Origin of the sequence: Acinetobacter sp. AOR34_HL, assembly GCF_027854795.1 — a bacterium.
In the GTDB taxonomy this organism is placed as follows: domain Bacteria; phylum Pseudomonadota; class Gammaproteobacteria; order Pseudomonadales; family Moraxellaceae; genus Acinetobacter; species Acinetobacter junii.
Genome location: NZ_JAKTID010000066.1, coordinates 1 through 57,671 on the forward strand (window position 1 = coordinate 1; position 57,671 = coordinate 57,671).

General features: G+C 39.3%; 53 protein-coding genes and 3 pseudogenes (1 of these 56 running past the window's edge). 22 read left to right on the forward strand and 34 right to left on the reverse strand.

The genetic code is table 11. The features are described from left to right. Nucleotides 1-364 precede the first annotated feature (364 nt). The 6 genes from MKL32_RS11020 to MKL32_RS11045 all read left to right on the forward strand — a co-directional run bounded on the left by MKL32_RS11020 (nucleotide 365) and on the right by MKL32_RS11045 (nucleotide 4,950). Nucleotides 365-1,249 (forward strand): MlaA family lipoprotein, encoded by an 885-nt coding sequence (locus tag MKL32_RS11020; protein ID WP_126131855.1) that lies wholly within the window; start codon nucleotides 365-367, stop codon nucleotides 1,247-1,249. A 129-nt stretch (nucleotides 1,250-1,378) separates the two neighbouring features. Further along, entirely contained in the window at nucleotides 1,379-2,347 is a 969-nt protein-coding gene (gigA, locus tag MKL32_RS11025) for an RsbU family protein phosphatase GigA (RefSeq protein WP_004960633.1), read from the forward strand. Nucleotides 2,348-2,449: 102 nt separating this feature from the next. After that, a complete protein-coding gene (gene gigB / locus MKL32_RS11030) occupies nucleotides 2,450-2,971 on the forward strand; it encodes an anti-anti-sigma factor GigB (RefSeq protein WP_004906790.1) in 522 nt (173 codons plus the stop codon). A 23-nt stretch (nucleotides 2,972-2,994) separates the two neighbouring features. Beyond that, nucleotides 2,995-3,819 carry a carbon-nitrogen hydrolase family protein gene (locus tag MKL32_RS11035; RefSeq protein ID WP_126131856.1) on the forward strand — a complete coding sequence of 275 codons (825 nt, stop codon included), beginning with the start codon at nucleotides 2,995-2,997 and terminating at the stop codon, nucleotides 3,817-3,819. 175 nt (nucleotides 3,820-3,994) lie between these two features. Continuing rightward, a complete protein-coding gene (locus MKL32_RS11040; RefSeq protein ID WP_005403750.1) occupies nucleotides 3,995-4,357 on the forward strand; it encodes a DUF4951 domain-containing protein in 363 nt (120 codons plus the stop codon). Nucleotides 4,358-4,518: 161 nt separating this feature from the next. Beyond that, nucleotides 4,519-4,950, forward strand: coding sequence for an organic hydroperoxide resistance protein (locus tag MKL32_RS11045; RefSeq protein WP_126131857.1), 432 nt, complete (start codon nucleotides 4,519-4,521; stop codon nucleotides 4,948-4,950). 58 nt (nucleotides 4,951-5,008) lie between these two features. Here the strand turns inward: MKL32_RS11045 and gspE are convergent, their stop codons facing one another. Continuing rightward, nucleotides 5,009-6,499 (reverse strand): type II secretion system ATPase GspE, encoded by a 1,491-nt coding sequence (gene gspE, locus MKL32_RS11050; protein WP_004955732.1) that lies wholly within the window; start codon nucleotides 6,497-6,499, stop codon nucleotides 5,009-5,011. A 94-nt stretch (nucleotides 6,500-6,593) separates the two neighbouring features. Here gspE and MKL32_RS11055 point away from each other — a divergent pair, with 94 nt between their 5' ends. Further along, nucleotides 6,594-7,415 (forward strand): hypothetical protein, encoded by an 822-nt coding sequence (locus tag MKL32_RS11055; RefSeq protein ID WP_004906776.1) that lies wholly within the window; start codon nucleotides 6,594-6,596, stop codon nucleotides 7,413-7,415. Nucleotides 7,416-7,424: 9 nt separating this feature from the next. Then, nucleotides 7,425-8,342 (forward strand): mechanosensitive ion channel family protein, encoded by a 918-nt coding sequence (locus MKL32_RS11060; RefSeq protein ID WP_004906771.1) that lies wholly within the window; start codon nucleotides 7,425-7,427, stop codon nucleotides 8,340-8,342. A gap of 20 nt (nucleotides 8,343-8,362) precedes the next feature. Here the strand turns inward: MKL32_RS11060 and MKL32_RS11065 are convergent. Next, a pseudogene (locus tag MKL32_RS11065) lies at nucleotides 8,363-10,663 on the reverse strand (DUF2339 domain-containing protein); the annotation flags it as partial. 198 nt (nucleotides 10,664-10,861) lie between these two features. Beyond that, a pseudogene (locus MKL32_RS16230) lies at nucleotides 10,862-11,236 on the reverse strand (DUF2339 domain-containing protein); the annotation flags it as partial. A gap of 187 nt (nucleotides 11,237-11,423) precedes the next feature. Between MKL32_RS16230 and polA the strand changes: the two are divergent. After that, entirely contained in the window at nucleotides 11,424-14,189 is a 2,766-nt protein-coding gene (gene polA / locus MKL32_RS11070) for a DNA polymerase I (protein ID WP_126131859.1), read from the forward strand. A 58-nt stretch (nucleotides 14,190-14,247) separates the two neighbouring features. On the opposite strand, the gene MKL32_RS11075 is transcribed toward polA, so the two are convergent. From MKL32_RS11075 to ppx, 5 genes are read right to left on the reverse strand one after another with little or no spacing between them, the layout of a single operon-like run. Further along, entirely contained in the window at nucleotides 14,248-14,817 is a 570-nt protein-coding gene (locus tag MKL32_RS11075) for a YggT family protein (protein WP_004906765.1), read from the reverse strand. 16 nt (nucleotides 14,818-14,833) lie between these two features. Next, nucleotides 14,834-15,673, reverse strand: a complete 840-nt coding sequence (proC, locus tag MKL32_RS11080) for a pyrroline-5-carboxylate reductase (protein ID WP_270900542.1) — start codon at nucleotides 15,671-15,673, stop codon at nucleotides 14,834-14,836. A gap of 3 nt (nucleotides 15,674-15,676) precedes the next feature. Continuing rightward, nucleotides 15,677-17,068: a tRNA lysidine(34) synthetase TilS gene (gene tilS, locus MKL32_RS11085; protein ID WP_125272162.1), complete on the reverse strand. Its 1,392-nt coding sequence runs from the start codon at nucleotides 17,066-17,068 to the stop codon at nucleotides 15,677-15,679. Then, nucleotides 17,005-17,829, reverse strand: a complete 825-nt coding sequence (locus tag MKL32_RS11090) for an acetyl-CoA carboxylase carboxyltransferase subunit alpha (protein WP_004960656.1) — start codon at nucleotides 17,827-17,829, stop codon at nucleotides 17,005-17,007. Before MKL32_RS11090 ends, tilS begins: the two co-directional genes overlap by 64 nt. A 33-nt stretch (nucleotides 17,830-17,862) precedes the next feature. Beyond that, a complete protein-coding gene (ppx, locus tag MKL32_RS11095; protein WP_004906756.1) occupies nucleotides 17,863-19,383 on the reverse strand; it encodes an exopolyphosphatase in 1,521 nt (506 codons plus the stop codon). A gap of 274 nt (nucleotides 19,384-19,657) precedes the next feature. Between ppx and trxA the strand changes: the two genes are divergently transcribed. The 3 genes from trxA to MKL32_RS11110 all read left to right on the forward strand — a co-directional run bounded on the left by trxA (nucleotide 19,658) and on the right by MKL32_RS11110 (nucleotide 22,218). Further along, entirely contained in the window at nucleotides 19,658-19,984 is a 327-nt protein-coding gene (gene trxA, locus MKL32_RS11100) for a thioredoxin (RefSeq protein WP_004906753.1), read from the forward strand. 327 nt (nucleotides 19,985-20,311) lie between these two features. Then, on the forward strand, nucleotides 20,312-21,580 hold the full coding sequence (gene rho / locus MKL32_RS11105) for a transcription termination factor Rho (RefSeq protein ID WP_004955720.1): 1,269 nt from the start codon (nucleotides 20,312-20,314) through the stop codon (nucleotides 21,578-21,580). 389 nt (nucleotides 21,581-21,969) lie between these two features. Further along, nucleotides 21,970-22,218 (forward strand): hypothetical protein, encoded by a 249-nt coding sequence (locus MKL32_RS11110; protein ID WP_005403740.1) that lies wholly within the window; start codon nucleotides 21,970-21,972, stop codon nucleotides 22,216-22,218. A gap of 104 nt (nucleotides 22,219-22,322) precedes the next feature. On the opposite strand, the gene MKL32_RS11115 is transcribed toward MKL32_RS11110, so the two are convergent. From MKL32_RS11115 to pheS, 3 genes are read right to left on the reverse strand one after another with little or no spacing between them, the layout of a single operon-like run. Next, entirely contained in the window at nucleotides 22,323-22,619 is a 297-nt protein-coding gene (locus tag MKL32_RS11115) for an integration host factor subunit alpha (RefSeq protein ID WP_004664224.1), read from the reverse strand. Continuing rightward, entirely contained in the window at nucleotides 22,616-24,997 is a 2,382-nt protein-coding gene (gene pheT, locus MKL32_RS11120; RefSeq protein WP_204378884.1) for a phenylalanine--tRNA ligase subunit beta, read from the reverse strand. The genes MKL32_RS11115 and pheT overlap by 4 nt, the downstream gene beginning before the upstream one ends. A 32-nt stretch (nucleotides 24,998-25,029) precedes the next feature. After that, a complete protein-coding gene (gene pheS / locus MKL32_RS11125) occupies nucleotides 25,030-26,010 on the reverse strand; it encodes a phenylalanine--tRNA ligase subunit alpha (RefSeq protein ID WP_125272164.1) in 981 nt (326 codons plus the stop codon). Between the two features lie 231 nt (nucleotides 26,011-26,241). Here pheS and MKL32_RS11130 point away from each other — a divergent pair, with 231 nt between their 5' ends. Next, the gene (locus MKL32_RS11130) at nucleotides 26,242-27,243 is read left to right on the forward strand and encodes a hypothetical protein (protein WP_125272165.1); all 1,002 of its coding nucleotides are present in this window, start codon (nucleotides 26,242-26,244) and stop codon (nucleotides 27,241-27,243) included. 25 nt (nucleotides 27,244-27,268) lie between these two features. On the opposite strand, the gene MKL32_RS11135 is transcribed toward MKL32_RS11130, so the two are convergent. The 3 genes from MKL32_RS11135 to rpmI all read right to left on the reverse strand — a co-directional run bounded on the left by MKL32_RS11135 (nucleotide 27,269) and on the right by rpmI (nucleotide 28,681). Then, nucleotides 27,269-27,772 (reverse strand): GNAT family N-acetyltransferase, encoded by a 504-nt coding sequence (locus MKL32_RS11135; protein WP_171455453.1) that lies wholly within the window; start codon nucleotides 27,770-27,772, stop codon nucleotides 27,269-27,271. A gap of 343 nt (nucleotides 27,773-28,115) precedes the next feature. Further along, nucleotides 28,116-28,475 carry a 50S ribosomal protein L20 gene (rplT, locus tag MKL32_RS11140; RefSeq protein ID WP_000124858.1) on the reverse strand — a complete coding sequence of 120 codons (360 nt, stop codon included), beginning with the start codon at nucleotides 28,473-28,475 and terminating at the stop codon, nucleotides 28,116-28,118. Nucleotides 28,476-28,486: 11 nt separating this feature from the next. Beyond that, on the reverse strand, nucleotides 28,487-28,681 hold the full coding sequence (gene rpmI / locus MKL32_RS11145) for a 50S ribosomal protein L35 (RefSeq protein ID WP_004637967.1): 195 nt from the start codon (nucleotides 28,679-28,681) through the stop codon (nucleotides 28,487-28,489). A gap of 235 nt (nucleotides 28,682-28,916) precedes the next feature. Between rpmI and MKL32_RS11150 the strand changes: the two are divergent. Next, a pseudogene (locus MKL32_RS11150) lies at nucleotides 28,917-30,169 on the forward strand (MFS transporter). A gap of 35 nt (nucleotides 30,170-30,204) precedes the next feature. Here MKL32_RS11150 and MKL32_RS11155 read toward each other — a convergent pair. The 3 genes from MKL32_RS11155 to MKL32_RS11165 all read right to left on the reverse strand — a co-directional run bounded on the left by MKL32_RS11155 (nucleotide 30,205) and on the right by MKL32_RS11165 (nucleotide 31,692). After that, nucleotides 30,205-30,630 (reverse strand): YqaA family protein, encoded by a 426-nt coding sequence (locus MKL32_RS11155; RefSeq protein ID WP_042891713.1) that lies wholly within the window; start codon nucleotides 30,628-30,630, stop codon nucleotides 30,205-30,207. Beyond that, on the reverse strand, nucleotides 30,630-30,983 hold the full coding sequence (locus MKL32_RS11160; RefSeq protein ID WP_204378885.1) for a hypothetical protein: 354 nt from the start codon (nucleotides 30,981-30,983) through the stop codon (nucleotides 30,630-30,632). The genes MKL32_RS11155 and MKL32_RS11160 overlap by 1 nt, the downstream gene beginning before the upstream one ends. A 91-nt stretch (nucleotides 30,984-31,074) precedes the next feature. Beyond that, entirely contained in the window at nucleotides 31,075-31,692 is a 618-nt protein-coding gene (locus tag MKL32_RS11165) for a glutathione S-transferase N-terminal domain-containing protein (protein WP_004960689.1), read from the reverse strand. 288 nt (nucleotides 31,693-31,980) lie between these two features. Between MKL32_RS11165 and MKL32_RS11170 the strand changes: the two genes are divergently transcribed. Next, entirely contained in the window at nucleotides 31,981-32,454 is a 474-nt protein-coding gene (locus tag MKL32_RS11170; RefSeq protein WP_125272167.1) for an Hsp20 family protein, read from the forward strand. 60 nt (nucleotides 32,455-32,514) lie between these two features. Here the strand turns inward: MKL32_RS11170 and infC are convergent, their stop codons facing one another. Together infC and thrS are read right to left on the reverse strand one after the other, a co-directional pair. Beyond that, nucleotides 32,515-33,066, reverse strand: coding sequence for a translation initiation factor IF-3 (gene infC, locus MKL32_RS11175; protein ID WP_075696111.1), 552 nt, complete (start codon nucleotides 33,064-33,066; stop codon nucleotides 32,515-32,517). 5 nt (nucleotides 33,067-33,071) lie between these two features. Next, on the reverse strand, nucleotides 33,072-34,994 hold the full coding sequence (thrS, locus tag MKL32_RS11180; protein WP_004906717.1) for a threonine--tRNA ligase: 1,923 nt from the start codon (nucleotides 34,992-34,994) through the stop codon (nucleotides 33,072-33,074). A 266-nt stretch (nucleotides 34,995-35,260) separates the two neighbouring features. On the opposite strand from thrS, the gene MKL32_RS11185 reads away from it, so the two are divergent. Continuing rightward, the gene (locus tag MKL32_RS11185) at nucleotides 35,261-36,904 is read left to right on the forward strand and encodes an acyl-CoA synthetase (RefSeq protein ID WP_125272168.1); all 1,644 of its coding nucleotides are present in this window, start codon (nucleotides 35,261-35,263) and stop codon (nucleotides 36,902-36,904) included. A gap of 45 nt (nucleotides 36,905-36,949) precedes the next feature. Here MKL32_RS11185 and yjgA read toward each other — a convergent pair whose 3' ends face one another. The 9 genes from yjgA to mazG all read right to left on the reverse strand — a co-directional run bounded on the left by yjgA (nucleotide 36,950) and on the right by mazG (nucleotide 43,605). Beyond that, nucleotides 36,950-37,486 carry a ribosome biogenesis factor YjgA gene (gene yjgA, locus MKL32_RS11190; protein ID WP_005403728.1) on the reverse strand — a complete coding sequence of 179 codons (537 nt, stop codon included), beginning with the start codon at nucleotides 37,484-37,486 and terminating at the stop codon, nucleotides 36,950-36,952. A gap of 2 nt (nucleotides 37,487-37,488) precedes the next feature. After that, nucleotides 37,489-37,758, reverse strand: coding sequence for an HPr family phosphocarrier protein (locus MKL32_RS11195; protein WP_004637957.1), 270 nt, complete (start codon nucleotides 37,756-37,758; stop codon nucleotides 37,489-37,491). After that, the gene (gene rapZ / locus MKL32_RS11200) at nucleotides 37,755-38,606 is read right to left on the reverse strand and encodes an RNase adapter RapZ (protein ID WP_004906708.1); all 852 of its coding nucleotides are present in this window, start codon (nucleotides 38,604-38,606) and stop codon (nucleotides 37,755-37,757) included. Before rapZ ends, MKL32_RS11195 begins: the two co-directional genes overlap by 4 nt. 22 nt (nucleotides 38,607-38,628) lie before the next feature. Next, complete coding sequence (panC, locus tag MKL32_RS11205) at nucleotides 38,629-39,474, reverse strand: pantoate--beta-alanine ligase (protein WP_005403727.1); 846 nt, start codon at nucleotides 39,472-39,474, stop codon at nucleotides 38,629-38,631. A gap of 3 nt (nucleotides 39,475-39,477) precedes the next feature. Continuing rightward, nucleotides 39,478-40,287 (reverse strand): 3-methyl-2-oxobutanoate hydroxymethyltransferase, encoded by an 810-nt coding sequence (gene panB / locus MKL32_RS11210; RefSeq protein ID WP_004906704.1) that lies wholly within the window; start codon nucleotides 40,285-40,287, stop codon nucleotides 39,478-39,480. Nucleotides 40,288-40,326: 39 nt separating this feature from the next. Further along, nucleotides 40,327-40,815 carry a 2-amino-4-hydroxy-6-hydroxymethyldihydropteridine diphosphokinase gene (folK, locus tag MKL32_RS11215; RefSeq protein WP_004960709.1) on the reverse strand — a complete coding sequence of 163 codons (489 nt, stop codon included), beginning with the start codon at nucleotides 40,813-40,815 and terminating at the stop codon, nucleotides 40,327-40,329. After that, the gene (gene pcnB, locus MKL32_RS11220; RefSeq protein WP_005403725.1) at nucleotides 40,812-42,266 is read right to left on the reverse strand and encodes a polynucleotide adenylyltransferase PcnB; all 1,455 of its coding nucleotides are present in this window, start codon (nucleotides 42,264-42,266) and stop codon (nucleotides 40,812-40,814) included. Before pcnB ends, folK begins: the two co-directional genes overlap by 4 nt. Before the next feature lie 138 nt (nucleotides 42,267-42,404). Continuing rightward, nucleotides 42,405-42,830 carry a ComEA family DNA-binding protein gene (locus MKL32_RS11225; RefSeq protein WP_039908929.1) on the reverse strand — a complete coding sequence of 142 codons (426 nt, stop codon included), beginning with the start codon at nucleotides 42,828-42,830 and terminating at the stop codon, nucleotides 42,405-42,407. Continuing rightward, a complete protein-coding gene (gene mazG / locus MKL32_RS11230; protein WP_270900543.1) occupies nucleotides 42,799-43,605 on the reverse strand; it encodes a nucleoside triphosphate pyrophosphohydrolase in 807 nt (268 codons plus the stop codon). Before mazG ends, MKL32_RS11225 begins: the two co-directional genes overlap by 32 nt. 98 nt (nucleotides 43,606-43,703) lie before the next feature. On the opposite strand from mazG, the gene MKL32_RS11235 reads away from it, so the two are divergent. Then, a complete protein-coding gene (locus tag MKL32_RS11235) occupies nucleotides 43,704-44,477 on the forward strand; it encodes an SDR family oxidoreductase (RefSeq protein ID WP_125272170.1) in 774 nt (257 codons plus the stop codon). Between the two features lie 39 nt (nucleotides 44,478-44,516). Here MKL32_RS11235 and MKL32_RS11240 read toward each other — a convergent pair whose 3' ends face one another. The 4 genes from MKL32_RS11240 to cysM all read right to left on the reverse strand — a co-directional run bounded on the left by MKL32_RS11240 (nucleotide 44,517) and on the right by cysM (nucleotide 50,080). Continuing rightward, entirely contained in the window at nucleotides 44,517-46,823 is a 2,307-nt protein-coding gene (locus tag MKL32_RS11240) for a RelA/SpoT family protein (protein ID WP_270900544.1), read from the reverse strand. Nucleotides 46,824-46,854: 31 nt separating this feature from the next. Further along, nucleotides 46,855-48,264, reverse strand: a complete 1,410-nt coding sequence (gene rlmD / locus MKL32_RS11245; protein WP_204378891.1) for a 23S rRNA (uracil(1939)-C(5))-methyltransferase RlmD — start codon at nucleotides 48,262-48,264, stop codon at nucleotides 46,855-46,857. Nucleotides 48,265-48,273: 9 nt separating this feature from the next. Beyond that, nucleotides 48,274-49,095: a 3'-5' exonuclease gene (locus MKL32_RS11250; RefSeq protein WP_004906686.1), complete on the reverse strand. Its 822-nt coding sequence runs from the start codon at nucleotides 49,093-49,095 to the stop codon at nucleotides 48,274-48,276. Between the two features lie 61 nt (nucleotides 49,096-49,156). Next, nucleotides 49,157-50,080, reverse strand: coding sequence for a cysteine synthase CysM (gene cysM, locus MKL32_RS11255; RefSeq protein ID WP_204378892.1), 924 nt, complete (start codon nucleotides 50,078-50,080; stop codon nucleotides 49,157-49,159). A gap of 148 nt (nucleotides 50,081-50,228) precedes the next feature. Here cysM and MKL32_RS11260 point away from each other — a divergent pair, with 148 nt between their 5' ends. The 5 genes from MKL32_RS11260 to rsfS all read left to right on the forward strand — a co-directional run bounded on the left by MKL32_RS11260 (nucleotide 50,229) and on the right by rsfS (nucleotide 56,090). Further along, nucleotides 50,229-53,039, forward strand: a complete 2,811-nt coding sequence (locus MKL32_RS11260) for a GacS-like sensor histidine kinase (RefSeq protein ID WP_005403719.1) — start codon at nucleotides 50,229-50,231, stop codon at nucleotides 53,037-53,039. Between the two features lie 75 nt (nucleotides 53,040-53,114). Beyond that, complete coding sequence (locus MKL32_RS11265; protein ID WP_004906675.1) at nucleotides 53,115-53,903, forward strand: crotonase/enoyl-CoA hydratase family protein; 789 nt, start codon at nucleotides 53,115-53,117, stop codon at nucleotides 53,901-53,903. 21 nt (nucleotides 53,904-53,924) lie between these two features. Then, the gene (locus MKL32_RS11270; RefSeq protein ID WP_204378893.1) at nucleotides 53,925-54,791 is read left to right on the forward strand and encodes an NAD(P)-dependent oxidoreductase; all 867 of its coding nucleotides are present in this window, start codon (nucleotides 53,925-53,927) and stop codon (nucleotides 54,789-54,791) included. Nucleotides 54,792-54,815: 24 nt separating this feature from the next. Continuing rightward, nucleotides 54,816-55,610: a hydroxypyruvate isomerase family protein gene (locus tag MKL32_RS11275; RefSeq protein ID WP_042891691.1), complete on the forward strand. Its 795-nt coding sequence runs from the start codon at nucleotides 54,816-54,818 to the stop codon at nucleotides 55,608-55,610. An 81-nt stretch (nucleotides 55,611-55,691) separates the two neighbouring features. Next, entirely contained in the window at nucleotides 55,692-56,090 is a 399-nt protein-coding gene (gene rsfS, locus MKL32_RS11280) for a ribosome silencing factor (RefSeq protein ID WP_004906669.1), read from the forward strand. A gap of 40 nt (nucleotides 56,091-56,130) precedes the next feature. Here rsfS and MKL32_RS11285 read toward each other — a convergent pair whose 3' ends face one another. Then, nucleotides 56,131-56,757 carry a hypothetical protein gene (locus MKL32_RS11285; protein WP_125272174.1) on the reverse strand — a complete coding sequence of 209 codons (627 nt, stop codon included), beginning with the start codon at nucleotides 56,755-56,757 and terminating at the stop codon, nucleotides 56,131-56,133. A gap of 14 nt (nucleotides 56,758-56,771) precedes the next feature. Beyond that, nucleotides 56,772-57,671, reverse strand: partial view of an ammonium transporter gene (locus tag MKL32_RS11290; protein WP_125272175.1) — the 3' portion only. Its footprint extends 423 nt past the window's final position; only the last 900 of its 1,323 coding nucleotides appear in the window; its start codon lies beyond the right edge, outside the window; it ends in the stop codon at nucleotides 56,772-56,774.

A 57,671-nucleotide genomic window follows, 5' to 3' on the forward strand; every position in this document is an offset into this window, starting at 1 on the left:
CTATATTACTCTAATCTAAATTAAAGTCAACAGGTAATTTAGATATTTTTAAAACTTATCAACCAACTCAAGAATCTAACTACTTTAGCCAAATCTTTGTTTCTCAACAAGTTTTTATCCGCATCACCGCCGATGGATGTGCATTCTACAGTATTCTCACACCAATGCAACACCCTTCAATAGGATTTTATTTCGAGTGAACATTTTTAAACCAAATTCACAATATTTCTTATATTTTTCGATCGAATTTGCTTTAATAATAGTAGAACAAATAAATTGTACTTACTTTATCTATGTTTTGCGTTTAATTAGCGCATTCATTTTAATGACTGTAATTTCGCTCTAACTGCGATTAAGGACTTATATGCATTACTCAAATTTTTTCTTGCTTGGGTTGTTAACTGCTGGAGCATTTAATACAGCAATAGCTCAAGATGTATCTGAGCAATCCCCAGTCGTAACTGAATCAATTGAAAACCAATTAAATACACAACAAAAAACATCAACTCTGCAAGCAATTAAAGATTTAAAAAAAATAACCAAGGATGATTTGAAGGTAAATGCAAATGCAGCGCAACCTGATGCGGTTAAAGATCCTCTACAACCATTAAATCGCCAAATCTTTGCCTTCAACGATACATTAGACCGATATGTACTTAAGCCAGTAGCTATCCAATACGTTGAAAAAGTACCAGAACCTGTACGAAGTCCTTATCGTCAATTTCGCAAAAACCTCGGTGAGCCGTGGAATGCCGTCAACCAACTTATACAAGGGCGTCCATCTCGCGCAGCAAAAACATTAGGACGCTTTACTTTAAATACTTTAACAACCTTAGGTTTTTCTGACCCAGCACGTCGTTTAGGATTACCAACCGAAGAGGAAAGCTTTGGTGTGACTTTAGGCTATTACGGCGTCCCGTCTGGTCCTTATGTAATGCTTCCTTTTTTCGGACCTAGTACTTTTCGTGATGGGTTTGGCTTAGCTATCGATCGTTATGGTCGCCCACAAAAATATATGCTCGACGACCAACAAGGAATTTATTGGTCTACAAATGTGTTACAAGCTATAGATGCTCGTGCTCAAGTTTTGGATATTGAAGAAAGCTTAAAAGGCGATAAATATGCAATGATTCGAGATTTCTATCTGCAAAGAAAGGCTTTCCAAATTGCTGAAAAACATAGCAACTCTGCAGATGTATCATTTGTAGATGATACTGAAGATAGTGAAGAATCTTCGGATAATCAGTAAATTCGTATTTCTATATTTATAGACATAAGTATTACTCTCTATTTTAAATGTGAGTAATACTATGTTTTCCATCATATTTCATCTATGATGAATTAAAAAATGATCATACAAAGGATCGGCTATTCATCTATGTATTTCATTCAACCATCGCGCTCAATACCTTGTTTAGATCAAGCTCTGAATGAGCTACCCAGTCTACAGATCATTCAAGTTGATGATTTAGACTTATATGATCAAACAATAATTGCAATTGCCGATGTGCAGGACTTTTTGAAATATCAATGGAAGCTCCCAACGATCGTATTAGCATTTGAAGATGAAGGTGCTGCATTAGCCCAAGCTTGGGAAATGGGTGCTTTAGCTGGTTGGATTTGGAACAATTTACCCAAAAATCCAATACATGCTTTATTCAAAATTGATGCGCAATACAAACGAAATCAAGATAGTCGTGATCTTCCTTCAGCAGCAGCATTACAGAAACGTTTACTACCGAACCCAATAAGTCTACCCAATTATGAGGTTGAGTCTTTTTTTCAACCTTCGGCTTATTTATCAGGAGATTGGTATGATTATTGGAAACTCAATGAATATGAAGTGCTGTTTTATTTAGCTGATGTTTCAGGTCATGGTGTCACAAGTAGTTTACTAACCTCATGGATGGCAGCTTTTCATGGTCGTTCCAAGACACCTCGCCAGCTCATTCAAAAACTGAATGCAATGTTAGTTCAAGAGAATATTGAAAAACATATCACAATGGTGGCAGGTATTCTAAATCTACAAACTCATGAAATTACATGGTCTAGTGCAGGGCACTATCCACCTCCAATTATCTTTGAACCTAATCAAGCACCTCAAATTCTTACAACCAGTAGTTTCCCTTTGGGACTCACTGAGGATTTAGATGTTGAAGAACACATTTGTAAATTAAATCCTGATGCACGTTTTATTTTATGTTCAGATGGTGCTCTTGAACCCTTTGATGGTGGTTTGAATGATCAGTTCAACCAATTGGTTGATCATCTTCAGAATAATTCATTCCAAGCTCCTGAACACGTTGCAGATGACATCGCTATACTCAGTATATGCCGAATGAATTAATTTAATTATCAATAACTTAAAAACAAAGAACTATACAACCACTTGTGTCTACCATATCACTATGGGATAATTTTATATCCTTTCTCTGAAAATGGCATTTATATGTCAACAGGTCATGTTGAATATGCAAGTTTGAACGGAACGCATATTTTCAAGCTTATTGGCGAAGTGCGTGCACATTCTTGTATAAGTCTAGACAAATTACTCAACAAAATTGAACAGCAGCAAAATGTTGTTGGTGCAATCGTTGATTTAACTGAAACAACGTTCATTGATAGTACTGTATTAGGTGTACTTGCAAAGTTGGGCTTAAAACTCAAACAAGTGCATCATATACAAGCAGTGATGCTGTCAACCAATCCAGATATTACCACCCTAGCCAATAGCATGGGCTTAGGTCAGGTCTTTGTGATTTTAAATTACTGTGGTGATCCTAATGTTTGCACGCTTGAGCTAACTGAAGAACATGTTACTCACAGCGCCATGCTCAACACAGTATTAGAAGCACACAAAACATTAATGCGTTTGAATGAAAACAATCAAAATATGTTTGAACCATTGGTGAAGCAATTGCAAAAAGAGCAAGACTGTCTAAATCTTGATACACACCAACAAAATGCTTAACTCATAACTAAGTCTGCACACTTATGACCTTACTTTCTGTTGCTCAAATGAATTCACAAGATGACATTGAATCTAATTTCCTTGTCATCGAGTCATTAATTCAACAAAGTAAGGCTCAAGGTGGCGAATTAATCGTTTTTCCTGAAAACTTTGTTTGTTTTGCTGCAGGAAAACAACGTGAGACTGCAAATCAATTTGAAACCATTCAGCAACGTTTAGAACAATTATCACACCGATATCAAATATGGATTATCGCTGGCACTTTACCGTGCCCTTTTCGCCCAGATGGATCAGTCATTACTGATGGACGCGTCAGAACCGTAAGCTTATGTATTAGTCCTGAAGGTACTGAGGCTCGTTATGACAAAATCCATTTGTTTGATGTTCAAGTGAGTGATGCTGTTGGTGGCTATCAAGAATCAAAATTCTTTGAACCAGGTGATCAAGTCGTTGTTGCAAAAACTCCATTTGGTCATATTGGATTAATGGTTTGTTATGATCTTCGCTTTCCAGAACTCGCACTAACCTTACGCCAACAAGGTGCAAACATTTTATCTGCTCCTGCTGCTTTTACTTACACAACAGGTCAAATGCACTGGCAATTGTTACTACAAGCACGAGCTATGGACAGTCAATGTTTTGTATTAGGTGCTGCACAACAGGGTTGGCATGGTGAAAAACGTCAAACATGGGGTCATTCGGGTATAACCAATAGTCGTGGACAACTTTTACAAATAATCGACTACGAAGGGCATGGTTTAATTAGCGCTGATTTCGATCAAGCTGAACAAGAAAATATTCGCTTATCTATGCCACTTATGCAACATCGAAAAATAATTGCCTACTAAGTCTCACTTTAATTATTGAAATTTTAGTTTTTGAATTTTTTAGTCACGCTTTATCTCCCCTCTACACCTAGGTTCATGATTTAATAAACATAATTTAGGATAGTCAAACAAACCATAATATTTATGTAGTTTGATTATTGTAAAATTCTTTCTTAACACCAATTAAGCTGTATCCATGTTTAGACTTTTTTCTATTTTGTTGATTATAGGGGCAACCACATTCATTAATGTGGTACCAAGTTATGCTAATGCTGTTGAAGTAACAAATGACATGCAGCACTTACCTACACCATCAAATTTATCATTTAATAGTTTTGGTCTTTGGATTATTGGTTGGGGGACTGGTGCTGAAGGTGCTCGACAAAGACTAGATAACATCCAGCGTGAAGATGTGGTGATCATCAAACAGAAAGGTGTTACTCAAGATATGATTAAAGCTTGGCATAGTTTTTATGAACAACAATCTCAAAATGATATAAATAATCCAACCGCACGTTTTAGAGCAAAATTGATGAAAAAAATCATCGAGCTTTGGTAGATTTGCTGCATCTATTAGATAGATACTCTTTTCAATTTTATATTTTGTCTTTTACTTCTTTACCAAAGCCGTCATTAAATTTACCATTTTCTCCTTTGCTTTCATCATCCATTTATGCAGGATTGAATAATACCAAACTGTGTCAGCTAGGATTATTCAGTATGTCATTAGAAAAAGTAGTTTATCGAGCAAAAGCTAAAGCAACAGGTGGTCGTGATGGTCGTGCGACATCTTCTGATGGTGTTTTAGATGTTAAATTAGGCGTACCTAAAGAAATGGGCGGTGCTGGTGGTGAAGTGACCAATCCAGAACAACTTTTTGCTGCAGGCTATTCTGCATGTTTTTTAGGTGCCATGAAGTTTGTAGCAAACCGAGATAAATTAAAGATTACTCCAGATGCTTATATTGAGGGTGAAGTTGGTATTGGCCCGATTCCAAATGGCTTCGGTATTGAAGTGACTTTGAATATTTATTTAATCGGTATCGATCAAACTGAGGCTGAGGAACTTGTAGCAGCAGCACACATCGTATGTCCGTATTCAAATGCAACACGCAACAATATTGATGTGAATTTCAATATCGTAACAAATTGATATATAAAATAAAAAAACAGCATGATTGATCATGCTGTTTTTCATTAAGAGTAGAAAATTATTCTTCAGCTGCTTCATTTGTAACACGTAGCACTTCTTCTAAAGTGGTTTTACCAGCCAAGACTTTTAATAAGCCATCATCACGAATCGATGCGGCATGACGGCGAGCATGATTTTCCAACTCATATTCGGCTGCATTACCATGAATTAATCGACGCATCGACTCATCGACTGGCACAATTTCATAAATCGCTGTTCGCCCACTAAAACCAACATGTGAACATTTCTCGCAACCATGTGGTTCTGGTAATTCCATGTGTTCATCTACCTTGAGATGCTGAAATACCTGTCGTTCAAAATCATCTGCTTTTCGCCAAGTTACGCAATGTGGACATAATGTTCGAACTAAACGCTGTGCAATTACACCAATCAATGAACTTGAAAGCAAGAATGGTTCAATCCCCATATCTTTTAAACGAGTTACCGCACCAATTGCAGTATTGGTATGTAACGTGGATAAAACGAGGTGACCTGTCAGTGAGGCTTGTACCGCAATTTCTGCCGTTTCAAGATCGCGAATCTCACCCACCATAACAACATCAGGATCTTGACGCAGCATAGCTTTAAGCGCACGAGCAAATGTCATATCAACTTTCGTATTGACCTGTGTCTGCCCAATCCCTTCTAGTTGGTATTCAATTGGATCTTCGGCCGTCAAAATATTGCGCGTATTATCATTCAAATCAGATAAGGCTGCATATAAGGTTGTCGTTTTACCTGAACCCGTTGGACCAGTGACCAAAATGATGCCATGTGGACGATGAACCAGTTGAGTTAAACGTTCATAATCATTTTGCATCAAGCCAAGATGTGTCATATTTAAACGACCCGCCTGCTTATCAAGTAAACGCATCACCACACGCTCGCCATGAGATGATGGCAAAGTAGAAACACGAACATCGACCTCACGTCCTGCTAAACGCAAAGAAATACGACCATCTTGTGGAATACGTTTTTCAGCAATATCCAACTTTGCCATAACTTTAATACGTGAGACCAGCAAAGGAGCTAATTCACGGCGTGGTTGAACAATTTCTCGTAATTGACCATCTACACGTAAACGAACAGACAACTTTTTTTCAAATGCTTCAATATGAATATCAGATGCACCGACACGAATCGCTTCGGATAACAACGCATTAATCAGACGAACAATAGGTGCATCATCTTCTTGATCCATCAAGTCCTCAGCTTCAGGCACCTGATCAGCCAAACTCAATAAATCAGGATGATCCTCTAAACCAGCGGCAACTTGCTGAGATTCGCCTGTATCACCTGCATAACTGGAACTGAGTAGTGCATGGAACTCTTGATCTGTACACAATTGATCATGCGCAGCTTTCCCCAAAATTCGACGTGCTTCTTGTAATGCAATTCGCGCTGTATCCTTGCGTCGTACAATAAAAACTTGATCGCCTTCATAGCGCAATAAAACGCCATGCCTTTTGGCGAAACTATATGGAATTTGTATTTGTTTAAGTATTTGCATCACAATTTATAATGATGAAAGGGAGAGTTGAGTGTACTCTAAGGAGATTACAGCGTGAAGTCTGTTTAGCATACTCACAAAGGAATTTTGCACCTTGTCTCAAAATAATCCATATAAAGCACCTCACTCTGACACATTGAGATGGTGGGGTGAACAACAATTTGAAATTCAACAAGCCAAAGCTTGGCAATTTGGTTCACTGCTCTTTCGCCTAACGAGAGGCATTAAAGAATGGCGTTTAGAATATCATCGACCACAATGTCAGCATGATTACGAGCAACAATGGCATGTTTTGTCTGATACAGAATTTGCAATGCCTCAACCTGCAAAAATTGAACGCTATATGTTTCATAAAACCAATAGCTCATTTCATTTAATGCCACGTTTGGCAGATCGCTCTGTTGTTATTAAACCTGTTGATCCGATTTATATTCCTGCTGGTCAACGCGGAACGCTGTATATCAGTACTCCGTTATGGATTGCAGGCTTAGTAGATGGTTTAAGTGAACCTTTGTTTGATATTCCTGTGATTCAGCCGAAAGACACATGGTTTGGTAAAGATCCTCAGCATGGTGAAATTTGTTATGCAACATCTGTAGATGGACGAACTGATCTAAATCTATTAAAGCCACGTGCCTTTAGAGCTGTTACACCTATCGAGTTTCATAACACAAGTCAGCATCAACTGCGATTTGATCGTATGAATGTTCCTGTTCCTGCCCTACCTTTATTCTATAGTGAAGGCACAGGTCGTCTCTGGACGTCTCAAATCAAAGTGTATTATGAGGGTTCAGAACACCCTGCACGTATTCGTATTGAAAACAAAACCCCAACTCAGGCAGGTGAAGTCATTTACGTACATCCTCCACGTGCGCCTGGAAGCAACTTATTTAATATGTTTGATTCATTCTTTTAAGGAGTTGCTATGGCAGATACCAATATTCCAAAAGATGTCGCATCTAGCTTCACCAGCATATTTACCAATATTAATTTTGAAAGACTAAGTGAAATTGCTGTAGCCCTAATTTTATGTTTAATCGGCTTTGTCATTGCACGTCTAGTTTCTAATACCTTTATTCGCACTATTGGTAGTCGGTTTAATGCACATCAACGACTGTTATGGCGAAGAGGTATTTTTTACTTTATTTTCCTACTCTTCATCATGACCAGTTTAAGAGAAGCTGGATTTAAACTCAGTGTCTTCTTGGGTGCAGCAGGGATACTAACTGTTGCTCTAGGTTTCGCCTCTCAAACCTCAGCGACAAACTTAATCAGCGGTCTCTTCTTAATCGGTGAAGGTTCTTTTGAAGTCGGCGATACAATACAGATTACGTTGATTCGAGGACAAACCATTGAAGGTGAAGTGATCTCTATCGATCTTTTATCGGTCAAACTTCTGACGCTCGACAATGTCTACATTCGGCTTCCAAATGAGCAGCTCATTCGCACCCCTGTCATGAATTTATCCAAATACCCGATACGGCGTATTCCGATTACCTTAGCGATTAATTTTCACGAAGACATTATTAAAGTAAGACAGGTACTATTGGATGTTGCATCTAAATATCCACTGGTTATGGATGATCCTAAACCAACCGTAACAGTAACTGCATTTCGTGAATCCTCAATTGAGCTGTTGTTTGCAGTATGGTGTCGTCAGGAAAATGCATTAAAAGTCCGAGATGAAATGCAAGAAAGGGTTCGTAATGGTTTTCTTGAAAATGAAATTGAAATCCCTGTACCTAAAATGGGTTTAATTGATCGCCCCATTCCTTTAGAAGATGATGAGGTCGATCAATATGCCCATCAAAAAGAGCTCAAAAAAGAAGATAAAGTTAGATAGATGAAGTTAGATAGATGAAGTTAAATAGATGAAGATTCTTTAGACAGTTCTTGGGCAGGTGGTAAAGGTGCAAGATATGCAATTACAAGCATGACTGCACCTGAACCAATAAACGAAATAACACGTGTCAAAGTACCACTTTGCGATAAATCTAATAACAATAACTTAAACACAACGATCCCCAACAACGCAGCCCCAACAAACCAAATTTGTCGAATATGACGACGGCTTGAAAAGGTCATAAGGATAAAAGCTAAAATCACCCATAATAAGGTCAGACTTAGTTGTACATTGCCATTCCGCCAGATTTCTATACCCCATAACGGTGTTCCAACATAATGATGCATAGCGCGTACAACGATGCTACTTAATACAAGTAAACCGACTAAAATCGTTGAGACTTTGAATCCCCATTCTACTGAATGCTCATCGGCAAAATGATGATGATAAATCACCCAGATCAAACCAATAAACATCAGTAAAGAGAGAAAATCAGTTAAGTTAAATAAAGGAAGCACATAAAACTGAGTTGCAGAATATGGATCTAAACAAATTAAAAGTAACCAAAATAAGGTTAGCCCCCACACTGGTTGTTGATCCAATAAAAGCATGTTTTTTGATAAAAATAACCAGCCAGCGTATATTGCAGGAAAAACAGCCAATGCAATAACAGCAATATTTGGGAAAAGTGTAATACCAATACCCGCTAAACTTAACCAAAGTAAAGCAGACCAGATCAAAGAATATAGCGATGAAGAGAAAGATTTCATCTTGATGAGCAAAATAGTCAGCACAAATGTAGTCGTCAGGGCGCTAAATTGGCTTAGAGGTGTAAACCAATCACCTGTGGAGTAAACATTCTCCGCAAAACTTACGCCATAAATTAAGAAAAGTAATCCACTGATCAAGATAAGTTGTACATTAACCCATTCGATTTTGGACTTAAGCTGAACCATAAAACTAAATAACAACAACAAAACGGCTGCGATTGCCAAATAAGGATTCATGCCTTGATTTTGCCAATGCATAAACTCTATCGCCGCAACTGCTCCTGCATACATGCCAAGTGCTAAAAAAATGCCGCTTAGCATCCGCGCACTAAAATATTTTTCGACTTCTTGATAGTGCAATAAATAGAAAGCTGATATGAATTGCGCAAGTGCAAAAATCACGGTGCTTAAAATTGGAAAGTAATCATTTGACCAAACTTGGAAAATAAGTGCCACAGAACTCAATAACACTAAAGCAACCCCGATATATCGACTAAGACGATAACGCTCGGTCACCCCCCAAACGATCAATGCTGTTCCTTGAATGACCCAGCCTGTTGATGTCCAATGTGCCCCTTTTGCCAATGGAAATATCAAAGCCGTAAATACCACTGCAAGAATAAAGAAGCTTTTAGCCAAAATAGAAAGCTGCGGATGCCTTTGTTTAATCCAAATATTTAAAGTACCATAAATAATCGCAAGTGCAACTGCACCCCAAGTCAGTGCTTGAGTAGAGTTGTGCATCAGATAAGCATGTAGAGAGAAACCCAATACAGGAACACTAAAAATCAAACCTACATCTAAAATTGGTTGTAATCGCTGTTCCTTTTGATTCGCTTTATTCTCTATTGATAAATCCTCATCACGTACCCGCAGCATCAATTGGCTATAACGAATACTTAGCCAAATAAACAAACAGATATGCAACCATAAAATTATATCTAAGGTGTCGAACTGTTGAGTCTCTCCATAAAGCCCAATCATAGCCCCGCCAATAAAGAGCGTGGCAAAAAAGGCAATCTGATGCAGAATTTTCCAAGGTTGAATAAAGTTAACGGCTGCGACAGCAAGGTTAATCACGAAATAGTAGCCAAATAAGAAAATCACGTCAGGATGTGATTGAGGTATGACAAGTGGTGCAATATAAGCCATCGTCAGCGCTAGCATGGCCAAATATAATGCTTGTTGTTTTAAACTTAGATAAACAGTAACTGATAATAAAATTACAAAGAATAAACTGGCTGTTTTTAAACTCGCAATCACTGCAAAGTGATGTGAGAAAATTAATGTGAGGAACACAATAGCAAGACCGACGCCCTGCAAAGCAACAGCAAAAAGCTGATTTTTTCGTTGCAACCAGTATCCTGCGATTGTGATCAAAGTACCTGTAAGGGCAATAAAACTAAGCTTTACACCTAAACTTAACTGCCAATGCTCACTTGCGAAACGTAATAATAATACGACGCCAACCATCAATACAGCGACAGCAATTCGTAAAATCGGATTGCCATGAATCATCCATTGCAAGATAGGTTGCCACCATGCAGTTTGAGATGATGTCGATAATTGCTTCTGAGATGGCTCTGGAGTTAATGAGTATTCTTTTGATGATGAAGATTCTGCTTGCATCCATGTAGCTGGATGTTGCACCTGACTTTCAGAGACAGAATGATTAGGTGTTGATAATTGATTAGCTTGGTTGATATGAGCAGAAACACTATTTAAATCATTTTGGACGACTGTTTTTCCATATTGTTCTAAATGCAATAACCGCGTTTGAAAGCTACTGATCGTCTGAATAAGACAAAGTAACAACACTAACAATGCACCGCCTGCCAACCACATCCATGTATTTGCATAGGCAAAAAGTGCGACTAATGCAGCACTATAAATCACGATCTTTTGAGCACCAATTGTAGCTGATTGAGCAAAATAACTTGGAGCATCATATTCAAGTTGACGTAATCGAGTGTGAATTTCTGAAAGAATGTGCACAATAGCAACAGTTAAACCAATCGCAGAAGCAACAATAGTGCCTTGCCATTTAAATGCAATCGCTGATGCTAGTAATACTGTCAGCACAACTAAAACAATCACGATTCCCTGTTTATCTTTTTTATACATAGACTTATATCAATGATTACAGCTTTATTAATCGTATCTTACTTGATCAGTCTATAAACCGTCCTTTTTACATACAAATAACTGCAATTTTTAAACGACATAGATCGTCATCATCGTTCTGCTTAACAAGGACATGGACTGCTTTTTCACGTAAAATAGCTCGCAGTTCATAATAAGGATTTGCGCAATGCCACCTTTTGTCTTGGTTGACGGGTCTTATTTTCTATTTCGTGCTTTTCACGCTTTACCGCCATTAACGACGTCTACTGGCCTACATACTAATGCAATTCGTGGTGCTATTTCAGCGATTCAGAAATTAATGCGTCGCACCCAGCCAACACATATGGCTGTTATTTTTGATACTCCAGAACCAACTTTCCGCCATAAATTATCACCCATATATAAGGGTGATCGTCCAAGCATGCCGGTGGAGTTATCTGAACAAATTCCTTATTTACATGCCTTAATCAAAGCTCTCGGCATCCCGTTATATAGCCTTCCTGGCGCAGAGGCGGATGATATTATTGGGACATTAACAAAACGAGCATTATCAGAAGGTCACCATGTCTTAATCTCAACTGGTGATAAAGATATGGCTCAACTTGTTAATCCACATGTCAAACTTGAAGATAGTTTTAAAGAACGTGTGCTTGATGAGGCTGGTGTATTAGAGAAATTTGGCGTACACCCTCATCAAATTATTGATTATCTTACGCTTATGGGTGATGCATCCGATGGCATCATGGGTGTTCCAGGAGTAGGCGCAAAGACTGCGGCAAAACTATTAACAGAATATGGTTCACTTAATAATATTATTGCGAACGTGGATCAACTCAAAGGTAAACTCAGTCAGAATATCAAAGATAATTTAGACAATATTAAAATTGACCACCAGTTGGCAAGTATCGTCTGTGACCTCGATCTCGCTTTAGATTGGCATGATTTAAAATTGAGTCAACCGAACACCGAACAACTTCGGCACTTATACACAGAACTTGAGTTCCGTAACCAATTACAATCTTTGGATCATCCCAATAATCCAAATACGCCTGTTTATCAACAGACCTCTCAAAGTATTGTCAAAGCTGAACAAAAAACTGAATCTATAGCGATAGAAGATCATGCAAATCTTACAAGCCAAGATGATCAATTAGGTGAGGCGACTTATCATACTGTACTAGAACAAGCTGACTGGGAGCAATTGTTGCAACGTATGCAACAAGCGGATCACTTTGCAATTGATACAGAGACCACCAACTTAGACTATCGAGTGGCTGAACTGGTTGGATTCTCAATCGCATTTGATGCCAATGAAGCCTACTATGTTCCTCTAGCTCATGATTATGAAGGTGCTCCTGAACAACTCAGTCGGGAACAAGTTTTAGCACAAATCAAGCCAATTTTAGAAAATGAGCAAGTCAAGAAAATTGGTCATCATTTAAAATATGATGCTCATATCTTTGCCAATCATGGTATCACAATCCAAGGCTGGTACTTCGATACTATGCTAGCTTCATATGTTTTGAATGCTGCTGCAACTCGTCATAGCATGGATGATGTAGCACGTGTTTATCTCAGCCACCTGACAACTACTTTCGAACAAATTGCAGGTAAAGGCGCTAAGCAAAAAACCTTTAATCAGATCGAACTCGAAGTTGCAGCACATTATGCAGCAGAGGATGCACACGTCACTTATCGTTTGTATGAAGTACTTTCTTCAAAACTAAAAAGCCATCCTGAACTTGTTCATATTCTCCACAATATTGAGATGCCTGTTGCACGAGTACTAACAGGCATGGAAGAAGATGGAATCAAGCTTGATCATAAATTCTTAGATCAGCTCAGTGTAGAATTCTCCGACACCATGCAAACATTAGAGAATCAAGCAACTGAGCTTGCAGGTGAAACGTTTAATATTGCCTCGCCGAAACAGGTCGGAGAGGTTCTATTCGATAAGTTGGGAATTAAAGGCGGTAAGAAAACTGCCACAGGACAATACAGCACCAGTGAAAGTATTCTTGAAAAAATCGAACATCCTTTAGCGGAAGTGATTTTAGAACATCGCGGCTTAGCAAAACTCAAAAATACATATACTGATCGATTAGTTGAGCAATCACATGATGCAACCCATCGTGTACATACTAGCTATCATCAAGCTTTAACTGCAACAGGGCGTTTATCTTCTACTGATCCTAATCTGCAAAACATTCCGATTCGTACACCGATTGGTCGTCAAATTCGTAAAGCATTTATCGCTCCCGAAGGTCGTGTCTTACTTGCAGCCGACTATTCACAAATTGAACTGCGCTTAATGGCTCACTTTTCACAAGATGATGCTTTAGTACACGCTTTTCAACAAGGTCAGGATGTCCATCGTCGTACTGCCGCTGAAGTTTTGGGAATCGCTATTGAAGACGTAACCAATGATCAACGTCGCCAAGCTAAAGCGGTTAACTTCGGGCTACTTTACGGTATGTCTGAGTTTGGCTTAACCCGCCAACTTGGTTTCACTCGTGAAGAATCACGTAGCTACATCGCACGTTATTTCCAACGTTATCCTGGTGTATTGGATTATATGGAACGTACACGTCAGATTGCTCGTGAGCAAGGTTTTGTAGAAACCATTTTAGGTCGTCGTCTATACACACCAGATATTTTGGCAACAAATAAAATGATCAAGCAAGCAGCTGAACGAGCGGCGATTAATGCCCCCTTACAAGGAAGTGCAGCAGATATCATCAAACTTGCAATGATTGCCGTTGATAAAATTTTGCCTAAAGATCAAGCTAAACTTTTACTGCAAGTGCACGATGAATTGGTTTTTGAAGCTGATGTGGCAATTGCAGATGAACTTTCAAAACAAATTGCTGATGTGATGCAGTCTGTATTAGAAATTTCCGTACCTTTTGTGGTGGAAGTTGGACAAGGTCTAAACTGGGATGCCGCACACTAATTTGTAGGCATAAAAAAAGGATTGTTTTGACACAATCCTTTTTTTATTTTCAAACCGATCAAAGACCCGTCAACAGAACTTTTGCAGCTTCATTCATCAAAATCTCAGCAATATACAACGCCAAGAAAGCCAAAATTGGTGACAAATCAATCATCCCCATATTTGGTAGTAAACGACGGAAAGGCGCAAGTAAAGGTTCTGCGAGTTCCTGAATGACTTCAATATATGGTGAGCGTGACTGTGTAAACATCACCACCCAACTCAAAATAATCGTTGCAAAAATCAAGTAGCGACAGAAACGAATCAAATCCTGAATCATCGTCACGAATGTCGTAATTACAAGATAGACAGCACTATGGGGCATCTGCCCTGATAGATACATCAACCCGAAAATTTTCAACAAATAAAGCACAATCAATAAAGCAATTGCCGCTAAATTGACGCGCCCTTTGCCTACGGTTGGCAAACTACGGCTTAGGATATCTACAATTTTGGTCGCTTTAACAGTTGAAAGTACAACTGGGTTATAAGGGCTAACCGCTGCCAATTGCATTAAAAAACGGAAAAAGACCAATAAAATTGCGACATTGATCAAAACACCAAAAATTAGCGCAGAACTTGCACCCATACTTGTCTTATCCTACTTAAACTGATTTAGTCTTTTCACTTAACTCTTGTGCAAGCTCTTGACTACGTTTCTGAGCTGCCGCAAGCGCTGCTTGAATATTTTGTGAAATCTGCGCACGATCAAATACCTCTAATGCAGCTTGAGTCGTACCATTTAGAGATGTCACATTTTTACGCAATTCTGATGGTGAGTTAGAGCTGGTAATTGCCATTTGGGCTGCACCCAATGCTGTTTGCAACGTTAGTGCTGTTGCAACTTTCTCATCTAAGCCCAAATTCTTTCCTGCTCGAATCATACTTTCCATTAGATAGAAAAAATATGCAGGTCCCGAACCTGATACCGCTGTTACCGCATCAATTTGAGCTTCGCTATCGACCCAAATCGTCAAACCTGTTGCAGCTAAAATTTGACTCGTTAACTCACGATCTTGAGCATTAACAGCCTCTGAAGCATAAATACCGTGCGCACCGGTTTGTACTAAAGCAGGTGTATTTGGCATTACACGCACAATACGCTGGCTTCCACCAATCAGCTCTGAAATTGTTTGAATTTCTGCGCCTGCAATAATGGAAATAACCAGTTTATCGGATAGCAAACCTTTTAAAGGTTGTAAAACCGTAGCTAACACTTGAGGCTTAACCGCCAGTACGACCACATCTGCATTTTGAATTGCTTCAACATTGTCTGTGGTTGTTTGAATTCCTTTTTCTTCTAATATTTGACGAATTTGTTCTACTGGATCTGAAACTGTAATTCGTGTTGTTGGCAGCCCGCGAGAAAGTAATCCTCCGATCAAGGCCTGAGCCATGTTACCGCCGCCAATAAAACAGATGTTTTGATTCAATGCTGTCGCCATTTCCTACTCGTCATTTGAAAAAGATTGAGGAGAATTTTCTCGACAATCTGAAACTAAACTTGGTTGCCACCCTCCCTGCTCGATATAGTCAGATTGAGCCAACCAAAACCCTTTAGGGCTAAAAACCCCAAGCATAACATTTTCCACGACTAATATTTGAATTGTATGACGGAACCAAGGCAAAATCTGTGCTTCTTGAATCGCTTTTTTCAGTGGCCAATGCCCGATTCGCCCGTAAAGATGAATTTTTTCACCACCTTGACGTTTAATCAATTTTAAATCTTTATTTAATAATTGTTTGGAAAGACCTATATCTTGCGTCAATATTTTGAACTTACCTGAAGCAGTTTGAATCATTTGTTCCAAGTTGTAAGATTGATTCATAATAGGTTGAATAGGAAAAAGCTTTTCTGCGTACAGCTCTGCATGAGTTAGACGATACAATTTTTTCTGGTAGCGGAGATAATAATAAGAATTAATATGTAAAGTTGCTTGTGCATCAGGCTTAGCAAAAATCACTTCATCTTGAAGGCGTTTGACCATGTCATAACTTGGGCGGTATTGATCTTTGCCTTTCATCCAAGCGGACAACAATTGACGTTTGCGTGCATCCGATAATTCCAACAGGCGAGTTAAATCCAGCTCATTCTCAGTTGCACATAATTTCCAATCACTTTGCAGCACATCATCTAAAATTTCTGTGGCATCTTGCATCAGATAACTCGTTCGTGACACAGCTGATTGCATTTTTGGGAAGCGCTTTTCTAATACAGGCCATAACTCTTCACGACACCATGCCCGATCATAATGAGTATCATGATTTGTTGGATCGACAACATAGTCAAAACCAATTTGTTTAGCCCACTCCTCAATTTGCTGTCGGCTGAGCTCTAAAAAAGGTCGCCATATCGTCAAATCTTTTCGCACATCATATGCTTGCATGGCGGATAAACCATTAACACCTGCACCTGAAAATAAACGCAATAGTAGAGTTTCAGCTTGGTCTTGTTGATGATGAGCTAACACCAAGATTTCATGACTTTTTAAATGCTGTATATAGGCTTGATAGCGTGCATGACGTGCTTGCTGCTCAAGATTTCCTGCATCGACATGTACTTTTTGGATCACACAAGGAATGTTTAATTGTTCAGATTGTTTCTGAACTAAATATCCCCACTCCGTACTGCTCGATTGCAACTGATGATCAACATAAATTGAACGGGTTTGACTTGGGAAAATTTCGGACATTAGATACAACAACAGCATGGAATCCATGCCGCCGCTGCACCCAATTAAGAATTGAGTATCTTTAGAAAAATGCTGTGTTTGTGCTAAGACGCGATGCCTAAATTGCTGCTGCCAAACTTCATTAAACGTTGATAACGTGCTTCGCATCGTGCTTGAGCATCCATCGGTTGCAATTCTTCTAAGGCTTGTTTGAGTACATCTTTCAAATCATGCATGACTTTCTCAGGTTGCAAATGTGCCCCCTCACCTTCATCCACAACATACTCCACAATTCCAAGCGCTTTCAATTTGTCAGCAGTCAGAGCTAAGGCTTCACTCGCTTGCGCTGCTTTATCAGCAGTTTTCCATAAAATAGAAGCACAACCTTCTGGTGAAATCACAGAATAAATACTGTGTGAAAGCATAATTACTCGATCTGCCACACCTATACCTAGCGCACCACCAGAACCACCTTCACCAAGTACAGTTGCAATCACTGGCACTTTCAAACTAGAAAGCTGAGCCAAACTGGTTGCAATCGCTTCTGCTTGTCCACGCTCTTCTGCACCAACACCTGGATAAGCACCCATGGTATCGACAAAAGTAAATACAGGTAAATTAAAACGCTCAGCCATATCTAGCAAACGTTGTGATTTACGATAGCCTTCTGGGTTACACATACCAAAGTTATGTTGTAACTTTTCACGCGTACTACGTCCACGATGTTGACCAACTACCATTACGGGTTGTCCGTCAAAACGAGCAAGACCACCGATCATGGCACCATCATCACCATATAAACGGTCACCGTGAAGTGCATCAAATTCAGTAAAGATTTCACTAACATAATCTAGAAATTGCGGGCGTTCAGGATGTCGCGCAATTTGAACCGTAGCCCAAGCCTTGGACTGAGTCGCTTTATTTTTCATAAGTCGTAGATAATCCCTAACAAGGATGTATTGTTAATCAACAAAATTGTCTGACTGAATATTTAACTCAATGTCCCAATTCTTAAACTGCACTTGCTCATCATGCAAATCAGCAACCAATAAAGGCCATTGTTTAGCATCGCCAGAAACGCTGAGTTGCCATTGTTGACCATTTACAACACTCAGTTCAATGGCAGGAAGCATCTGATCACTACGACTATGGTTCAGCAAAACAGCGAGGCGTAATAGCAAACACAAATAAAGTAAATGGCTACCACCCACCTTCATTACATCATTTTTTGCATCTGCACGTAATTTACGACGATGGTGAGATACAAGATGAGAAAGATGATTTTGATCGATTTGAGAGAAACCAGGGATATCAGAATGCTGCAATAAATATGCACCATGACGATGATAACCACCATGACTAATCGCTAATCCAATTTCATGTAAATAAGCTGCACGACGTAGTAAGTCACTGTCTTCAGTCGTTAAATTTAAAGCACCTGCAACGCCATCAAACAATTGTTGCGCGGTATTCACTACACGTTCGGCTTGTTTAGGATCAGCGTTGTAACGTCCCATTAATGCTTGCACACTACGGTCACGAATATCTTCATGTTTAAATCGACCTAACAGGTCATACATCACACCTTCACGTAATGCACCGTCAGAATATGCCAATTTATCAATATTCATCACTTCAAAAATAGCGTACAAAATTGCTAAACCAGCTGGCAAAACTGCTCGACGATCTTCGCGTAGTCCCTCAAAATCAATTTCAGAGACATGTTTGAATTTTAACAAACGATCTTTTAACTTATATAAGCCTTCACGGGTCAGATTTTCTTGCTCATCACTTAAACCTAGATTCACAGAAATCTGGCGACAAGCTTTAATCGTCCCGCTAGAACCGACTACTGTATCCCAGCCTTCTGATTTATAAGTATTTGCGATTGCAGAGAGCTCTTTACGCGCAGCAACTACCGCTTTATCAAAGGCTTTTGTTGAAATCTCACCATCTGCAAAATATGCCTTACTAAAGGCAACGCAACCCATTTGCAACGATTCAGTATGCAAAGGCTCAAACTCTTCACCAATAATAAATTCTGTTGAACCACCACCGATGTCAACGACTAAACGTCTGCCACCATTTGCCATGGTATGAGAAACACCTAAATAAATTAGACGAGCCTCTTCACGACCAGCAATAATCTCAATTGGCTTTGGTAAAATTTCAGCAGCTTTTTGAATAAACTCGTGACCATTTTTAGCTTGTCGTAACGCATTGGTTGCCACAATCCTTAAACGATTAGGTTGAACAGAACTTAAACGCCCAACGAATCGAGCTAGACAAGCCAAACCACGTTGTTGCGCAGCTTCAGTTAAATTTTTATTTTCATCGAGTCCAGCGGCCAACTGAACCTTTTCTGACATTGAAGCAACTTTCTTAACCTCTCCGTGATCTACACGAGCAATTGCCAAATGGAAACTATTCGATCCCATATCAATCGCAGCAAGTAATTCTTCATCAATCAGAAAATCAGACATTCTTCATATAAACCCATGCTCAATTCACGCATTAGAGTAATTCACATGCTTAGAATTTTAAAGTCATTTTAAGCAATAAAAGCAGCAGATTTTCTCTTTTTAACACATAAATGATTGTATAAGTCGATAGTGAACATCGTGAGCATCCATTGGACTTTTCATTTTGATACTTGAATAATGGCAACAAACCCTTACATTGAATAAAGTAGCAATGTAATATTCATCGTGAAGATGATTGAATTCGCACTTTATTTCTAAATTTTGGAGCAACCTTATGTCTGCGACTATTGTTAATACAACTGATGAAAACTTCCAAGCAGATGTTTTAGATGCTGAAACTCCTGTACTTGTAGACTTTTGGGCTGGTTGGTGTGCACCTTGTAAAGCAATTGCACCTGTCCTAGAAGACCTTTCTAACGAATATGCAGGTAAAGTAAAAATCGTTAAAGTCGACGTAACTGCATGTGAAGAAACAGCTGTGAAATACAATATCCGTAATATTCCAGCTCTATTAATGTTCAAAAATGGTGAAGTTGTTGCTCAACAAGTTGGCGCAGCTCCTCGCTCAAAACTTGCTGCATTTATCGATCAAAACGTCTAACTTTATTTAGATTGAACCCGACTTGAAATACGTTATTAGTCTAATAGCGTATTTCCTCGTATAAATTGACATTTTCCTTGATTTAACCTATATTACTGGATCAAGAAGCTTTGAATGGAATCTACTTCATCGCGCTTCTTACAAGACACAAACATAAGATCGCCGCTCGGCAATAACAATTGTTTTCACATTTCTCTCTGAAACAATGAACCAGACTACTGAATTGTGGTTGTGTAAATACAATTACATCAGCACGTATGTATGCGGTCGATTTTTTATTCTTTCCCTAACATTATCCTCCACTTATTCCATTCTGTCTGACCACTTATGAACTTAACTGAACTCAAGAAAAAACCCATTGGCGAACTCATTAAAATTGCGGAGTTTATGGGCCTTGAAGGCATGGCACGTAACCGTAAACAAGATATTATTTTTGCCATTTTAAAGCGCCATGCCATGAATGGCGAAGAAATCTTTGGTGATGGTGTTCTTGAAATCCTTTCTGATGGCTTTGGTTTCCTTCGCTCAGCCGCTGGTTCATATTTAGCTGGACCAGATGATATTTATGTGAGCCCATCACAAATCCGTCGTTTCAACCTTCGCACTGGTGATACCATTACAGGTACAATTCGCCCACCTAAAGAAGGTGAACGTTATTTTGCTTTATTAAAAGTAAATCAAATTAACTACGACACACCAGAAAACTCACGTAATAAGATTTTATTCGAAAACCTCACCCCATTGTTCCCAACTGAACAACTCGTTATGGAACTAGGCAATGGTACAACTGAAGATCTCACTGCACGTGTAGTAGATTTAGTGGCACCAATTGGTAAAGGTCAACGTTCAATCATTGTTGCACCGCCTAAAGCGGGTAAAACAATGTTATTACAAAACATTGCTCAATCAATCGTCCGTAATAATCCAGAAGTATTTCTGATTGTTCTTCTTATTGACGAACGTCCCGAAGAAGTAACGGAAATGGAACGTACAGTACGTGGTGAAGTGGTTGCCTCGACCTTCGATGAAGCACCAGCTCGTCACGTACAAGTTGCGGAAATGGTGATTGAGAAAGCAAAACGTCTAGTTGAGCATAAAAAGGATGTTGTGATTCTGCTTGACTCAATTACTCGTCTTGCACGTGCTTATAATACTGTCATTCCTTCATCTGGCAAGGTACTTACAGGTGGTGTAGATGCTCATGCATTAGAACGCCCAAAACGCTTCTTTGGTGCTGCACGTAATATTGAAGAAGGTGGCTCACTTACAATCATTTCGACCGCATTAATCGAAACAGGTAGTAAGATGGATGATGTCATTTACGAAGAATTCAAAGGTACGGGTAACCAAGAGATTACGCTTGATCGCCGTATCGCAGAGAAACGTGTATTCCCTGCAATGAACATCAAGAAATCAGGTACTCGTCGCGAAGAGCGCTTAATGGGTGAAGAAAACTTACGTAAAGTCTGGATTCTACGCAAATTATTACATCCAATGGATGAGCTTGCCGCAATGGAATTTTTATTAGATCGAATGAAAGAAACCAAGACGAATGATGATTTCTTTGATCAAATGAAACGCAAAGCATCAACATAACGGCAACATAAAAAAGCCACCTCAATGGTGGCTTTTTTTAATTGGTTGACAAGATTACATATTTTTTACATTTAAATTACGTTCCTCAATAAAAATACAAGCAATTGATTTTACTAAAAATAAATAAATACAACATCAGAAAACAAACAACAAACCAATTAAAAAACAATTATCAATAGTTATTTTCTATCAAAAATTAGCCAATTTTAGTCAAATTTTGTCGTTTTGTTGGACAGAACAGTAGTAATTCGTGATTTGCTTTGATAGGATAGCCACAGACCAGTTAGGCTGCTCCCTGCATTGTTACCTAAAAGCGTTTAGGAATATTAAAAGCACAAACAGACTAGCTAAGGTTTTTTTTAATCTCACAATTTTATGAGAGTGATGCCATGTTATTCAAAAAATTTGCTGTTGTTGCTGCTATCGCTACTACTTTAGCTTTCGTTGGTTGCTCTAAGAAAGAAGAAGCTGCTACTGATGCAAACGCTGCTGCTTCTGAAGCTGTAGCTGCTGCTTCTGAAGCTACTGAAGCTGCATCTGAAGCTACTGTTGCTGCTTCTGACGCTGTTGTTGCTGCTTCTGACGTTGCTGCTTCTGACGTTGCTGCTTCTGACGTTGCTGCTTCTGCTGCTCAATAATCTAATTTTAGATTATAAAAAAGAGAACCTTACGGTTCTCTTTTTTTATGCCTGATACTTTTATGTTTAATTTTAAATAAAAAAGTAGATATAAAAAAAGCAGATCAATCGATCTGCTCATTTCCAACACGTTGTCTAAATTTCTGCCCCGCTCTAAACGTCACTACACGACGAGCAGAAATTGGAATTTCTTCGCCAGTCTTAGGATTTCGCCCTGGGCGTTCACGTTTATCACGCAATTCGAAATTACCGAATCCAGAAAGTTTGACTTGTTCACCCGCAATTAAGGCTTGGCTTATTTCATCAAAAAATAGCTCAACCATTTGCTTTGCTTCTCGGCGATTTAAGCTAGTAAGCTCACTTAAATGGTCCGCCATCTCTGCTTTTGTTAATGCTGTCATGAGGCCCTCAATGTCGCTTGGTAAGTGTCTTCCAACACTTGAATAATGTTATCCATACCAGATTTGATCTCAGCATCTTCAAGCGTACGAGTCGGATGCTGCCATAACAAAGCAAATGCTAATGAGCGTTTGCCCTGTTCAACCCCTTGCCCCGTATACACATCAAATAACCAAGTTGAGTCGAGTAACTCACCACCTGTTTGTTTGATTAACTGCTGAATATCTCTTACCTCAATCTTATCAGAGATTAAAAGCGCAATATCACGTCTAACCGATGGAAAACGTGATAATTCTGTAAAATTAGATACATAAGATTGCAAAACAGCCTGTTGATCCAATTCCGCAACCCAAGTAATGCCTAAATCAAGTACATTTTCTAATGATGGGTGCAAACGCCCTAAATATCCAATTGACTTGCCATCAACCAATATTTCAGCAGATTGACCAGGATGTAACCACTCTCTTTCGGTACGAATATAATCAGCATTCACACGACCAGCAGCTAATATCTCTTCTATTTCGCCTTTAAAGTCAAAAAAGTCCATCGCTTGCGGCTTGATATGCCAAGATTCAGGAGTACGCGAGCCCACCGCAATCAATGCCAGTGTTGGAATCTGTTTAAGATCATGAATATCTTTTGCATTTTGATAATCAAAACGTAAACCTAATTCGAAGAAGCGTACACGTTGCTGTTGGCGGTTCAAATTATATTGAACACAAGGAATCAAGCTAGATAATAAAGTACTACGCATTGCCGCTAAATCACTAGAAATCGGATTAGCAAGCATTAAAGGTTGTACATTTGGATTTAACTGTTTTTCCAATTTTGCATCAGCAAAACTAAAACTAATCGCTTCTTGATAACCTAAAGTTGCAACAGTTTGACGAAGCTGTGCGACTTCGAAACGATCCTGATATTTTTCTAATTTCACATCAATTTTTGGCAAACTGATTTGAATGTTGTCATAACCGTGAATACGTGCAACTTCTTCAATCAGGTCTTGATAGATTGCCATATCATAACGATGTGATGGTGGAACAACACTCCATTCACCTTGAGCTTTAGTTTCCACCATACAACCCAAACGAGCTAATGCATCAGCAATAAACTCACCAGCAACTTCATAACCCAGCAACTGATCGACTTGTGATTGCTTCAGTGGAATTGCTTCTCGTTTTGGTAATAACTCAGCTTGCTCTGCTACTGTAATTGGGCCAAACTCTCCACCAGCAAAAGCCTGAATAAGCTCTGAAGCACGGTGCATTGCAATCATTGGTAACTCGAAGTCGACACCACGCTCATAACGTTGAGATGAGTCAGTATGCAAACCAAAACGACGCGCACGACCAGCAATTGCTAAAGGTGCGAAGAATGCACTTTCAAGGAAAATATCCTGCGTATCGTCTGTAACTGAGGAATCCAAGCCCCCCATAATTCCAGCGATTGCCAAAACTTTTTGCTGATCAGCAATGACCATAATGTCTTCTTGTAACTCAACTTCTTGATCGTTGAGCAGCACCAATTTTTCTTGAGGCTGTGCTTGGCGAACTTGAATTGTTCCTTCGATTTTTGCTAAATCAAAGGCATGCATCGGCTGACCTAACTCAAGTAATACATAGTTGGTCACATCAACCAAAATACTATGTGTGCGAATCCCTGAACGAGCGAGTGCTTGTTCCATCCATTCAGGTGTTTTAGCTTTAACATTTACATTTTTTACGATACGACCTAAATAGCGCGGTGTACCTTCAGTTATGATATTAACGATTTTCTCATCAGCAATTGTTGCTGCTATTGATTGAATCTTAGGCTCATTTACATTCAATTGATTGATGACTGCAATTTCACGTGCAATACCACGAATACTAAAACAGTCACCACGGTTTGGCGTGATACTGATGTCAATCACATTGTCATCAAGTTTTAAATATTCACGAATATTCATGCCAACAGGTGCATCAGCAGGAAGCTCTAACAAACCATCAATCTTGTCTTCTAAATCAATTTCAGAAGCACCACATAGCATGCCTTGTGATTCAATACCACGAAGCTTGCCTTTCTTAATTTTGAAATCGCCTGGTAGTACTGCACCGATAGTTGCAACAGGTGCCTTCATTCCTACACTGACATTTGGTGCACCACAAACAATTTGTAATGGATCACCAGAGCCAATATTTACCGTCGTAACACGTAAGCGATCTGCATCTGGGTGTTGTTCAACAGTGAGTACTTCTCCAATGACAACACCTGTAAATGGCTTTGCCACAGGTGCAAGTTCATCGACTTCCAGACCAAGCATGGTCAATTGATCAGAAAGGGTTTCGCTATCAATCGCTGGGTTCACCCATGTGCGTAACCAATTTTCACTAATTTTCATCTGTATAAACCTTATTTAATCCTGAAAAACTGTTAGGCAAACTGGCGTAAAAAACGCACATCATTTTGGTAGAACATACGTAAGTCATTGATGCCATAACGCAACATTGCAAAACGCTCTACCCCTAAACCAAAAGCAAAACCTTTGTATTTATCAGGATCAATACCAGAAGCACGAAGTACATTTGGATGTACCATGCCACAACCTAAAACTTCCAACCAACGACCGCGTTCATCCATAATATCCACCTCAGCACTTGGTTCAGTGAATGGGAAGTAAGATGGACGGAAACGCACTTTTAAATCTTTTTCGAAAAATTCATTCAGAAGATTAATCAATAGACCTTTTAGCTCAGCAAAGCTGGTGTTTTCAGCAACGTACAAACCCTCGATCTGATGGAACATCGGCGAATGCGTTTGATCCGAGTCACAACGATATACACGACCAGGACACACGATGCGAATTGGCGGCTGACTTTTCTCCATGGTACGAATTTGTACACCCGAGGTATGAGTACGAAGTAAATGCGTTGCATCGAAATAGAAAGTATCATGCATCGCGCGTGCTGGATGATGACCTGGAATATTTAAGGCTTCAAAGTTGTGATAATCATCTTCAACTTCTGGGCCATGTGCAACCTGAAAGCCTGCTTTGGTAAAGAATTGACAAATACGTTCCTGAACTTGAGTCACAGGATGGATGCTTCCCATACGCTGACCGCGACCAGGCAAAGTGATATCAATCGTTTCGCTTGCTAATTTTTTTGCCAACTCAGCTTGTTGTAGTGTCTGCTGACGTTCAGTCAAAGCAGCATTGATAGCCTCACGAACAGCATGAATCGCAGCACCTTGTACTTTGCGCTCTTCAGGATCCATTTTTCCTAATGCTTTAGACTGCTCTGCAAGCTGGCTTTTTTTCCCTGTAAATTGCACACGAACTTGGTCGAGTGCGGCAAGGTCTTGAGCCGCTGCAATGGCAGCAAGCGCTTCAGTGGTCAGGGCTTCCAGTGACATAGTAACTCTCAAAGCAACAAATTATAGAAATATAATAAAACGCTATAGTTTATCAGCTTTTTACCTAGTTTATGAAGATAAAGGACTGTTTAAATAGAGTACTTTTTAGCGTTAAACTTTATGCCCAAATGGACAACAAATGCCCGTGGTGCAATAAATTTTCGCAAAAAAATAATCAATATCTAAATAAAATGTATAAGATACGAGTATCGTCAATGAGAAACAATAACGATGGCGCTTGATCAAATCTGGAAACAACAACTTACACTTGTTAGCTATGGCAATGAATTTCTTGCAGGAAATCTGAACTTTAATCGCTGGATCGAACATCCTATTTTCAGTAAAAACTGCTTAATCTTCAGAGATCTACTATCACAACATTTGCTGGCACAACATTTCCAAATTTGGCTTGAGAGTTTGAAAAAACAAGGCGTCAAAAAACTAAGCTTACATCTTTCTAGCATTCTCAACGACGAACAAAATCCCAACCCTAATGTCGAGCTTCTACCATTTGCACATTTTATTGTAAGTCATCAAGCCAATAAAAAAACCGCTTGGATTTGCGGACATGAACTCGCTGAATGGTTTAACACTGATCAGGAATTTGAAACACCTTTTTCTCAAAAAAGCACAATAAGAGAAGAGACATTTTGGCGCTATGAATTAAATGATAAATACGCTAAAAAAATCGATACTGATTTACAGAAAATCAATTGGAACGATGTCTCAAAATTTTTAGAGCGCGAATTATTCAATAGCAAATATGTGGAATACTTTTTAGAACCTGAACAACAAGATTTCCCATTTTATGGCTACGAAATAGATCATAATCAGCCTCATGAAACACTTTTAGCGTTGATCCCAACAGATTATCCAGCTGATTGTGCCCATCAATTATTACATCGAACACAAGCAATTATCGATTACTTAGAAGAACAAAAAAAGCACCCTTATACAGATTCTGGTGAACTTATTAGCCCTGAAGAACAAATCAATCTTCGTAATTTTTCACAGAAGGCTGAGGATTTATTCGCTAAATTAATCGTCAAAACAGCAAATCATTATCAGACGGCTCAACTTACCATGGATGAACCAGAGATCATCGACCGAACTATGGAAATCCCACAACAGTTCAATGAAGCTCATCCACACAAGGTTGGAACTTCTAGCGTGATTAAATTAATTATTCTCACAGTCATTATTTGTTTGGTTGCTTATTATTTTGGGCTTTAATAAAAGCGTACAGCTTTTAATTAGATTAAATTTCCCATTGATAAATTAGCTCCGTTATTCCTTCGCCGAACTCTGGAAGTTCGGCTTCTCCAATCAATTCAGCTCCAATCTTTTCATAAAAGAAACGACTAGGGTTCTTATTAAAAACCTCTAAACGAATAAACTGATATCTTTTCTGAACAACATAGTCGTACAAGCATTGAAACATTTCACGCCCAATACCTTGTTTTTGGATGTCCTGCAAAAGATAAAAAGCGCGAATTTCAGCTACATTATTTTCAGGATTTAAATATCCATCTAAAAAGCCCTTTATTTTTTGATCTTCAATATACACTAACAATTGATGGTCTAAACTTCTTGTGAGTGCTTGCCATAATATCAATTTTTCCTGTACATCTAATTGATCTAATATTTCTTGATTAAGAATACTTGAGTAAGTTTCTTTCCAACACAGCACGTGAATCTCAGCGATTTTAGCTGCATCTCCAAAGTTAGCTATGCGTATTTGACCTTTTCGATTGCTTTGCAATTCAACCTCCACAAAAATTTGTTCAGGTAAGTGTTGATCACCCAACTTGTATATGAATGTTAAAGAAGCAAAAACTGTGCAAAAGCGAACTAATTATTAAGATCATTTTTCTAAATTAAAAAAATATTTAGCTATAAAAAATAGAGTTTTCACAATTTAAATCACATACTTAAATTGAGAAAACTTAGACTACTAAAAGCAATAATTTACGGTTATAAAAAATAAATTATGGATGCTCCTATTCTTTTAGGAGATTTTATTGATCTCTCATTATTCTCTATTACTAAATCCTAAAACCATAAAAAAGACCGCTAAAAAGCGGCCTTCTTTTGAATCTCTAAGCTTATGCAGCTAATGCGCCTTTAGCTTTTTCAGCTAAAGCAGCAAATGCTACTGCATCATGCATAGCGATGTCAGCTAATACGCGACGGTCGATGATCACTTGAGCTTTTTTCAAGCCATCGATCATACGGCTGTATGACAAACCGTTTTGACGAGCACCAGCATTGATACGCGCAATCCATAAAGCACGGAATTGACGTTTCTTTTGACGGCGGTCACGGTAAGCGTATTGACCAGCTTTGATTACCGCTTGGAACGCTACGCGGTAAACGCGTGAACGAGCACCATAGTAACCTTTAGCGCGAGCAAGAATTTTTTTGTGACGACGATGAGCCACTACACCACGTTTTACACGAGCCATTTATAATCTCCTTAGATGTATGGGCACATAGCACGAACTGATGCAACGTCACTTACGTGAACCATTACACAACCGCGCAATTGACGGATACGCTTAGCAGATTTTTTGGTCAAAATGTGGCGCTTGAATGCTTGTTTGCGCTTGAAACCGTTTGCAGTCGCTTTGAAGCGTTTAGCTGCACCACGGCGAGTTTTTAACTTAGCCATAGTAACCTCTTTTAGGCACCTGTTCGGCGCGTTTGCACTATTGCAAATCGACCTGCAGGTAAGGAAGGCAGCATAATATAACATCTGCGAATAAAACAAAAGTAAAATGCTCATTTTTTGAGTAAGAGTAAGACTTTTACTCAAACGAAATTTTCCATCATTAATTCTCAAAATACGAGAAATTTATATTAATTACTTGCTTATAATAGCTTCAATTCCATCATAAACACTCGAAATGAATACACAACAAGATGCTTTTGCTGCATTGCGCTATCGAGATTTCTCTATCGTTACCTTGAATCAATTCTGCTTAACACTGGCAATTCTGATTCAAGAAATTATCGTTGCTTATTCACTGTATCAAATCACACGTGATCCACTCACATTAGGTTTTATCGGTTTAGCTGAAGCCATTCCATTTATTGCGCTTTCCTTATGGGGTGGTTATTTTGCAGATAAACTCAATAAGCAAACCATTATGAAGGTCTGTTTATTTTTTGCAGCACCATTGCCACTCGTGCTCTGGGCACTCTTCCATTTATATGGTTTAGAAAAGATTAGTGTCTCAACTTTGTCATGGGGAATTTATGCAGTCATTTTTGCATTAGGAACAACCCGAGGTTTCTACAACCCCTCAGCAACCTCTCTCAAACCATTTCTTATTCCACGTGAACTTTATGCGAATGGTGCAACATGGACGACGATTGGTTGGCAAAGTGGCGTGATTATCGGTCCAATGTTGGGTGGATTTATGCTGGCATTTCTTGGGCGAGAGACCAGCTTGTTCACAGTCACAGGATTGTTAGCAACTTGTTTTATTCTGATTACCCAACTTCAAAAAAGAACTTTTCCAAAAATGGAAACTGAGAACGTTCTTCAAAGTCTGACAGACGGTTTTCGCTTTATTTGGAAAACCAAAATTGTCTTATGGGCCATATCATTAGATCTTATTTCAGTATTATTTGGAGGGGTAATTGCACTTCTGCCTATATTTGCTGAGGATATTTTAAAGGTCGGTCCAGAAGGATTGGGATATTTACGTGCTGCTCCATCAATTGGTGCGTTGTTAACAATGTTTGTTTTAACCAAATTTCCACCAACGCATCATGCTTGGCGAAATATGTTATTCGCTGTTGCTGGTTTTGGTATTTTTACTATTCTATTTGCATACTCAAATAACATTTGGCTATCTCTGTTTGCACTGGCAATGACGGGTGCATGTGATAGTGTTTCTGTTGTTGTTCGTCAAACCGTCTTACAGATTTTCCCGCCTGAGAATATGCGAGGTCGTGTTGCTGCGGGTAATGGCATGTTCGTTTCTTCAAGCAATGAACTCGGCGCTTTTGAATCTGGTTTAGCCGCTAAGTATATGGGAACCATAACTGCAACCATTTTTGGCGGATGTATGACACTTGCTGTGGTGACTTATTGTTGGTTCAAAACAACTGATTTATTTAAATCGATATCACCAAAGGTTCGGATCATTAGAACACTTAGGGAAAGCCTGTAAGCTTTCCCTACCCTCAGAAAACACCTAGATATAAAGCATATAAAGTTAAATAACGCCCACCTTTGGCAATCGTAACGATCAGCAAAAAGCGCCAAAAATTTTCTTTCATCAATCCTGCAATTAAAGTGATCGGATCTCCAACGACAGGAGTCCAGCTTAATAATAAAGAATAGAAACCATATTTATGATAAATCTGTTGTGCTTGTACTAAACGCTGTTCAGAAACAGGAAACCATTTTTTATCTTTAAAATGTTCAATTTTCAGCCCTAACCACCAGTTCACACATGAGCCTAATACATTGCCTACAGTCGCAACTAAAATCAAATAAAATGGATTAGAAAGCCCCTGCACCAGTAAAGTCATTAAGACTGCCTCTGACTGTAGAGGCAGTAATGTCGCTGCGCCAAAAGCAGAAATAAATAGTAAAAGATAAGAGATCACGAAACTTTTGGCTCTGATTTAGATCGGACAATATAACTTAGGCTTGAATATAAAAATGGAACAATAAAAGTAATCCAAAATGCGGCATCAGATTTAATCATTTTCTGTAATATTGTTAATTGTATCTCACCCTCTGAAACAGCATTCCAATCAATCAACAGTGTGAGATCAACATAAAAAAGTAAGATAAGGTATAAAGCGAAAATGCCTCCACAAACACCTGTATAAAAAACAGAATGCTTTGCTTTGACTTGTAAAAGTGCAAATAGTGAAGCAAAAACAAAGCCTGTACTTAATATTAAAACTAAGACCATCCATCCAAAATTATCTATCGCTAAAAAATATTGCATCAGACTGCAACTCACTGCTACTACGATCAGTAATCCCATGAGAAGAGCCCAATGCTTAATATAATCATTAAACACGGTAGTAATAATAAAATTAAACTTTGATCGATAATGCTTTTTGAATAGCAGGACGTGCGGTCAAACGTTCAATATAGTCTTGAACATATGGATAATCCTCAAGCTGTATGCCTTGCCAATCGTAACGCAACGCCCACGGCAGGATAGCCATATCCGCAATAGAGTATTCACCAGCTACAAACTTTTGACCAATTAATTGTTTATTGAGAACACCATACAGACGTTTAGTTTCATTCACATAGCGCTCTATCGCATAAGGAATACGTTCAGGTGCAAATTTACTAAAATGATGATTCTGACCAAGCATCGGACCGAAACCACCCATTTGCCACATCAACCATTGCTCAACTTCAACACGTTCTTGTTCATCCGTAGGATAGAATAATCCAGTCTTCCGACCTAAATATTGTAGGATTGCACCTGATTCAAATACAGAAATCGGTTCACCATTTGGTCCATTTTGATCAACAATCGCTGGAATTTTATTATTTGGCGAAATACGTAAAAAATCAGGTTGAAATTGATCATTTTCCAAAATATTAATTGGAAAAATTTGATAATCCAAGCCCATTTCCTCAAGTGCAATGGTTATTTTATGTCCATTGGGTGTTCCCCAATAATAAAGATCAATCATTTTAAAATTATTCTCCATACACCGTAGATGGTGGCTCTTTACACACCTTAATAGATTTAAAAAGAAACAACAAGTTCTGTAAATTAAAAATAATTTTTATAATTATCAAATATATATAAAATTTATTTAAAAAAATAGATCTTTAACTTGAATTTTTTAAACTCAAACACATATTAATTATTGTGTTAGAAATGACGATTTTTAACATTCTGTCGATGTTTATACATGGCAGGTTTAAGTTTTATCTTCTTATTTTTAAAACTTTGCTGACCTCAGGAGGTTCTAATCATGAGTAATCTAAATCTTCATCCTTTATTTCGTCGTAGCATTGGATTTGACCGTTTAAATGATTTTATTGACTACGCCATGCAAAGTGATACACCCAATTACCCTCCATATAACATAGAGAAATCTGGTGAAAACCGTTATCGCATTGTGGTGGCTACCGCAGGTTTTAGCCTAGAGGAATTAGGACTGAGTCTAGAAAATCAGCTTCTTACCATTTCAGGTAAACCTGAGGTTGTTCAGAAAGAAACAACTGAATATCTGCATAAAGGAATCGCGCGTCGTGCCTTTAAATTGTCTTTACGCTTAGATGAACATATTGAAGTTCAACAAGCTGATTATGAGAATGGTTTATTGGTCATTGACTTGGAACGAATCATACCAGAAGAGAAACTTCCACGCGAAATCCCAATTGGTAAGAAAAAACTTTTACTTGATCAGCCTGAATCTACAGAAAAAACTGTAAGTACTGAGTAATTATGCTTTAAATCAAAAAAGCCCTGCTATTCGAGCAGGGCTTTTTTGATGATAGGATGATTACTTTTTCTTTTTCGGACCAAGTAACATGCCCATCTGACGACCTTCCATCTTCGGTGCTTGTTCAACTACACCAAACTCAGCAACGTCAGCTTCAATTTTTTGTAATTGAGCCAAACCAAGCTGTTGATGTGCCATCTCACGACCACGGAAACGCAAGGTAATTTTCACTTTATTTCCTTCTTCAAGGAAACGTAAAATTGCGCGCAATTTTACCTGATAATCACCTACATCCGTTGCTGGACGTAACTTGATTTCTTTCACTTGCACTTGATGCTGTTTTTTCTTCGCATCTTTTTGCTTTTGTTTCAAATCAAACAAGTGCTTGTTGTAGTCCATGATTTTACAAACAGGCGGTTCTGCATTAGCAACAATCTCAACAAGGTCAAGATTTGCTTCTTCAGCAGCACGTAATGCTTCAGTTAATGAAACGACACCTTTTTGTTCTCCATCTGCAGCAACAAGGCGTACTTCTTTTGCACGGATCTCGTCGTTAATCGCAGGACGGTTACTTTTAGCACCTTGTTGTTGGTTACGGTCAGGCTGTTTAATCTTTATTACTCCACAATGTACCGGCCACGTTCGGCTACGGCAGATTTCACTAGATCAATGAATGCATCCACTGACATAGTACCTAAATTTTTTCCTGAGCGAGTACGGACATTGACAGTTCCCTCTTCAACTTCTCGGTCACCAAGAACCAGAAGATAAGGAATACGCTCTAGGGTACGCTCACGAATCTTAAATCCGATTTTTTCATTTCTCAAGTCAGAAATAGCACGAAGACCATTTTCTTTGAGTTTTGCAACGACTTGCTCACTCGCCTCAGCTTGAGAATCAGTAATGTTCATAACACAAGCTTGAACTGGGGCAAGCCAAGGTGGCATGAAACCAGCGTAATGTTCAATTAGTATACCAATAAAACGCTCAAAACTACCAAGTATTGCACGATGCAGCATGACTGGTTGATCACGTTCGTTTTCTTCCGTCACATATGAAGCATCTAAACGAATAGGTAAATTGAAGTCACATTGGATTGTACCGCATTGCCACACACGACCTAAGCAATCTTTTAATGAAAATTCAATCTTCGGACCATAGAATGCACCTTCACCTGGTTGCAAGTCCCAAGCCAAGCCCGCATCATCCAAAGCATCAGCAAGAGATTTTTCTGCTAAATCCCAAAGTGCATCATCACCTACACGCTTTTCAGGACGTGTTGAAAGTTTCATTTGAACTTCTTCAAAGCCGAAGTCTTTATAAACATCCAAAGTCAGCTTAATAAAGTCTGCAACTTCTTTACCAATTTGCTCTTTGGTACAGAAAATATGTGCATCATCTTGGGTAAAGCCACGAACACGCATAATTCCGTGTAATGAACCAGATGGTTCGTTACGATGACATGAACCGAACTCCGCTAAACGGATTGGTAAATCACGGTATGATTTTAAGCCTTGATTGAACACTTGTACGTGACAAGGACAGTTCATCGGCTTTACTGCATAGTTTCGACTTTCTGAATGAGTCGTAAACATGTTTTCAGCATAGTTCGCTGCATGTCCTGATTTCTCCCACAAAGTGAAATCAACAATTTGTGGTGTTTTAATTTCTTGGTAACCATTGTCTTGCTGAACTTTACGCATGTATTGCTCAAGCACTTGGTAAATTGTCCAACCATTCGCATGCCAGAACACCATACCAGGTGCTTCTTCTTGCATGTGGAATAAGTCCAAAGCTTTACCAATTTTACGATGGTCACGTTTTTCAGCTTCTTCAATACGTTTGATATAAGCTGCTAACTGTTTTTTATCAGCCCAAGCCGTACCATAGATACGTTGTAGCTGTTCATTCTTCGCATCACCACGCCAGTATGCACCAGAGATTTTAGTGAGTTTGAATGATTTTAAAAATTTAGTGTTTGGTACGTGCGGACCACGGCACATATCCAAATAATCCTGATGGTAGTACAAGCCCATTTGTGTTTCATTTGGCATGTCTGCAATCAAGCGTAATTTGTATTCTTCACCGCGTGCTGTAAATTCTGCAATCACTTCATCACGTGGTGTCATTTTTTTGATGACATCATAGTCTTGATCGATGAGCTTTTTCATACGCTCTTCGATCGCCGCCATATCATCCAAAGTAAATGGGCGTGGCATCCAGATATCGTAATAGAAACCTTCTTCAATCACTGGGCCGATAACCATTTTCGCCTCAGGGAACAATTGCTTAACAGCATGTCCTACCAAGTGCGCACATGAGTGACGAATGATCTCTAGACCTTCTTCATCTTTCGGGGTAATAATCTGAACTGTCGCATCTTCTGTGATTAAATCACAAGCATCCACCAAACGATCATTGATACGACCAGCAACTGTATTTTTTGCAAGACCTGGACCAATGCTTTGAGCAAGTTCCATCACGGAAATCGGATGATCAAATTGCTTTTGATCACCATTTGGTAAAGTAATGATTGGCATAATAAAATCCTTAAGGAGTGATGCCCTATACGAAGGAGCATATCACCGCGAGATTATGTATTGAGGAGGAATCCTCAAAAGATAAAAAACGGCGGATAAAAAAGTATTCAAGATTTTACACAGGTTTAGATAAGGATGAAACCTTTGATTCAGAAAAACCAAAATCATTCAGGCAACACTTCAGACTAAAGCCTAAATGAATTCCGTTTAACAACACACTATGTTGTTATAGATATATGAAAATAACAGAAATGGAGTACAGACACATGGTGAGTGCATATGATGAATTACCAAGAACCCCTGCAAATTTTGTCGCATTATCTCCTTTACGCTATTTAGAACGTGCTGCTTATATTTACCCTCATCAAGCAGCAATTATTCATGGTGCTCGTCAAATCACTTGGCAGCAAACCTATCAACGCTGTCGCCAGTTTGCACATCAACTCAAAAATCTAGGTATTCAAAAAAACGATACCGTTTCGGTACTGTTACCAAATGTCCCTGCAATGATTGAAGCTCATTTTGCAGTACCAATGGCAGGTGCTGTACTCAATACGCTGAATACACGCTTGGATGCAAAAACTATTGCTTTCATGCTTACGCATGCAGAATCAAAAGTACTGCTTGTCGACCCTGAATTTAAAACCCTTGCAGAAGAAGCATTAACACTGATCAATCAAGATATTATTGTGATTGATGTATTTGATGAGGAATATGATGCTGAACAAATCGCACTTGGGCAGTACGAATATGAATCTTGGTTAGCTCAAGGTGATCCTGAATTTGAATGGTTGCTCCCACAAGATGAATGGGATGCCATTAGTCTGAATTATACTTCGGGAACTACAGGTAACCCGAAAGGCGTGGTTTATCATCATCGTGGCGCTTACCTCAATGCGGCAAGTAATATCTTGGCCTGCGGTATGAAACCTCGTGCTGTTTATCTGTGGACATTACCGCTCTTCCATTGCAATGGTTGGTGTTTTGCTTGGTCTATTGCTGCTAGTGGCGGTACCAATATTTGTTTACGCCGTGTCGATTCTGCTCTGATCTTCAAATATATTTCTGAACACAAAGTCGATTATTTCTGCGGTGCCCCTATTGTGCTGTCTATGCTCATCAATGCCCCAACAGATCAACGCACATCATTTGATCATCATGTCGAAGTGATGGTGGCTGGCGCAGCGCCTCCCGTTGCCATTATTGAAGGGATGCGAAATATAGGTATCAATGTCAATCATGTGTATGGTTTGACTGAAACTTACGGCCCGTCTGCTTTATGTGCTGCACAAGCAGGTTGGAGTGATTTATCTATCCAAGAGCAAGCTCAATTACATTCACGTCAAGGTGTTCCGTATCCGTTACAAGACAGTATGCGCGTATTAGATCCTGAAACCATGCAGCCTGTACCCAATGATGGTGAAACCATGGGTGAGATTATGTTCCGTGGCAATATCGTGATGAAAGGTTATCTTAAAAACCCACAAGCCACCGAAGAGGCATTTAAAGGCGGTTGGTTCCATACAGGTGATTTAGCCGTATGTCATCCTGATGGATATGCGAAAATTACTGATCGCTCCAAAGATATTATTATTTCAGGTGGCGAAAATATCTCATCACTTGAAGTCGAAGATGTTCTTTATCGCCATCCAGCCGTTTTAACTGCTGCAGTCGTTGCAAAACCTGATCCACGCTGGCAAGAAGTTCCCTGTGCTTTTATTGAATTAAAGCAAGGTATCTCAGCTTCAGCGGAAGATATTATTCTGCATTGCCAAAAGGAGCTGGCGCGCTTTAAAGTTCCGAAAGATGTGGTGATTACCGAGATTCCAAAAACTTCAACAGGCAAATTACAAAAATTTATTTTAAGAGAATGGGCAAAAGAACGCGCAACAGGTGAGTTTGGAAACTAACTCTAAAATAAAAAAGAAGTTTCATTTGAAACTTCTTTTTTTGAATTAACCTTGATCCGATAATAGTGCTACTTGCTGGACATAATTCACAAATTTACGCTTTGATTCCTCAAGTTCTTCTTCACTCACTTGCTGCTTAATATCGCGATGAATACGCAGAACATGTTGGCGTAAAGTGTGTCTTTCCGAAGCATTAAAAACCTTACTAAATTCATTGATGATTGGGTCACCTTGATCAATCATACGATCAACCCAACGCATCAATTGCATTTGCTTTTTAGCGCCTTGTTGAGGGGTAAGATAAGACAAAATGGTACTTTCATCTTCATTACGCAAGAGTTTACCGATTCGCTGAAACTGGCGACGACGTGCTTCAAAAGAGCTAATCTTTTGCACTTCAAGCAACGCATCAATCAAACGCTCATCAACAGGAAGTTTTTGAATCTGTTTTACATTTAATTGAGCCAATTGCTCACCTAAAGCTGCCATACGTTGCACAGCTTTTTTCTGTTCGGTTCTACTCGCACGTCCCTCTAATGATTCAAAATCCTCATCGGTATAACGCTGGGTACCACGTGCCACTATTACTCTGCCTCATAAAATTTTGCTGCGAACAGCGTTTGAATTTCTTCCAGTGCTTTATCTTCATCAGCACCGTCTATCACTAATCTTAAAGTCGTGCCTTTACCTGCACCTAACATCAACAATGACATAATATTCTTTGCATCAACCAATTTATCGCCTTTCCCAATCTGAATAGAAGAGCGAAACTTTGTGGTGACTTCGATGAGTTTACCAGAAGCACGTGCATGTAAGCCGAGTTTATTAATTACATCAATCGTTGTGTCTATCATGACCAGTGCTTCATTTCTCTATGTAAAATTTGGACAGCCCATTTTGCCTCAAGAGCCTTTTTGAGTCTATCCACAATATAAACGGAACGATGTTGCCCACCAGTACAACCCACGGATATGGTCATGTAATGGCGATGCCCTTCAGCAAAGGCAGGCAACCACTTTTCAAGAAAAGCATAAATATCAGCAAACATCTCATTGGTTTGCTGATTACTTTCTAAAAATTGACGGACTGGCTCATCTAAGCCAGACAGACGGCGTAATTCTAAATCCCAATGCGGGTTTGGTAAATGTCTTACGTCAAATACATAATCAGCATCTAAAGGAATTCCGTGCTTATAACCAAAAGATTGCAAGATCACAATCAAATTATCTGACTGACCTAATTTTGACAGTAAGATATGTTTTAAATCATGAACACTTTTATCTGTGGTATCAATATGAACTGTAGAGCGAAATTGTATCGGAATAAGCAGTTGCTTTTCTTCTTGGATACATTGCAACAGACTATTAAAACGGCTCGCTAAAGGATGTGGTCGTCGTGATGCACTGAAACGCGCTATCAAGTCTTGATCTTGAGTCGTCAGATAAATAACATCAACCGAACCATGTCTTTTTAACTGCTCGAAGACATGATCGAACTCTTGCATATCTGCACGAGTGCTTCGGATATCAACACCTAAGGCAAGTTGCTCCAAATTATTCTCATGATCTAGTTTTGCCACAATCTCAGGCAATAATGCCAAGGGTAAGTTATCTATACAATAATAGCCGAGATCTTCAAGCACTTGTAATGCTGAAGATTTCCCTGAGCCTGACTGACCTGTAACGATAAGAATACGCTTCATGGCATTTTGCCCTTTTATAGTTTTATGTTTTATATTCGACTTGTAAATTATCAATCAATCGTGTCGAGCCAAGTTTTGCAGCAACAAACAGTACTAAGTTTTGAGTAAACTGTTCAATTGGCTGTAAATTTGGCTGTCGAGCCTCGACATAATCTACAACAAAACCTGCTTGAGTCAACTGATCCGAGATTGTAGCCAAAACCGCTGACAAGGCTTTACCTTCATGGAGATCTTGCTCAGCTTGTTTCAATAGCTGATAAATCTTTGGTGCTGTTGCACGTTGCTCTTCAGTTAAATAACCATTACGAGAGCTTAAAGCCAAACCATCTTGAGCGCGAACAATTGGCACCCCAATCACTTCAAGCGGAATATTCAAGTCTTGAACTAATTGACGGATAACAGCAAGTTGCTGATAGTCTTTTTGCCCAAAAAATGCATAATCTGGCTGAACAATATTAAATAATTTAGTAACGACAACCGCAACACCATCAAAATGTCCTGGACGTGATTTACCACATAAATCGTCAGTAATCTGACCAACACTAATGTTAGTTAAACGTGGCTGTGAACCATACATTTGTTCAACAGAAGGTGCAAAAATAATATCGCAACCAACATCAGCCAATAAACGACTGTCTTGTTCTAGTGTACGCGGATAACTATCAAAATCTTCTCCAGCACCAAACTGGATTGGATTAACAAAAATACTTACGACAACGACATCGCAAATCTTCTTTGCCTCACGAACTAAGGTCAAATGACCTTCATGCAAATTTCCCATGGTTGGTACGAAACCAATCATTTTTTTTGCAGCACGTGCAGGTGAAAGAGACGCAGTTAAGCCTTGAATTGTTGTTTCTGTTTTCATGAATTACAGCTCAACTTGGAAAGTATGTTCTTTAGCTGGGAAAGACTGATCTTGTACAGCAGCATGATAGGCTTTAAAGGCATCTAGGATTGCTGTTTCACCTGATTGTTCTTTCATAAAGTTACGTACAAAACGTGCAACACGCCCAAATGTTAGCCCAAGCATATCCTGTACAACCAACACTTGACCATCGGTTTGATTACCTGCACCAATCCCAATCACAGGTGTGTTTGGAAATAATTCAGCAATTTCTTTACCGAGTTGTGCTGGTACGCATTCAAGCAATAAAACTGCTGCGCCAGCATCAACTACAGCTTGGCAGTCTGCAATCAATTGATCAGCTGCTTCACGTGTTCTCGCCTGTAGTTTATAACCGCCAAAAACATGTACAGACTGAGGTGTTAAACCCAAATGTACACAAACAGGAATACCATTACGTGTAAGCACTTGAACCAATTCACTTAACCATGCACCACCTTCGATCTTGACCATCTGCGCGCCAACTTGCATCACAGCTTTTGCACTTTTCAAACCATCTTCAAGTGTCGCATAACTCATAAATGGCAAATCAGTCATGATCAAAGCATGCGAATTACCGCGACGAACAGCAGCAGTATGGTAAGCCATATCTTCTACTGTTACAGGAAGGGTTGAGTCCCGTCCTTGTATCGCCATTCCTAGAGAATCACCGATTAAAATCGTATCGATTTCAGCCAGTTCCATTGCTTTAGCCATACTTGCATCGTAACAAGTTAGACATGAAAACTTGCGTCCTTCGGCTTTAAACTTTCTTAAGTCACTTAGACTAATCATGATGGTGTCCTCTACAGGCATTTCCAGAACAGACAAATCTTAAGCATTTGCCCAAGATTGATCTGCGATTACAGTCAAATTTGCTTGCTGTAAAAGTTCTAAATCTCTTAAAGAATGACCATTTATTTGTAAATGATCATCTAAATCTAATAATGGAATCACGACAAAATCACGCTCCAACACACCAACATGTGGCACGGTCAAACGCTCATTGTGTATCTGCTCTTGTCCATAAATCAGTAAATCCAGATCAAGAGTCCGCTCTCCCCAATGACGCAAACGAATACGTCCAGCATCTTTCTCAAACTGTTGCAATTGATCAAGCAAATCTAGTGGCGACAATTCTGTATCTAACTGAACCACAGCATTCAGATAATGAGGCTGATCTTGCGGTCCCATCGGTGGACTTTGATATAGTTTAGAGACTTGAACAGTACCCAAACTTGATAATTTCAAAACTGCTTCTGCAAGAATGTGTTTTGAGTCACCTAAGTTTGAACCTAAACCAATATAAGTACGAATCGTCATTGCGTCGGTCCAAAAACAACTTCTGCTAAATCACGTTTTACACGTTTACGTTTCAAAATCGGATGATCAGCATGAATTAAATTTGAATCAGTTGAAGCTTTCTCAATAAAACGATTGACCGAATCATCTGTTCTAACACGCTCTTTTTTAGCACGTCGATTTTTAGGTTCAGGTACATTCACCAAAGGTTCAATTTCAGTAGTCTTTACATCATCAACTTCAGCAAGCTTACGTCTTGATTTTGTACGTTGGCGATTATATTGACGAATGACCGCTTCTTTTTGATCAATCGACATCTCTTGGTAGTTTTCCCACCAAACACCCATACCATTTGTGCTTGTGTCACCAGACTTCTCACGAAGCAATAAGAAATCAAATCCTGCGCGAAAACGTGCATGTCCTGCTAGGGCTTCTATTTGTTGCGGTTTTGGATTGAGCAAACGTGTCTGCATTTCCCAAACTTCACGAATAAAAGTTTCAGCAAAACGAGGAATAATAGTTCGAGTCGCTTGACGTTTTAAAACATCCAAACCTGCTTGTGCACGAGCCTCTGCAGGAACCCTCCCTTTATTTAAATAAAAATCACATCGCTCTAAAAAAGGTTTCCATAACAATACCGCATAGAAAAATGCAGGATTAATAGTTTTGCCAATTTGAATACGCTGATCTGTATTTCTAGCTGCACGCTCAATAAAAGCAGTGATGTTCGGTGGAATTTCAGCAAACAATTGCTTCCAAACACCAAACTCAATCAACATCGGTAGAACACGGTTCAGGTGTCCCATCGTAAATAATTTTTGAGATTCATCATATAAACGATGCGGAGAGACATCACGCAACAATTGCGTCATCTCAGGATTAAATACATCTAAGATCGAAGAATCAATTTGAAAATTTAATTTTGCAGCAAAACGCAAGGCACGTAGCATTCTTACAGGATCTTCTTCGAAACGCTGAGCTGGTTCCCCAAGAAATCGTAATGTACGTGTTTTAATGTCATCAACTGCATGACAAAAATCTAGAACGATGGCTTTACGTGGTTGATAATATAAAGTGTTAATTGAGAAATCACGGCGAGCAAAGTCCTGCTCAATCGTTCCCCAGTTATTATCTCGTAAGATCATACCAGAAGCACTGGTTACTGCTTTTTTAGGCGGTGCGCGAAAGGTCGCAACTTCAATTAATTCTCGACCAGAATAAACATGTGCAAGCTCAAATCGTCGACCAATAATACGGCAACGTCGACCAAAAACCTCTTTAACTTGAGCTGGTGTAGCATTGGTAACTGCGTCAAAATCCTTAGGATTAAGACCAAGCATCATATCGCGAACACCACCACCGACGATATAAGCTTCATAACCTGCTTTAGTGAGGCTATCAATTACATCAAGAATTGAAGGTGGTAGTTGAGTTGTGGACAAACCACATTTTGACGCGCGCAAAGTTTGCAAAAGACACTGTCTCCTACGTCAGGACGTAAATAACATTTTGTCGCTAATCATAGCTCTAACACACACAAAGGGCAATTTATTCTGTTGAAGTTTCAACAGATCAATTGCTCAGATTAGCGACTTTTTCCCTATTGAATCTTAAAGTATGAGCTTTGCTTTATTCTTCTCAAGCAGTTTTGGCCCGATTCCTTTTACATTCATTAATTCATCTATTGTTTTAAAACCACCCTTCTTTTGGCGGTATTCAATGATTGCTTGAGCTTTTTTCTGTCCCACTCCATTCAAAGTTTGTAACTGTTCTAGATTTGCCTGATTCAAACTAATTTTATCTGACTGAATATTTACAGAAGATGAATATTGTTTGGTGTTTTGCTGACTAGGTCTTGATAAATAGTAACTATTGTTGGGCTGTTTAGCTAACTGCTGGTCACGCGCTTGCTGTTGAGCTTTCCACTTTTCATAAGATTGATCAAATTGCTGCGCATAACCACTTGTATAACACCCAACCCATAGTAAAATCAGTATAAATAGATTATGTCTGCTGCGTGGCTGCGACAAAATCATGTGTTTTCCCCTCAGTATTTAATTGTCGTTTTGCTTGCTCCCAGAGTTCATCGATTTCTGCTAAACTCATTTCTTGCAAGTCTTTATTTTGTCGTTGTGCTTGTTGTTCAATATAAGCAAAGCGGCTTCTAAATTTATAAATTGTTGCCAACAATGCCATCTCACTCGACTGTCCAAGTTTACGACCAACGTTGATCAAAGAAAATAGGCAGTCTCCGAATTCTTCTTGTATTTCATCATTTTTTTGATTTCTAATTGCTTGTTGCAACTCTCCCAACTCTTCTTCTAATTTCGCATAAGCATCAGTCACCGTTTCAAAATCAAAACCAAGTTGCGCTGCTTTCTTTTGAACCTCTTGTGCTTGAACCAAGGCTGGAGCATGTTTGATTTCATCTAATCTAGATACACTTTTATCTTTTTTTTCTTGTAGCTTAATTTGCTTCCATAATTCACTTACTTGGTCTGAACTCAAATCTTTAAACTGATCTGCTTGGAAAACATGTGGATGACGACGTATCAACTTTTCACTGATTGCATCTACCACATCGTTAAAATCAAATATCCCTTTCTCACTAAACATTTGTGATTGAAACACCACTTGCAACAGCAAATCACCCAATTCATTTCGAATCTCATCAATATTGCCCTCACGTATGGCAGCTTCAACCTCATAAGCTTCTTCAATTGCATAACGCGTTAAACTTTCAGGTGTTTGTTGTTGATCCCATGGACATTTTTGTCTTAATTCCTGCATGATCTCTAATAATTTTTCCATGATGACCTCCTCAAACCTAAACCGCTAAATTGTTGCAGCATAAAGCCGCTTGTGCGTAATATACACCCACTCAAGAAATATCAATATAAAGGACAGCAATGCAAGCTAGTGTTTTTATCAGTGGTGCTGCACAAGGAATTGGCGCTGAAATCGCACGTTTATTCCATAAGAATGGCTATAAAGTTGGAATTTATGACATTAACCAAGAACTTGCTGAGCAATTAGCCACTGAGTTAGGTGAGAATGCTAAGGCTGGTTACCTCGATGTCAGCAATTACCGTCAATGGCAAATCGCCTTACAAGAGTTTAGAAACTGGGCTGGTGAACTCAATATTTTAGTCAATAATGCGGGAATTTTGTATTCTGGACCATTTGAAAAAACAGATATCCAATCACACCATCGCACCATTGATATCAATGTCAAAGGCATTATTAATGGCTGTCATACGGCTTTAAATCATTTGCAACAGGCAAGATTTGCTCGTGTTATCAATTTATCCTCTGCTTCAGCAATTTATGGTCAAGCGGATTTAGCCTCATATTCCGCAAGTAAATTTGCCGTTCGTGGTTTAACTGAAGCATTAGATGTCGAATGGCAAAAGTACAATATTCGTGTACTTGATGTCATGCCTTTATTCGTTCAAACCAATATGGTGAAGAATATGGATGCAGGTAGTATTCAAAATATCGGCGTTGATTTAACCCCTGCTGATGTTGCCAAACAAGTATTACATTTGGCACAACAAAAAGATCATACTTTAATTCCGACACATACGCCTGTAGGCATCAAAACCAAACTGATGTATCAATTGTCGAGTATAAGCCCACAATTTTTAAATCGACTCACCAATATTTTCTTATCGAAGCGCTAATACAAAAAAAGCTGCATTTACATGCAGCTTTTTATTAATTTAGCTTCCTTGAACCAAACGCCTAGCGCTAATAATCCCTGGTTGTTGCTCCAAACGAGCTAATAACCGAGACAATTGCGCCAAACCTTTAACTTCAATCAAGAGTTTCATATTGGCGATACCATCTGCCTCAGAAATCGTATTGACCTGACGAATATTAATTTGGTCTGAGAAAATCACCTGTGTGAGATCTTTCAGTAAACCACGGCGATCATACGCTTCCACCACGATTTGAACACTCTGCCCTCGTGTTGGCTGCATTTCCCAATCCGCCTCAACTGCTCGTTCAGTCTCTTGAGTCGTCATACGAATATAATCAGGACAAGCCACTTTATGGATACTTACACCACGATTTAAAGTGATATAACCACCAATTGACTCACCATGAACAGGTTGACAGCACTGTGCAATATGCAGTTCTACGTTATCCAAACCATCAATCAAAATCCCATGCGCAGATAAAGTATGGCTTGCACGTGGATTCAATGCTGGTTTCAGCACTAATTCAGGCTCATCTTGATCTAGATGCATTTGACGATTAACTTGATTAATCAATGCATGTAGACTGATATCACCACTCACCAAAGCCACTAAAATATCATCACCAGATTTCAAATTGAAATGTGATGAATAATCTTTTAGATCAATACTCTTTGGATGAATCGCTAAACGCGCCAACTCTTTATTGAGTAACTCACGTCCAACTTCAATATTTTTACTACGATCTTGCTGTCTAAACCAGTGACGTAACTTATCTCTTGCTCGAGCGGTTTTAATATAACCTAAAGAATTCACCAACCAATCACGATTAGGTTCACGATCTTTCTTCGTTAAAATTTCAACTTGCTCACCTGTTTTCAAGGTATAAGTAAGTGGAACATAACGCTGGTTAACACGTGCAGCATAACACTTGTTACCGACTTCAGTGTGCACATGGTAAGCAAAATCTAAAACCGTCGAACCACGGGGTAATTCTTTAATATCCCCATCACGACTGAACACATAAATCTTTTCAAAATTTTCAAAATCTTGAATATGATCAATACCATTAGACTCATCATCTTCGGCATGTGGTGTTGTTTCAGTACGTTCTTGGTAATGTTCAAGCACTGCACGTAAAGAGTGTAAACGATCATTAAATGAATGATCGGTATTCTTCGCCCCTTCTTTATAGTTAAAGTGCGAACATACGCCTAATTCTGCCTCATTGTGCATTTCAAACGTACGGATTTGTACTTCAAGCGATTTATTCTCAGCAATCACAGCCGTATGCAAAGAGCGATAGCCATTTGCCTTAGGGTTGGTTACATAATCATCAAACTGATTTGGAATATGACGCCACAACTGATGCACAATACCCAAAGCGTGATAGCAGTCAGGAACTCCCTTAACTAAAACTCGAACAGCACGAATATCATATAACTGATCAAAGCTAAGGTTCTTGCTTTTCATTTTGCGATAAATCGAATAAATGTGTTTTACTCGACCACTAATTTCAGCTTGGATATCATGCTCTGCCAATTCAGTTTTGAGTTTATCAATCACGAATTGGATATATTGTTCGCGCTCTAAACGCTTTTCATTCAACAAAGAAGCAATTTCTTTGTATCGCTCTGGCGCTAAATATCGGAATGCAAGATCTTCAAGTTCCCACTTGAGTTGAGCAATCCCTAGACGATGCGCTAAAGGCGAATAAATCGTTAGAATTTCTCGTGCGACACGCTCTTGACGCTCTTTACTTGCAGTCGCCAATTCACGTAAGGCATAAGTACGCTCAGCAAGCTTAATTAGTACAACACGAACGTCTTCCGTCACTGAGATCAGCATTTTATAAATACCACTCAGGTGTTCGCGCTGATTATTATTAAAATGATCTTCTAAACGTTTATTTTTTTCGATCAACTCAGAGAGCTTACCCATTGCAAGCGTACCTTTTACAAGGCTCAACACTTGCTCTCCAAATTGTTGTTGAATATCTTCTAAAGTAATCAGACCTTCACGTACACTACGATATAAGACAGCTGCCGAAAGCGTAACTTCATCAACATGTAAGTGTGCCAAAATATCCGCCATACCAATACCTGTACTAAAGGTATTGCTACGATGATTCACCGTTGTTTCTAACTCTTTTTCTAAGGTAAGTTGCGCAACTTTTTGTAGTTGCTTTAACTCTGCCCCACCCAAGATATCGCGCACTCGATCTAACCATGAGACTAGACCACTTTGCGCTTCAGCGGCATGTTCTACAGTCGTTTCCTCTGACAACTCGTGAAGTCGTCCAGGTAACTGCTCACGTACTGTGACCATACCATTCTCCTCTGGATATGTAACTCATTTTCTAATCGTTTATCTCTTGGGTCTTTTCAAGCTGTTCAATTTTTTCAAATAAGGCAATTGACTCAACATGTTCAGTATGGGTAAACATGTCCATCACTGCCGCTTTTTTAAGTTGATAGCCATATTGTGCCAGTACACCTGCATCCCTTGCCAGTGTCGAAGGATTACATGAAACATAAACGATTCTTTTCGCTCCAAAATTAGGTACGTATTGCATAACCTCATAAGCACCTGATCGTGGAGGATCAATTAATAATGCATCAAATCCTTGCTTTGCCCAAGAATGATGCGAAAAGTCTTTTGTTAAATCTTGTGAAAAGAAGCTGGCTTGAGTCAAATAATTTGCTTGCGCATTTTCAGTTGCTCGTTCAACCATCTCATCACTTGCTTCAACACCGATGACTCGACCCGTTTCACCCACACAGCGTGCTAAAGGTAAAGAGAAATTACCTAACCCACAAAACAGATCAAGTACTCGCTCACCCTCTTTCAAATCAAGCAATTCACATGCCAACTGAACCATACGCGCATTCACATGGCTATTCACTTGAGTAAAATCTAAAGGCGAAAATGCAAACTTCACCTTAAAATCCTCAAGACTATAATGTAAACGCATAGGTGCATGTTCATCGTCAACTCGATGCAAACTGTCTATACCTTTTGGTTGAAAGTATAACTGCCATCCCTTGAGTAACGTAAATTGACGCAATTGGTTGACATCCGACACATTTAATTCATCCAAGTGACGAATTAATAACGCGACCTCATCATCACCCATCGCCAATTCTATATGACCGATGTGGGCTTTGCCTGTTAGACTTTCGAGTAAAGTTTTTAGTTCTACCAACGAATCTGACAAAACCTGATCTAAGACTTTGCATTGCTGTATATCAGTCAAATGGTTGCTGTGATGCTCTCGAAACCCCATCACTAGTCGATTTTGTTTTGGAATATATCGCACGCCAATGCGAGCACGGCGACGATAATCTGTTTTGACCGAACGAATTGGAGCTAACCATTCTTCTGGTTGTAAACCGGCAAAATGTTCTAAATGTGACTTCAATACATTTTGCTTTAACACTATCTGTTGATCTGGATGAATATGTTGCAAACTACATCCACCACACACACCAAAATGTGCGCACACAGGTACAACTCGTTGCTCCGAAGCATCACTTTCTAGTGTGATCATTTCCGCTTCTTCTAAACGTGTGGTTTGGTTGGTAATTTTTGCTTTTACCGTCTCACCCACCAGAGCATAACGAATAAACACTTTCTTACCATGCTTTTCTTTAGGATGGTCAGGATGTGTTCCATAGTGCGCTATACCACGCCCTTCGTGCGAAAAAGCTTCAATATCGAAGGTGTAAATCGGATGCTGAACGGGACGTTTTTTTGCTTTATGCTTCAAAAGATCAACCTAATTTTTTTGCGCAAACGTATCTGCGGTGAATACAGTATATTGCGATGTCTGCTGCCATACCTGTAAAAATTCTGTCTGTTGCGTTTGAGTTTGTAAATAATCAATAGTTGATTGAATCAACTGTTGATGATCAAGTTGATTTAATTGACCTTTCAACAATAACCAACGCAAATAAACCAACCATGTATTTAAGACATCGCCTTCGCAATAACTGGTCAGTTTCAACCACTGTGCCGAGCGCACATACTCTGGTACATGATAACCTGATTCACCACGCTTGCCTGGGAAGCCAAGTAAACAGGCAATATCATCAAGCTTCTGGAAATTGCGACCATTAAACATCGCCATCACATCCATCAAATCTACATGACGCTGGTGATAACGATTTTGGTAGTTATTATACCGCTTCTGGTTATCAATTTCGCCTTGATCAAACAAACTTGGAGCAGATAAACCATGATACATCGCCCTAAATAAAATAACGGGCAAATCAAACTGCGAACCATTCCAACTGATCAACGTAGGCTGTTTTTTATCAAAAATTGATAAAAATTTAGTCAACATTTCTGCTTCAGAGTTATTTTCCTGACTAAATGAAAAAAGTCGAAACCCTTTTTCATCAATCCATAATCCTGAAATACAAACGATCTCATGTAATGGAAGTCGCTGAAAATCCATACCAGATTCTTGACGACGAATTTTTGTAAGCGCTTGCTCCACATCAGTATCAGGTAAATCTAAATGATAAAGATGGGCCCCTGCCTTTAGATCAGTCAGTGTTTCAATATCAAAAACTAAAATTGGAAAACGTAAGTTCATCGGAATCTCGCTCAATCCCTCCCAACCTCTCTTTTGCAAAGAGAGGGGCTAGGCGGAGATTTTAATCTTGTACGGAGAATAATCCCGTTGATAAATAACGATCACCGCGATCACAGATAATACATACAATCACTGCATCAGGATTTTCTTCTGCGATTTTAATAGATGCCCACACTGCGCCACCCGATGATGTACCAGCACTGATACCTTCATGGCGAGCGAGCTTACGCATAGTTCGCTCAGCTTCAATTTGTGGAATATCTATAATACGATCAACTCGACTACGATCAAAAATAGTTGGTAAGTACTCTTCTGGCCAACGACGGATTCCAGCAATACTTGAACCATCAGACGGCTGTAGGCCTACAATTTGAATATCAGGATTTTGTTCTTTTAAATATTTGGAAACACCCATGATGGTACCCGTAGTTCCCATTGAGCTTACAAAATGGGTGATTTTCCCACCTGTTTGTTTCCAAATTTCAGGACCTGTCGTGAGATAATGTGCTTCCACGTTATCTGGATTACCAAACTGGTTCAGCACCAAGCCCTCACCTTCAGCTTGCATTTGCATCGCGAGATCACGAGCACCTTCCATACCTTGTTTCTGAGTCACTTCAATTAACTCAGCACCATACGCAGACATCGCGTCTTTACGCTCTTGGCTCATATTGTTTGGCATGATCAGTTTCATTTTATAGCCGCGCATTGCCGCAACCATCGCAAGTGCAATACCTGTGTTTCCACTGGTTGCCTCAATCAAAGTATCACCAGGCTTAATTTTTCCACGCTTTTCAGCTTGGATAATCATGTTATAAGCAGGACGGTCTTTCACTGATCCAGCAGGATTGTTGCCTTCTAATTTTGCTAATACCGTGGCTTGAGTATGACTCGCTAAACGCTGTAAACGCACCAAGGGGCTTTTACCGACATAATAATCCAGTAAAAATTCTTCTGCTAAAAAATCAGTTTGCGTATTCGTCATGATCGACACCGATATTAAGGTGGCGACTATTGTATGAAAAAAACCAAAATACTGCACCTTTTCAATATGCTTTTTATTGGCTGGTAAATGCCTCGCTTTTCTCAAAGCATGATAAGATGTTTCGCAGAATGATAAATCTGACCGCACTATGTCAAATTTCAATAAAACCCTATCAAAGCGTTTACGGCTGAATCATGCTTACGGACAGTTGATCGCACTGATTTTAGTGCCGATTGCGGTATTGACCAGCGTTGGAATTCTTTGGGTCTTATCAGAAACGACGAACTCAGCAAAACAACAACAACGTTCAGATGCTTCTGCAATCTTAGCTCGATATCATCAAACTGCCGCAGATTTACTGAGACTGGTGCAAGAACGTCCTGATCAATATTATCGTGCTCAAAACATCATGCAAAAGATGTTTAATGAGAAGAACTTACAACGAGCCGTTTTGATTGATAGTCAAGGACAAACCTATCTTAGCGTCGGCTATCAAAACAATCGTTTCTGGCCAACTTTCCCAAATAACAGTAATTTTTTTGGACCAATACAACACAATCACAACAGCATTTACGGTACAAAAATTAAAAGTGATGCTACCAATCCAGTTTGGTTGATGGTTGAGCTCGATAATCATCCTCTAGAACTGGCTCGCTATAAGATTTTATTATCACTAGTCGTAACAGGTCTGATCACCTTACTCATTCTATTGTTCTGCTTAAATGTATTTTCACGACGTTGGTTAGCTCCACTGTATGAAATACGAATGCAAATGCAACGCTTAAATGCAGATACATTAGATCAACATATTGTAGTGAACAGTACTGGTGAGCTACGTTTATTGCAGCGAGATATAGCCAACGTTGTTAAACGCCTACACTTCAGTTTCTTGGAACTTAAAGAACATACTGAACAGACAGAAGAAGATTTACGCCGCACCTTAGATACCTTAGAAGTCCAAAACATTACCTATCGTCAGGCACGTGACCAAGCAATTTCATCAAATCAATCAAAATCTGTTTTCCTTGCCAATATCAGCCATGAGCTGAGAACACCACTAAATAGTATTGATGGTTTTATTCATTTATTACTCCGCCAACAAAATTTGAGTAATGAACAAAACCTTTATCTTCAAACTATACGCAAGTCATCTGCACATCTATTGGCACTCATTAATGACGTACTGGACTTTTCTAAAATTGATGCAGGAAAACTAGAACTCGAAACTGCACCTTTTGACCTAGAAGAAGCTATTTTTGATGTTATGGATATGCTTTCGCCTTTGGCTGCACAAAAACATATCAACATGGCGTTCTACTATGCTGAAAATATCCCACAACACGTTGTAGGCGATGCATTACGCTTTAAACAAATTCTGACTAACCTCATCTCAAATGCAATTAAATTCACCCCCGATGGTGAAATCATCGTGCGCGTTCGAATGGAGGATGATGAAATTGGTCAATGTTTACTACATTTCAGTGTTCAAGATAGCGGGATTGGTCTAAGTGGGACCGATCGTAAAAAATTATTTGAATCATTCTCGCAAGGTGATGCATCCGTCACACGCCAATTTGGTGGTACAGGTCTTGGGTTAGCAATTTCCAAACAATTAGTACACTTAATGCATGGTCACATCGGCTTCGAGGATAATCAAGAACGCGCACCGACAGAAAAAGGATCAACCTTTTGGTTCACGGCGCTGTTTAAAGTTGAAGAGCAAGATGAATATGTTGAGCATCCACACTTTGAGCACTTGCAAGTGGTGTCTTATCTCGCCCACCCTGCAACAGCAAGTGTTTTACGTTCATATTTAGAAAACTATCATGTCTCACATATTGAAACCCAATCAATTCTGGATCTATTCAGTCGCTTAAATCATTTAAGCCAACAAGATAATACATGGTTGATCGTTGATCACAGTGGCGATACAGAAGCATTGCTCAAAGAAATCCGTCAACGTTATAGCGGCAATTTAGCTGTGTATGGATATCAAATGAGCCTAGAACCAAATATGCTCAATGAATACCGCGCTCGACCACTTTATCAGCCATTGAGTCGTCGTGAACTTGTACAGCTCCTGAGCAACCAACCGATCTTCGAACAAGAGCCTGAAGACTTTAATGGTCAAGGGTTGCATGTTTTAGCCGTTGATGACCACTTACCAAACCTCATAGTTCTTGAAGCCTTACTTGGTGAGTTAAATGTCACCACAACCAAAGCATTGAGTGGTCAAAAAGCTATTGACCTGATTCAAGAACGCATCGAGCAAAAACTTCCGCCTTTTGATCTTGTGTTCATGGACATTCAAATGCCTGTGATGTCAGGGATAGATACCACGAGAGCGATTCGCTCATTAGAATCAACCTTAGATTCAGGTATGCAACTCCCAATCATTGCTCTTACAGCACACGCTTTAGCGGATGAAAAACAAAAGCTACTCAAAGTGGGTATGAATGATTACGTCACCAAACCTATTCAAATGGAACAAATCATTCAAATCCTTACCCATTGGACAAAGAATAATTTTAGTTCTCAAACTCAAGTGAATGAGCAGAAACGTCCTGTTGAATCGATTGACCCGCAAATTCTAAATTGGCAACAAAGCATTCAACTTGCCGCTAATAAAGAAGATCTCGCTCAAGACCTACTCAATATGTTAGTCGATAGCTTTGATACTGAACTAGCAGAAATGCAACAGTTAATCGAACTTGAAGATTTCCCTCAGTTGGAACATGTCTTGCACCGCTTATATGGTGCAACACGTTATGTTGGCACACCTAACCTGCAACGTGTTTCTGGTGAATTTGAGCAATTTATTTCGACACTGCGAAAGGAGCGTAGAAAAGCGGATGATGCATTTATTCGTGAAACAAAACATCGCTTTAATGAACTTAACATGGCAATCGAACAAGTCAAGCTAGCTGCTAATCTGGTTTTACACTCTCATGACATTTAGCGTGACTGTTGTGTCATGTTTCCACTCTGGGACTCATGCTATGCTGACTTATCGCACACAATAAGAGTTAAGCAAATGTCGCTTTTACGTATTGAGAAAAACAACGGAATTGCAACGGTTTATCTAAACCGTCCAGACAAACGTAATGCAATGAGTTTTGCATTATTAAAAGAACTTGTTTCCACTGCAAAAAAAATCGAAAAAGATCGCTCGATTCGTTGTGTCATTTTGACAGGTGAAGCACATGTCTTCAGTGCTGGGATTGACTTATCCGACCTGAACAATCCCAAAAATACGGCATTTGCAGCGTGGGAACTGATCAAGCCAGGGCAAAGCTTATTCCAAAAAGCATTTCTTATTTGGCAAAATCTTCCGATCCCAGTCATTGCTGCGATTGAGGGATATTGTTTTGGTGCAGGAATGCAGCTCGCTCTTGCTGCTGATATTCGTATTGCAACACCTAACACCCAAATGTCTATTATGGAAAGTCGTTGGGGATTAGTACCAGACATGGGTTTAACACGTTCATTAAAAGGTTTGATCGGTGTTGATTTAGCGAAAGAACTCACACTCACTGCACGTATCTTTGATGCAGAATATGCAAAAAATATCGGTTTAGTGACTCATCTTGATCAAGATCCTTTAGCAAAAGCACATGTGATTGCTCAAGAAATGCTGCAACGCTCACCAGATGCATTAATGGCAGCAAAACGAGTGCTCGACGCCATGGAGCACCAACCAGAAAAAGCATTACGCCTTGAAAAATTATGGCAACTCAAACTGTTATTAGGTAAAAATAGTGCCCTCGCTCGTAAGAAAGATAAGAACCCTGAAGTTCAATTCTTACCTCGTCAATACAAGTAATTATGATCTGAGTATTTTCACATGCATGTTAATCAGCAAACACCAATCGCATTCTTAGGAATGGGGTTAATGGGAACGCGTATGGCAATCCGATTACTCCAAGCAGGTTATAAAGTCGCTGTTTGGAATCGAAGTCCACATGCATGTGATTCAATCATTCAACAAGGTGCGATTGCACTCGACTTAGAACAAATAAATGAATATCCCGTTATTCTAATCTGTTTGGCTGATGACTCTGCCGTCGAAAGTGTTTTCAGCAAAATTCAACCTCATTTAGCCGCAGGACAGATTCTTGTCGATTTCTCAAGCTTGTCTGTCTCAGCAACACAAAATTTAGCTCGGGCTGCCCAAGAAAAAAAACTAACATGGATTGACTCACCCGTTTCAGGTGGGACTGCAGGCGCTGAACAAGGGACACTGGTCATCTTTGCAGGTGGAGATGAACAAACCATCCAGCAACTTGCTCCGATATACCAAGTATTATCACAACGTGTCACTCGTATGGGGGCATCTGGCACTGGTCAAGCAACCAAAATATGTAATCAATTAATCGTTGCTGCAAATAGCACCTTGATTGCAGAAGCTGTCGCTTTAGCAGACCAAGCAGGTGTTGACACCCAACTACTTGCCCCTGCTCTTGCAGGCGGTTTCGCCGACTCAAAACCATTTCAAATACTTGCACCACGAATGGCAACTCATACATTCGAACCCGTGCAATGGAAAGTGCAAACTTTATCAAAAGATTTAAATAATGCGCTAAAACTAGCTCAAAGTTTTGACTTAACAATACCTGTTGCACAAAAAGCTCTATTACAGTTACAAGCTCACCAAGAAAATGGCTTTGCTGAGAAGGATTTAGCGACTATCATTCAATATATAGAACAATAAAGTATTAATTCAAGGAGATTGAACATGAGCCGACTTGCAGTCAATTTATCCATGATTTTTACTGAAGTACCTTTGATAGAACGATTCGAACTCGCTCGAAATCATGGTTTTCAACATGTTGAAATTCAATTTCCATACGAATTAGACATCCTAGACATTCAAACTCAGCTTGAACAACATGGGTTATCACTTTGCTTAATTAACGTTCCAGCTGGGGATCTTATGCAAGGTGGTGATGGTCTTGCAGGGGTGCCAGGTCAGGAAATCGCTTTTCATCACGCACTTGAATTAGCCATCAAATATGCAAAAGCACTCAAGGTACCAAGTGTCAACATTTTGGCAGGTAAGCAACCTTTGGATGCAGACCTTTTACCTTGCCTAAACACGTTATCAAGCAACTTAAAACTTGCCTGCCATATGCTGACAGAACAAGGTATTACTCCTGTATTTGAAATGATTAACGGGACCGACATGCCCCGCTTTCTCGTTCAAAATATTGCTCAAGCCCAAGAAATGTTAGAAGCAGTGAACCACCCTGCGCTTAAAATGCAATACGATTGCTATCATATGGCAATGATGGGAGAAGATGTTCTAGCAGGATTGCAGGAAAATATTGATCTTATTGGACATATTCAATTTGCAGATTGTCCACATCGACATGAACCCGATACAGGTAGTATTGTTTACAAGCCTATTTTCGATTGGTTACTTCAGAGTGACTACAAAGGCTACATTGGGGCTGAATACAGACCAAAAGATCAATCAGATCAATCATTTGGATGGAAAAAAAAGTACTTCTCCAATGATGTGAATACATAAACTGTTACGGCTAAAATTTGAATTTTTTAGAGAAAAACGGTATATTTGACAATGAGCAATTGTCAGGAAAATATACCCTCTATGAATTTAGAACCATCGCCCAGCGCTTCTAATTCTCACGACCTAAAAATCCAACCATCTAATAAAGATGTACAAGCTTGTCTAAAAGTTGTACATGAAGCCCTTGCAGATGTAAAAGCCAAAGATATTTTAGAACTTGATGTAAGTTCAATCAGTAATGTTGCCGATGCAATTGTGATCGCAAGCGGCACGTCTACTCGTCATGTTAAAGCTCTTGCTGATAATGTTGCTGATGAAGCACGTAAAGCAGGTTTCCGCCCACTCGGCGTCGAAGGCGAACGAGATGCTGAATGGATCCTTATCGATCTAGGTTATGTCGTTGTACATGTAATGTTACCTACTGCCCGTAAGTTTTATGATCTTGAAAGCCTATGGCGCACTCCTGAATCAGTAGCTTAAAGCTCAAAAAAAGCGACCTTAGTAGGTCGCTTTTTTATATCTATAATAATGATGCGAGATTCACTTCAGTATAATTCTCTTTGATTTCTTGCCGTATTGCAGCATAAAGCTGATCTGCTTTAATCGGACCGTAAAAATCACAATAAACCGCATATAGCATAGTTAACATATCAGCATAATGTTGCTGTGAAATTTGCTTTAATGACTCCTGCTCTGCACCCAGAAGATAAAAATATCCAGCAAGTAATCGATGCTTCTTCATGCTTTTCTGTATTTCTTCCACAAACTCCAGATAATCATCTCGCACCACACCCTTTAATACAGCCATCACAAAATCATGAAACACTTGAAAAAGCGCATTATTATTTTCATTAATTTGAATACTAGGCTGTGTGGTGGATACTTTTTTATCTTTTACTTTAAGATGTTGCTGCTTCTCTAATATTGAGATTTCGTATAGAACTTGACGCAACATTTCTTTGCGCTGCATACGCAATTCATCATTTGAACAAATTTCACTGAGAAATCGATTCAAAACAAATGATGGCTGATGCCCATATTCACGCTCCCAATAACTTAAAGCACGCTGCAAAACAGACTCAGGTAAAAACTGAGATAAGCCTTTTTCGATTGCTAATCTTTTTTGCTCAATCGTTAATTCAGCCATAAACACAGCTCCTATTAATGACGATGCGTAATATTGTCAGCATCAAAGGTTAAATCCCTTTGAAACTCTGGATATGAAAGCTCCGCGTGCTCGGTATAATCTAGGCCTCGTTGTTCATGTTGCTGAGACACTCTCAAACCTCCAAGAACTTTGTCCAAAATCTTAAATACCAGCAATGCCAAACCAAATCCCCAAATGAATGCAGAAAAAATTCCTATGATCTGAACATACATCACATTTGCATCAAAAAGATTAGTTTCCAAAAATGCGCCAGCAGCCAATGTACCCCAAGCACCACATACGCCATGAACTGCAACCGCATCTACAACATCATCCAACTGCATTTTGACAAGAAGTTGTGGCACAAAGCTAATCAATATACCTGCGCCAACACCTGTCATAATTGCGAAAATTGGCGACATCGTGGCACAACCAGCAGTGATCGCGACCAACCCCGCCAGCGAAGCATTAATGGTATTGCGTATTAATACAGCTTTAGATCGGATCAATGCCAAAATCATATAAGTTGAAGCTGCTGCACATGCTGCTAAATGTGTATTCAACGCAATACGACCAATACTGACATTTGCTGAAACAGTTGAAGCAGCATTAAAACCAAACCAAGCAAACCACAAAATAAACCCACCTAGCGCAACTAGAGGTAAATTATGTCCAGCTAAAAAATGGCTTTGTCCTTTACGCCCAAATCGCCCTAAACGAGGACCAAGGACAATAATCCCTGCAAGAGCCACCCAACCACCGATAGAATGCACAACTGTAGAACCTGCAAAATCAATAAAGCCCATGGCTTTAAGCCAACCATCTCCCCCAAACAAACCACCCCACGCCCAACTGCCAAAAACTGGATAAATCACACCACTCACAAAAATGGCACTTACTACATAGGCAACAAA

Coding starts and splice junctions, on each gene's coding strand:
- MKL32_RS11020 (WP_126131855.1), top strand. CDS start 365: ATGCATTACTCAAATTTTTTCTTGCTTGGGTTGTTAACTGCTGGAGCA.
- gigA (WP_004960633.1), top strand. CDS start 1,379: ATGTATTTCATTCAACCATCGCGCTCAATACCTTGTTTAGATCAAGCT.
- gigB (WP_004906790.1), top strand. CDS start 2,450: ATGTCAACAGGTCATGTTGAATATGCAAGTTTGAACGGAACGCATATT.
- MKL32_RS11035 (WP_126131856.1), top strand. CDS start 2,995: ATGACCTTACTTTCTGTTGCTCAAATGAATTCACAAGATGACATTGAA.
- MKL32_RS11040 (WP_005403750.1), top strand. CDS start 3,995: ATGTTTAGACTTTTTTCTATTTTGTTGATTATAGGGGCAACCACATTC.
- MKL32_RS11045 (WP_126131857.1), top strand. CDS start 4,519: ATGTCATTAGAAAAAGTAGTTTATCGAGCAAAAGCTAAAGCAACAGGT.
- gspE (WP_004955732.1), bottom strand. CDS start 6,499: ATGCAAATACTTAAACAAATACAAATTCCATATAGTTTCGCCAAAAGG.
- MKL32_RS11060 (WP_004906771.1), top strand. CDS start 7,425: ATGGCAGATACCAATATTCCAAAAGATGTCGCATCTAGCTTCACCAGC.
- polA (WP_126131859.1), top strand. CDS start 11,424: ATGCCACCTTTTGTCTTGGTTGACGGGTCTTATTTTCTATTTCGTGCT.
- MKL32_RS11075 (WP_004906765.1), bottom strand. CDS start 14,817: ATGGGTGCAAGTTCTGCGCTAATTTTTGGTGTTTTGATCAATGTCGCA.
- proC (WP_270900542.1), bottom strand. CDS start 15,673: ATGGCGACAGCATTGAATCAAAACATCTGTTTTATTGGCGGCGGTAAC.
- tilS (WP_125272162.1), bottom strand. CDS start 17,068: ATGCGAAGCACGTTATCAACGTTTAATGAAGTTTGGCAGCAGCAATTT.
- MKL32_RS11090 (WP_004960656.1), bottom strand. CDS start 17,829: ATGAAAAATAAAGCGACTCAGTCCAAGGCTTGGGCTACGGTTCAAATT.
- ppx (WP_004906756.1), bottom strand. CDS start 19,383: ATGTCTGATTTTCTGATTGATGAAGAATTACTTGCTGCGATTGATATG.
- trxA (WP_004906753.1), top strand. CDS start 19,658: ATGTCTGCGACTATTGTTAATACAACTGATGAAAACTTCCAAGCAGAT.
- rho (WP_004955720.1), top strand. CDS start 20,312: ATGAACTTAACTGAACTCAAGAAAAAACCCATTGGCGAACTCATTAAA.
- MKL32_RS11110 (WP_005403740.1), top strand. CDS start 21,970: ATGTTATTCAAAAAATTTGCTGTTGTTGCTGCTATCGCTACTACTTTA.
- MKL32_RS11115 (WP_004664224.1), bottom strand. CDS start 22,619: ATGACAGCATTAACAAAAGCAGAGATGGCGGACCATTTAAGTGAGCTT.
- pheT (WP_204378884.1), bottom strand. CDS start 24,997: ATGAAAATTAGTGAAAATTGGTTACGCACATGGGTGAACCCAGCGATT.
- pheS (WP_125272164.1), bottom strand. CDS start 26,010: ATGTCACTGGAAGCCCTGACCACTGAAGCGCTTGCTGCCATTGCAGCG.
- MKL32_RS11130 (WP_125272165.1), top strand. CDS start 26,242: ATGGCGCTTGATCAAATCTGGAAACAACAACTTACACTTGTTAGCTAT.
- rplT (WP_000124858.1), bottom strand. CDS start 28,475: ATGGCTCGTGTAAAACGTGGTGTAGTGGCTCATCGTCGTCACAAAAAA.
- rpmI (WP_004637967.1), bottom strand. CDS start 28,681: ATGGCTAAGTTAAAAACTCGCCGTGGTGCAGCTAAACGCTTCAAAGCG.
- MKL32_RS11160 (WP_204378885.1), bottom strand. CDS start 30,983: ATGCAATATTTTTTAGCGATAGATAATTTTGGATGGATGGTCTTAGTT.
- MKL32_RS11165 (WP_004960689.1), bottom strand. CDS start 31,692: ATGATTGATCTTTATTATTGGGGAACACCCAATGGACATAAAATAACC.
- MKL32_RS11170 (WP_125272167.1), top strand. CDS start 31,981: ATGAGTAATCTAAATCTTCATCCTTTATTTCGTCGTAGCATTGGATTT.
- thrS (WP_004906717.1), bottom strand. CDS start 34,994: ATGCCAATCATTACTTTACCAAATGGTGATCAAAAGCAATTTGATCAT.
- MKL32_RS11185 (WP_125272168.1), top strand. CDS start 35,261: ATGGTGAGTGCATATGATGAATTACCAAGAACCCCTGCAAATTTTGTC.
- MKL32_RS11195 (WP_004637957.1), bottom strand. CDS start 37,758: ATGATAGACACAACGATTGATGTAATTAATAAACTCGGCTTACATGCA.
- rapZ (WP_004906708.1), bottom strand. CDS start 38,606: ATGAAGCGTATTCTTATCGTTACAGGTCAGTCAGGCTCAGGGAAATCT.
- panC (WP_005403727.1), bottom strand. CDS start 39,474: ATGAAAACAGAAACAACAATTCAAGGCTTAACTGCGTCTCTTTCACCT.
- panB (WP_004906704.1), bottom strand. CDS start 40,287: ATGATTAGTCTAAGTGACTTAAGAAAGTTTAAAGCCGAAGGACGCAAG.
- folK (WP_004960709.1), bottom strand. CDS start 40,815: ATGACGATTCGTACTTATATTGGTTTAGGTTCAAACTTAGGTGACTCA.
- MKL32_RS11225 (WP_039908929.1), bottom strand. CDS start 42,830: ATGATTTTGTCGCAGCCACGCAGCAGACATAATCTATTTATACTGATT.
- mazG (WP_270900543.1), bottom strand. CDS start 43,605: ATGGAAAAATTATTAGAGATCATGCAGGAATTAAGACAAAAATGTCCA.
- MKL32_RS11235 (WP_125272170.1), top strand. CDS start 43,704: ATGCAAGCTAGTGTTTTTATCAGTGGTGCTGCACAAGGAATTGGCGCT.
- MKL32_RS11240 (WP_270900544.1), bottom strand. CDS start 46,823: ATGGTCACAGTACGTGAGCAGTTACCTGGACGACTTCACGAGTTGTCA.
- MKL32_RS11250 (WP_004906686.1), bottom strand. CDS start 49,095: ATGAACTTACGTTTTCCAATTTTAGTTTTTGATATTGAAACACTGACT.
- cysM (WP_204378892.1), bottom strand. CDS start 50,080: ATGACGAATACGCAAACTGATTTTTTAGCAGAAGAATTTTTACTGGAT.
- MKL32_RS11260 (WP_005403719.1), top strand. CDS start 50,229: ATGTCAAATTTCAATAAAACCCTATCAAAGCGTTTACGGCTGAATCAT.
- MKL32_RS11265 (WP_004906675.1), top strand. CDS start 53,115: ATGTCGCTTTTACGTATTGAGAAAAACAACGGAATTGCAACGGTTTAT.
- MKL32_RS11270 (WP_204378893.1), top strand. CDS start 53,925: ATGCATGTTAATCAGCAAACACCAATCGCATTCTTAGGAATGGGGTTA.
- MKL32_RS11275 (WP_042891691.1), top strand. CDS start 54,816: ATGAGCCGACTTGCAGTCAATTTATCCATGATTTTTACTGAAGTACCT.
- rsfS (WP_004906669.1), top strand. CDS start 55,692: ATGAATTTAGAACCATCGCCCAGCGCTTCTAATTCTCACGACCTAAAA.
- MKL32_RS11285 (WP_125272174.1), bottom strand. CDS start 56,757: ATGGCTGAATTAACGATTGAGCAAAAAAGATTAGCAATCGAAAAAGGC.